This is a genomic window from Streptomyces scopuliridis (assembly GCF_042790125.1).
Lineage (GTDB): Bacteria > Actinomycetota > Actinomycetes > Streptomycetales > Streptomycetaceae > Streptomyces > Streptomyces scopuliridis_A.
Genome location: NZ_JBHTZS010000007.1, coordinates 233,447 through 288,406 on the forward strand (window position 1 = coordinate 233,447; position 54,960 = coordinate 288,406).

The window sequence follows — 54,960 nt, forward strand, 5'->3', positions numbered from 1 at the left end:
CCCCGGACCTCCTCGTCCGGGGCGCGGGCCGTGAGGGCTCAGGCGTCCTGTTCCTCCAGGTCGTCGATGTCCGCGTCGAGATCGTCCTCGTCGAAGACCGCGCTGACATCGAAGCGGCAGACCACCTGCTGGGGGTCGGCCTGGTCGAAGGGGGCCGAGAGCCATTCCCCCGGCTCCGGGAGATCGTCCGCGGCCGACACCCAGAGGGTGGAGTCGCCCTCCTCAAGACCGAACTCCTTGTGCCGGGAGGCGATCTCATCCGGTTCGTACTCGCCGAAGAGCACACCGAGGGCGGCGTGCACACTGCCGCTCGCCACTCCTCCGTTGTCGGTGTCCCCCTCCACATCGGCGATGCGCTGTGCCTGTGCGAGCAGCCGCTGCGGTTCCACGACCGCGTAGTCGCGCCGGATCAGCACGCTGAGGGCGTTGGGCTCCTCGGGACCGTTGTAGGGCGGCAGTGAGTCGTCCGGGTCCGGGATCTCGAAGGGGGTGACTTCGTCGTACCGGTTGTAGAGCCGCTCGTCATAGACCTCGGCCGCGACGGCGAGGGCGTTGAACGCGTCGGAAACAGCCGGGTCGTCCTCACCCGTGCGGTGTTCGACCGCCGCGAGATGGCGGTCCAGAGCTACCTTGACCGCCTCGGCGGCAGCGCGTACCTCGGCAGCGGTGGGCTGCGCAGCATCAGACATAGTGCAGACGCTATCCGTACCGGGGCTCTGCCCGCACAATAGATGCGATGCCGGAATACGAATTTGTCGACGTGTACGTGCCGCGCGGGGTCTCCCGCAAGGAAGCGGCGCGTCTGCTCACCGACCACGCCGAGTACGGACACTGGGAACTGGACCGTCTGAGCCTGCACCGGGACGGCAGTCGCAGAGTGCGGCTGCGCCGGCGCATCATCCGTCAGGTGCGCGCCACCTGGTGAGGGTGAGTACGACGGAACGGGCCCCGCTGTTGCGAGGCCCGCCCGTGTACTGCCCTGTTCCGTTCCCGGTCGGGCTTCGATCCGTTCTCGTACGGTGCGTAGCCGTGTGACTACGCGTGTGGCTACACGACGGAACGGGACCGGGAGCGCCGGTAGAGGATGGTGCCCGCGAGCAGCAGTCCCGCGCCCGCCGGAAACATGATCCCGAGCGCGCCCGCACCGGTCTGCGCGAGGACGTCGGTGCCCTCGGACTGTGCGACGGCCTGCGTCTCGGGGGTGTTCGGGGCGCCGGGCCCGCCCGGCCCCGGCGGGATCGCCCGCTCGGACGTCGGCGGTGTGCCGGGCTCGTGCGGGACGGCCGGCTCTCCGGGCTTGCCGGGTTCCCCGGGCTGCCCGGGCTTGGCCGGCGGCTGGGCGGTCTCGCCGTTCGCGCAGCCGTTGCCCATGGCCGGGTTGAGCACGCCGATGACATCGACGGAGTTCCCGCAGACGTTCACGGGGATGTCGACCGGCACCTCGACGGAGTTGCCGGAGCCGACGCCGGGAGAGTTGGCCGCGCCGCCTCCCGCGTGGGAGCCGCCCGGCGGTGCGGTGTGTGTGTCGCCGGGGTGCGAGCCGCCGTTGTGGCCCCCGCCGTGTGAGCCGCCGTGTCCGGACGGTTTGCCGGACACATTGGCGCAGTTGTTGCCGAAGGCGGGGTTGAGCACCCCGACCACATCGACGGTGTTCCCGCACACATTGACCGGGACGTGCACCGGAACCTGAACGTTGTTGCCGGACAGCACCCCCGGTGAGTTCGCGGCCGTGCCGCTCGCTCCCGAGTCCGCGTGTGCGTAGCCGCCGCCGAGCGCGAGTACGCCCCCCGCGGCCGCCACGGTCATCAGGCCCTTGCGCGTGACCTGTCTCATAGCTTCGATCCTTGCCTTCTGCCTTCCGGAGCTGCCCTGGGCATCGGTGCCGGGGCAGGATGCCCAGCGGCCCCGGAGTGCATGGCGCGCACTCCGGGGCCACTCGGGCTCAGACCCTCACAGGGTGAGAGAGATACAACGTCACTTGTTGATGCACACGTTGCCGAAGGCGGGGTTCAGCAGCCCGATCACCGAGATCGTGTTGCCGCACACGTTCACCGGAACGTGGACCGGAACCTGGACCACGTTGCCGGAGAGGACACCGGGAGAACCGATGGCGGCACCCTGGGCGCCCGCGTCGGCGACGGCCATGCCCGCACCCGCGAGCACCAGACCACCAGTAACAGCCGCAGCAGCGACGACCTTCTTGATCATTGTTCCTCCTTGTTGGCAAATGCGGTCCCAGCCGCGGACCGCACACCTGTAACGAAGGGGAAGTAATGAGGCTACGAGCGTATGGTCGCATTCACTCTTTTCAGTCCCGTGTGCACACGCTGTCGATTACCGGAACCTCCAACTCCCTTGTCAGCTGTGGTCGATGAACCGATCCAGCACCCGCACACCGAACTGAAGGCCGTCAACCGGTACGCGCTCGTCCACACCGTGGAACATCCCGGCGAAGTCCAGCTCCGGGGGGAGCTTGAGGGGGGCGAACCCGAAGCCGCGGATGCCGAGGTCGTCGAAGGACTTGGCGTCGGTGCCGCCCGAGAGCATGTACGGGACCGCCCGCGCGATCGGGTCCTCCGCCGACAGCGCGGTCTGCATGGCGTCCACCAGCTTCCCGTCGAAGCTGGTCTCCAGGGCCTTGTCGCCGTGCACGTCCTCCCGCTTGACCCGCGGGCCGAGGATCCGGTCGAGGTCGGCCAGGAACTCCTCCTCGTACCCGGGCAGGAAACGGCCGTCGACATGCGCGGTCGCCTGGCCGGGGATCACATTCACTTTGTAGCCGGCGCCGAGCATGGTGGGCGCGGCGGAGTTGCGCAGCGTGGCACCGATCATCTTCGCGATACCGCCGAGCTTGGCGAGCGTGGCGTCCATGTCCTCCGGATCGAGCGGGGTGCCCAGCGCGTCGGACAGCTCGTCCAGGAAGGACCGCACGGTCTTGGTCACCCGCACCGGCCACTGATGACGGCCGAGCCGCCCCACGGCCTCGCACAGCTCGGTGATGGCGTTGTCGTTGTTGGTCATGGAGCCGTGCCCGGCGGTGCCGTCCACGGTCAGCCGCATCCAGTGCATGCCCTTCTGCGCCGTCTCGACGAGATAGAGCCGCAGATTCTCGTTGACGGTGAAGGAGAAGCCGCCGACCTCACTGATCGCCTCGGTGACGCCCTCGAAGAGCCCGGGGTGCTTGTCGACGAGATACCGCGCCCCGTACGTGCCGCCCGCCTCCTCGTCGGCGAGGAAGGCCAGCACGATGTCGCGTGGGGGCTTGCGGCCGCTGCGCATCCTGTCCCGCACGACGGCCAGGGTCATCGCGTCCATGTCCTTCATGTCGACCGCGCCCCGGCCCCAGACACAGCCGTCCGCGATCTCGCCCGAGAACGGATGGTGCCGCCAGTCCTCGGCGTTGGCCGGAACGACATCCGTGTGACCGTGAATGAGCAGGGCGGGCCTGGAGGGGTCCTCGCCCTCGATCCGGGCGACGGTGGAGGCACGGCCCTTGTGGGACTCGAAGATCTGGGGTTCCAGGCCCACTTCGGCGAGCTTCTCCGCGACGTACTCGGCGGCGGCCCGCTCCCCCGGTCCCGAGTGATCTCCGTAGTTGCTGGTGTCGATCCGGATCAGATCACGGCAGAGGTCGACGACCTCGTCCTCGCCCGAGACGGTCCTGCCCGCGTTCGGCTCGCTCACGCTGCTCACTCCCACGGTCGTTGCTGGTGGTTCTCGCTGCTGGTCCCCCACATACTCCCGCGATCCGCCCCGCACCCCAAGACAGGCCCCGGCCTGACATACGCCCGTCACAAGGCCGCCGCCCGTGCCGCGGCGCGCCCCGCCGCCGGGGCCGTCACGGCGGCCGTCACGGGGGCCGTCACCCGGATCGGGGCGTGATCGGGCACCGTCGAATGTTTGCTATGGTTTTCCACGTCGGAACGGCCCAGGGCCGCCCGGCAGACACCTGGTCCGGGTGGCGGAATGGCAGACGCGCTAGCTTGAGGTGCTAGTGCCCTTTATCGGGCGTGGGGGTTCAAGTCCCCCCTCGGACACCAGCAGTACAGCAGCTGATGGCGCTGGCCGGATTCCGGTCGGCGCCATTCGTATGTCATACGCGGTTTCCCACGTGGCCGGGCCGCCGGGCCGCGGCGCCGGCGCGGAGCCTGGACGCCTCGATCTCCTCGTACGCCCGCTCCTGCCCTTCCCAGTGGGAGCCCTCGACGGACTTGCCGGGCTCCAGATCCTTGTACACCTCGAAGAAGTGGGTGATCTCCAGCAGGTCGAAGCTGTCCACATCGGCGATGTCCCGCAGCACGGCGTGCCGCGGATCGCCCGCGGGCACGCACAGGACCTTCTCGTCGGGCCCCTTCTCGTCGCGCATGACGAACATCCCGATCGCCCGGCATCTGATGACGCACCCCGGGTACGTCGGATCGCCGACCAGGACGAGCGCGTCCAGTGGGTCGCCGTCCCGGCCCAGCGTGCCGTCGATATAGCCGTAGTCGGCGGGGTAGCGGGTGGCGGTGAAGAGCAGCCGGTCCAGCCGGATACGGCCCAGCTCGTGGTCCATCTCGTACTTGTTCCGCGACCCCTGGGGAATCTCCACGGTCACATCGAAGTCCCTCACGACCTGCCTCCCGACCACAGACACGTGCACCAGTGTGCCCCGTTATGTGCGGTTCGGCAGCGCCCCGAAGCGCGGTCGACTGTATACAGTCGCTGCCACGAGCCCTAGGGTGTCCACGACGGATCATCTCGACTCGGAGGCGTCATGGGCGACTTGGACCCCGTAGTGATTCTCGCGATGGCGGCACGGGCCCCCGACGGTCTGGTGATCGTCGACCGTGAAGGGCTGATCCGTTACTGGAACCGGGGAGCGGAGCGGATCTTCGGCTACTCGGCGGCCGAGGTCACCGGTCGCGATCTGGATGTGATCATCCCCGAGAAGCACCGGCAGCGTCATACGGACGGCTTTGTGGCGGCCATGGCCGCCGGCACCAGTAAGTACGGGGACAACGACCTCCTGGCGGTTCCCGCGCTCACCTCGGACGGTTCGACCATCTCCATCGAGTTCAGTGTGGTGCTGCTGACCGACTCCGAGGGCAGGGCGAGCCACGTCGGGGCCGTCATCCGGGATGTCACGGCGCGGCGGGCCCAGGAGAAGGAGGTACGCCGGCGGCTGCTGGAAGCCACACCGAACCCCACGGCGTCCTGAGCCGTGCCGTCGCGTATCCGGAGGCGGGTCAGCGCACCCGGGGCGGCGGGGGTTTGGCGCCCGTCATGAGGGGCGAGCGGGCCAGTTCCACACAGCCCGCCGCGATCAGGGCCACCCCGATGAGCTCGGGCAGCAGCCACCAGCCGGTGCGCAGGCTCTCGCCGAAGAGGGTCACGCCGTACGTGATGCTGATCAGCGCGTCGCCGAGGGTGAGCATCGGCTGGGACGCGACCAGTGAGCCGGCCTGGAGGGCGTTCTGGAGCAGGAACAGCGCCCCCACCCCGGCGACCGCCGTGCCGTAGAGCTGCCAGGCGCTCACCAGGGCGAGGAAGCCGCCGCCGTTGTCGAGCCGGGACACGGCGTCCTTCATCAGCGCCGCGGTCAGCGCGTATCCGCAGGCGGCGGCGAGCCCGAGGAGCGCGGCACGGGCATTGCCGCGCAGCCGCCGTGACCAGGTGATCAGCGCGGCCTCGAAGACCCCGGTGACGATCAGGGCCGGGATCCAGGCGTATCCGGGGACGCTCTCGCTGCCTCCGCCGGGCGCGGCGGAGGCCATGCCCAGGGCGAGACCGCAGGTCACCGCCGCCACTCCCAGCCAGGCGGACCGGCTCAGCCGGATCCGGAAGGCGAAGCTCGCGATCAGCAGGGTGGCGGGCAGCTCGATGACGAAGATCGGCTGGACCACCGCGATCGGTCCCGTGGCGAGCGCCACCGCCTGGCACACGGCGGCCACGATCACCAGCCCGATCCCCGCCAGCCACACCTTCTTCCGCAGCAGATGCCTGATCAGCGAGAGATGCATCGCCTCGGCGTCGGGCACGGTGGACGCGGCGCGGCGCTGGAGCACCGAGGCGGAGCCGTTGCTGATCGCGGTCAGCACGGCGAACAGGACACTGATCACCGGTCCATCATGCGGCTGACGGGTTCCGGAAGGGCTCTCATCCCGGCGCGCAGGGTCCGGGCGGGGCCGAACGGGGGACCCCGGCGTGCGGTGCCGTGCGGGCACCGAACACGTCAACGGCGCCGTTCACTCGAACATGCGTCACTCCGCGCAGGGGGCATGCCTCGCCGCTGAGCTGGAGAGACTGGGTGTGCCGCGCCCGGCGAGCCGTCGGAACCGGGGCGGTTCACCACCGGCGACGTCGCCCGGCCGACCCGCCCGTACGTACCCGCCACCGAGCCGTACGTACCCGTCACAGCAAGGAGTGCACGACGTGACCACGCTGCCGGAAGCATCGATGCCGGTACCGGCCTTCGATCCCGGGGACGCCGGGCCACCCTGCGCCTACGCCCGGCTCCGCGAGGAGCAGCCGGTCGTCAGGGCCCTGATGCCCAACGGCGAAGTGGGCTGGCTCATCAGCCGCCATGAGGACGTGCGCGCCGCCTTCGCCGATCCCCGGCTCATCAGGCCGCTGCTGTCCGCCTGGCCCCCGCGCGAGGGGCCGGACGCCCCGCCACCGTGCCTGCCGACGTTCCTGGAGATGACCGGCGAGCACCACAGCCGGGTCCGCCGCAGTGTGCTGCCGCTGTTCGGGCGCCGTCGCCTGGAGTTCATGGCCCCCAGGATCCGGGCGATGGCGGAGGAGCTCGTCGATTCCATGGTGGCCGCGGGGACCGGTGCCGACCTCGTGGCCGCCTTCACCGAGCCGCTGCCGCTGAAGGTGCTGTGCGAGACGGTGGGCCTGCCGTACGAGGACCGCGATGTCTATCTGCCGCACACCCTCACGCTCCTGAGCGCGTCCGGCCTGGACATGGAGGACATCCTGGCGGCCCTGTACGCGCTCCAGGACTACGCGTCCGGCCTCATCGACCGCAGGGAGAGTGCCGGCGGTGGTGACGACTGCATCGGTCTGCTCCTGGCGGAGTGCCGCCGCACCGGCGGTGAACTGGTGCGCGACGACATCGTCAGCTTCGTGGTGACCATGCTCATGGCCGGCTACAAGACCAACATCCAGCACCTGGGCAACGCGCTGCTCACCCTGCTCACCCACCCCGACGAGATGCGGCGGCTGCGCGAGCGGCCGGACGGCATGGACACGGCGGTGGAGGAACTGCTGCGGTACGTGCCGCTGATGAACGCGATCAACGTCCTGGTGGCCGAGGAGGACTTCACCCTGCGCGGCCGGCACATCCGCGCCGGTGACGCGGTGGTCCCGGTCATCGCCTCGGCCAACCACGACCCGGCCGCGTTCCACGATCCCGCGCGACTCGACCTCACCCGCAGCCCGAACCCGCACGTCGCGTTCGGGCACGGCCCGCACTACTGCACCGGCGCTCATCTGACCCGGCTCCAACTCTCCGTCGCCCTGCGGGTGCTGCTGGAGCGCCTGCCCGGCCTCACCCTCGCCGAACCGGCGGCTTCCCTGCCGTGGGACGAGACGACGCCCTTGCGTGCCCCGGCCCGCCTGCCGGTCCGCTGGTGACCCTCGCCCCTCCGCGACCCGTACGAGAAAGGTCCCGCCGACCGTGCCCGCGACCGAAGAAGATCTCCTGCCGCACTATCCGTTCAGTGATCGCGGCGACCGGCTCGCGCCCCAGCTGCGCGATCTCCAGCGCCGGTGCCCCGTGGCGAGGGTGCGCACGAACGCCGGCGGCGAGGCATGGCTGGTCACCGGCTATGAGCTGGCCCAGCACGTCCTGCGGGAGCGGAAGTTCGCCCGGTCCGCGCTCGCCGGTCCTGACGGTCCCACTCAGGACGCCCCGATCCTGGCCCCCGAACTGCTGGACGCCATGGGCTGTCTCCAGCGCGCCGGGCTGCGCGACGAGGTGCTGAAGGCTCTCGGCCGGGGCCAGCCCTACCTCCCCGCCGACTGGGTCGCCCAGGTCACCCGGGAAGGGCTGGACGCGATGGTGGAGGGCGGGAGTCCGGGCGATCTCCAGCGCCACTTCGCCGAATGGGTCGCCGCGCGGTGCATGTGCCGCACCCTCGGTCTGCCCTTCGAGGACCGGCACTGGCTCGCCGAACGGGCCGACCTCGACCTGACCATGAAGACTCCCAGCGACGAGGAGCTGGCGCGCAACTGGGAAGAGCTCCGTCTCTACATGCACCAGCACCTCGCCGGCCGTCCCGCCGAGCCGCGCGGGCTGCTGGACCGCCTCGCCGACCTCAACGACCGCCGGCGCGGCCTGGACGAGAAGCAGCTCTCCAACATCGCGGCCCTCCTCTTCGTCACCAGCTACGAGGACTTCGCGAGCTTCCTGGGCGTGGCGGCCGTCCGTCTCCTCCAGCACCCCGAGGTGATGGACAGCCTGCGCGCCCGTCCGGACACGATGCCGCGGTGTGTCGAGGAGCTGCTGCGCCACGGCGTCGTCCTGGGCAACGCCATCCCCCGCTTCGTCACCCAGGACGACAAACTCGGCGAGGTGCCGGTGAAGGAGGGGGACCTGATCCTGCTCTCCCTCGACGCCGTCAACTACGACCCCGACGCCTTTCCCCATCCCGACGGCTTCGACCCCGCCCGCTCGCCAAATCCCCATCTGCGCTTCGGCTATGGACGCCACCACTGCCCGGGCGCCCATCTCGTCCGGCGTCAGTCCGAGACCGCGTTCACCACGCTGCTGGAGCACCTTCCCGGCGTCCGCCTCGCGGTCCCCGCCGACGAAGTCCCCTGGGTACCCAACAGGATGGCCATCGTGCCCGCCGCCGTGCCCGTCACGTGGTGACACCCCGCCCGACCACTAGACTCACGGTCCCGTGGCACACAGACACCGCACCCCTCCCCCCTCGCCCCTCCCCCAGCGGGACGGGATCGATCCGGTGCGGCTGCGGCTGCCGCCGGACGAGGCCGGGGCGTGGCCGACCGTGCGGGATCATCTGGTCGCGCGGTTCGGGGACGCCATCGGGGCCGGGCGGGTCGACGCGATGCTGAGGGAGGGGCGGTTCGTCGGGCTGGACGGGCCGGTGGGGGCGGCGGAGCCGTATGCCGCCGGGCGGTACGTGTGGTTCCACCGGGACTTCGCCGCCGAGGAGCGGGTGCCGTACGAGGTCGGGATCGTGTACCGCGACGAGCGGATCGTCGTCGCCGACAAGCCGCACTTCCTGGCCACCACCCCGCGCGGACGGCATATCACCGAGACCGCGCTGGCCCGGTTGCGGCGGGATCTCGGGCTGCCCGCGTTGCAGCCCGCGCACCGGCTCGACCGGCTCACGGCCGGGCTCACGCTCTTCGTCGTACGCGCCGGGGACCGGGGCGCGTACCAGACGCTGTTCCGGGACCGGCTGGTGCGCAAGGAGTACGAGGCGGTCGCGCCGTACGATCCCGCCGTGGCGCTGCCGGTGACGGTGCGCAGCCGGATCGAGAAGGAGCGCGGGGTGCTGGCCGCGCGGGAGGTCCCGGGCGAGCCGAATTCCGAGAGCCGGATCGAGCTGGTGGAGCGGCGGGGCGGGTCCGGCCGGTACCGGCTGCTGCCGGCCACCGGCCGAACCCATCAGCTGCGGGTCCATATGAACCGTCTGGGACTGCCGATCCTCAACGATCCGGTGTATCCGGTCGTCCGGCCGGAAGGCCCTGACGACTACGCGTCACCGCTGCAACTCCTCGCGAAGGTACTGGAGTTCACCGATCCGGTGACGGGCGAGCCGTACCGGTTCGAGAGCCGGCTCGCCCTGTCTCAGTGGCCGCGCTGAATCCACTCCGCCAGGTGGGGCGCCTCGGCGCCGATCGTGGTCGTGTCGCCGTGTCCCGTACGGACCACCGTCTCCGGCGGCAGACCGAGCAGCCGGTCGCGGATCGAGTCGATGATCGTCGGGAAGTGCGAGAACGACCGTCCGGTGGCGCCGGGGCCGCCCTGGAAGAGCGTGTCGCCGGTGAAGACCGAGGACAGCTCGGGGGCGTACAGGCAGACCGCGCCCGGAGCGTGTCCGGGGGTGTGGAGCACGGTCAGGGTGGTGCCCGCGACGCTGATCGTGGAGCCGTCGGTCAGCTCGCCGTCCGGGACCTGCTCGGGATACGTCTGCTTCCAGAGCGGCAGATCGTCGTGGTGCAGCAGTACGGGCGCGCCGGTGGCGGCGGCGAGTGCCGGTGCGGCGTCGATGTGGTCGTTGTGCGCGTGGGTGCAGACGATGGCGCGCAGCGTCCGGCCGCCGAGCGCGTTCTCGATGGCCGCGGCGTCATGCGCGGCGTCGATGACGATGGCCTCGGAGTCGTCGCCGACGATCCAGACGTTGTTGTCGACGTCCCAGGTGCCGCCGTCGAGCGAGAAGGTGCCGGAGGTGACGAGATGGTCGATACGGACGGTCATCAGAACACCACCACGGAACGCAGGACGTCGCCTTCGTGCATCCGGGCGAACGCCTTCTCGACATCGCCGAGTCCGATGGTCTCGGTGACGAACGCGCCGAGATCGATCCGGCCCTGCTGGTGCAGGTCGACGAGCATCGGGAAGTCGCGGGACGGCAGACAGTCGCCGTACCAGGAGGACTTGAGGGAGCCACCGCGGCCGAAGACGTCGATCAGCGGCAGTTCGAGCGTCATCTCGGGGGTGGGGACGCCGACCAGGACGACCGTCCCGGCCAGATCACGGGCGTAGAAGGCCTGCTTGTACGTCTCCGGGCGGCCGACCGCCTCGATCACGACATCCGCGCCGAACCCGTTGGTCAGTTCGCGGATCGCCTCGACGGGGTCGGTGGAGCGGGAGTTGACGGTGTGGGTGGCGCCCATCGACTTCGCCGTCTCCAGCTTGCGGTCGTCGATGTCGACGGCGATGATCCGGGCCGCGCCCGCGAGGCGCGCGCCGACGATCGCCGCGTCACCGACACCGCCGCAGCCGATGACCGCGACCGAGTCGCCCCGGCCGACCTGGCCGGTATTGAGGGCGGCGCCGATGCCCGCCATCACGCCGCAGCCGAGCAGACCGGCGACGGCCGGTGAGACGCTCGGGTCGACCTTGGTGCACTGGCCCGCGGCGACGAGGGTCTTCTCGGCGAACGCGCCGATGCCCAGCGCCGGGGAGAGTTCCGTGCCGTCCGTCAGCGTCATCTTCTGTGCGGCGTTGTGGGTGTTGAAGCAGTACTGCGGCCGTCCGCGCAGACAGGCCCGGCAGTTCCCGCACACCGCACGCCAGTTGAGGATCACGAAGTCGCCGGGCGCGACATCGGTGACGTTCTCGCCGACCGACTCGACCACGCCCGCGGCCTCATGGCCGAGGAGGAAGGGGAAGTCGTCGTTGATGCCGCCCTGCTTGTAGTGCAGATCCGTGTGGCAGACGCCGCACGCCTGCACCTTCACCACGGCCTCGCCGGGGCCGGGGTCCGGTACGACGATCGTCTCGACCCTCACCGGCTCGTTCCTGCCGGGGGCGATGACCCCCTGCACCTGCTGCGCCATTGCCAGGACCTGCCTTTCCTCACGCCGTCTTACGCTCGGACGCTCACATACCGAACGTTCCGTCATCCCCCACTATCCCGTGCCGGTGTCCTCCCGGGCCGAAGCACCCTCCCGTGCCGCGGCGCGCGGTCGCGGGCGGGTGCGGGTCAGGGGGCCAGTACGTCCAGTTCCTCCAGGGCTCCGACGGCGATCTGCCTGGTGAGTTCCTCGGCGCGGGCCGCGTCGCCCTCCCGTACCGCCTCGGCGACCTGGACATGCAGGGTCACGGCGGCCGGATCCGGGTCGTCGAACATCACCTGGTGGTGCGTACGGCCGGTGAGGACCTCCGCGACCACATCGCCGAGCCGGGCGAACATCTCGTTGCCCGACGCGTTCAGCACCACCCGGTGGAAGGCGATGTCATGGACGAGATACTCCTCCAGCCGGCGGCCCCGGGAGGTGGCGACCATGCCGAGCGCCTGCTCGGTGAGAGCGGCGCACTGCTCGGGCGTGGCGTGCCGGGCGGCCAGCCCCGCCGCGACCGGTTCGACCGCCGAGCGCAGCACGGTGAGCGAGCGCAGCTGACGGGGCCGGTCGGCGCCGGCGAGGCGCCAGCGGATGACGCGCGGATCGTAGACGTTCCACTCCTCGGTGGGGCGTACGGTCACGCCCACCCGGCGCCGGGACTCCACCAGATGCATGGATTCGAGCACGCGGACCACCTCGCGCACGACGGTGCGCGAGACATCGAAGCGCTGGGCCACCTCGTCCGTGCGCACCACACTGCCCTGCGGGTACTCGCCCGCGGTGATGGCGAGGCCGAGAGTGTCCAGCACACGGGTATGCAAGCCCCGGCCTTCAGTGGTCATGGGACAACCCTACGGGGCACACGGCTCCCAGATTAAGTACGACGTTTACATCACATCCTCTTGAATAAGTCGTACCTAATAGGTTTCAGTAGCGCGACGGCCCGATGCCCGGGACGGACTGAAGCCGATGTCGAGGAAGACAGCGAGGCATGCGATGAGCACCCCCCACGTCGTCGTGGTGATGGGCGTGGCAGGAACCGGCAAGACCACGGTCGGCCCCCTGCTCGCCGCCGCACTGGGCGTCCCGTACGCCGAGGGCGACGATTTCCATCCGCCGGAGAACATCGCCAAGATGTCCGCCGGCACCCCGCTCGACGACGCGGACCGCCTGCCCTGGCTGGACGCCATCGGGGCCTGGGCGCACGACAGAGCCGGGCTCGGCGGTGTGGTGAGCAGCTCCGCGCTCAAGCGCGCCTACCGGGACCGGCTGCGGTCGGCCGCGCCGGGCGCCGTCTTCCTCCACCTCACCGGTGACCGGCCGTTGATCGAACACCGGATGTCGGAGCGCAAGGGGCACTTCATGCCCACCGCGCTGCTGGACTCGCAGTTCGCCGCCCTGGAGAACCTGGGCGCGGACGAAGCGGGTGTGGCCGTCGATGTGTCCGGCACCCCCGAAGAAATCACCGACCGGGCCGTCGCCGCGCTGCGCCGGCTCGAAAGCTGAAGGAAGTTTCCGTGACTCCCGTGACCAGTCTCAGTGTCGAGACGCTGGCAGCGGACGCAGCCGAGCCGATCACCTCGGCGGGCAACGCGCAGCTGGGTATAGCGGTTCTCGCCGGTATAGCCGTCATCGTCCTGCTCATCACCGTCTTCAAGCTCCATGCCTTTCTGGCCCTGACCCTCGGCTCGCTGGCGCTCGGCGCCTTCGCGGGCGCCCCGCTGGACAAGGTCATCACCAGCTTCACCGCCGGCCTCGGCTCCACGGTCGCGGGGGTGGGCGTACTGATCGCGCTCGGCGCGATCCTCGGCAAGCTGCTCGCCGACTCCGGCGGCGCCGACCAGATCGTCGATACGATCCTCGCCAAGGCGGGCGGGCGCGCCATGCCGTGGGCGATGGTGCTGATCGCCTCGGTGATCGGGCTGCCGCTCTTCTTCGAGGTCGGGATCGTGCTGCTGATCCCGGTCGTCCTGCTGGTCGCCAAGCGCGGCAACTACTCCCTGATGCGGATCGGCGTCCCGGCGCTGGCCGGGCTCTCCGTGATGCACGGTCTGATCCCGCCGCACCCCGGGCCGCTGGTCGCGATCGACGCCGTCGACGCCAACCTCGGGGTCACGCTGGCGCTCGGGGTGGTCGTCGCCATCCCGACCGTGATCATCGCGGGCCCGCTGTTCTCCCGGTACGCCGCGCGCTGGGTGGACATCCCGACGCCCGAGAAGATGGTGCCGCAGCGCACCTCGGACGATCTGGAGACCCGGCCGAGCTTTGTGGCGACGGTCTCCACCGTGCTGCTGCCGGTCGTGCTCATGCTGGGCAAGGCGCTCGTGGACATCGTCGTGGACGATCCGGAGAACACCGTCCAGCGCGTGGCGGACGTCGTCGGCTCCCCGCTGATCGCGCTGCTCGCCGCCGTGCTCGTCGGCATCTTCACGCTGGGCCGCGCGGCCGGATTCACCAAGGACCGGATCTCCTCGACCGTCGAGAAGTCGCTCGCCCCGATCGCGGGCGTGCTGCTGATCGTCGGCGCCGGCGGCGGCTTCAAGCAGACGCTGATCGACTCGGGCGTGGGCCAGATGGTGCTGGAGTTCTCCAAGGACTGGTCGATCCCCGCGCTGCTGCTGGCCTGGCTGATCGCGGTGGCGATCCGGCTGGCGACCGGCTCGGCGACCGTGGCGACCATTTCGGCGGCCGGGCTGGTGGCGCCGCTCGCGGCGGACATGTCGACGACGCACGCGGCGCTGCTGGTGCTGGCGATCGGCGCGGGCTCGCTCTTCTTCAGCCATGTGAACGACGCCGGGTTCTGGCTGGTGAAGGAGTACTTCGGGATGAGCGTCGGCCAGACGCTGAAGACCTGGTCGGTGATGGAGACCATCATCTCGGTGGTCGGCCTCGGCTGCGTTCTGCTGCTCTCGCTGGTGTTGTAGTCGTAGTGGAGAGCACCCGCGGTCCCGTGAAGCCAGGGACCGCGGGTGCCGTCAGACCGCGGTCTCCGTCGTCTCCGACTCGGCCGCCTTCTCCAGCTGGAAGGCCTCGTTGCCGAGCCCGATCCGCGCGTGCGCCTCGGGCTTGGCGGAGCGCAGCACCAGCCCGTACACCAGCCCGCCGGCCAGCGCGAGAGCGATGATCCCGGGCAGCACCCAGCTGAGCGCGGAGCCGGGCCCCGACCCGACGAGGATGTCGAAGTCCTTGACGGTGTAGACGGCGATGATCACCAGCGCGATACCCGCCAGCCCGGAGGCCACCAGCCGCGCGGCCTGATGGCGCGCCGCTCCCCGCCGTACGAAGAAGACGATGACGGCGAGGGAGGCCGCGGCCATCAGCACGATGACCCCGAGCGCGCCGATGTTGCCCATCCAGGTGAAGAGATGGAGCACCGGGGCCGTCGGGTCACCGGCCGGCTTGTCGTCGGTGAGGGCGAAGGCCAGGATGACGGCGACCGAGATCGCGGACTGGAGCACGGAGCCCGAGGCGGGCGCACCGCTGGACTTGTTGGTGCGGCCGAAGGCGGCGGGCAGCAGACCCTCGCGGCCCATCGCGAAGGCGTAGCGCGCCACGACATTGTGGAAGCTGAGCAGCGCGGCGAACATGCCGGTCACGAACAGGACATGCAGGACGTCGGTGAAGGTGGCGCCCAGCCTGCTCTCGGTCAGTCCGAAGAGCAGCGTGGGGCCCTGCTCCCCCGCGGCCTTGACGATCGAGCCGGGCCCCGCGGCGACGGTCAGCGCCCAGGCGCTGAAGGCCAGGAACAGCGCGGCGTAGCCGACGGCCAGGAACATGACACGTGAGACGACGACATGCGGCCGGCTGGTCTCCTCGGCGTAGACCGGAGCCTGTTCGAAGCCGACGAAGGCGGCGATGCAGAAGCAGAGCGCGGTCCCGAGCCCCGCGCCGGTGAGGGTGTCGGGGTTGAAGGCGGCCAGGGACACCCCCTCCGCGCCCGGATCGGCGAGGGAGGCGAAGTCGAAGATCACGACCAGCGCGCACTCGATGATCAGCAGGACGCCGAGCACCTTGGCGTTGAGGTCGATCTTGAGCCAGCCGAGCAGACCGACGATCGCGGCGGCGACGAGCGCCGGGATCCACCAGGCCACGGTCAGACCGAGATAGGTGGCGAAGAGGCCGGAGACCTCGAAGCCGAGGATGCCGTAGATACCGACCTGCATGGCGCTGTACGCGACGAGGGCGACGAGCGAGGCGCCGGCACCGGCGGTCGGGCCGAGCCCTCGGGCGATATACGCGTAGAACGCCCCGGCGTTGTGCACGTGCCGGCTCATCTCCGCGTACCCGAAGCTGAACAGCACCAGGACGACGCCGAGAATCACATAGAGCAGGGGCTGGCCGACGATGCCCATGACACCGAAGACCGTGGGCATGACGCCGGCGACGACGAGCATCGGCGCGCTCGCGGCGAGCACGGAAAGCAGCAGGCCCACCGTGCCGAGCCGGCCGGCGCGCAGCGCCCGTTCCTGCCCTTTGTACGTATGGATCTCGTTGAGCTCGCTCGTGCTGGGTCTGCCCGTCGACATGACAGGGTCGTCCTTTCGGAGAGCGGTGGGGACTCAGGCGGAGCCGAGCGCGGCGTGGCGCGCGGCGAGGAACGCTTTCTGGGGGTCCAGGTCGGGATATGACCAGGGGGCTGGGGTGCTGTGCCGGCCGATCCGCTGGAAGAGCGCGGCGGCCTCGGCGAGCCGCCCGTCGTGGAACTGGGCGTGGGCGAGGAAGTTGAGGTCGACCCGGCCGCGCGGATGCTCCTCGGACTCCCACTCCAGCCACCAGTCGAAGGCGGCCTTGAGCACCTGGCGGGCGCGGCGTCCGGTCCAGTGGGCGGAGGCAGCGGGGTCGCCGGGCTCCTGTCCGGCAACGGCGAGGACGCGGTAGCGCTCGGCGTGGGCGACCACGGGCAGAATGGCGAGCGGTGAGTCGGCGGGGGCCTGTTCGGCGGCCCAGGCGGCGAAGTCGTACACCTCGTGCAGCGGGTCCTGGCCGGCGTCGGGATGGCGCTCCGCGAGCCGCGCCGCCATCAGATGATGCGCGTGGTGGTGGTCCGGATGCCGGGTCCTGACCTCGTCGAAGAGCTGTGAGGTCTCTTCCTCCGTGCCGAGCGTACGGGCGAGCAGCAGCAGTCCGAGCCAGGGCGTGGGATCGGCCGGGGCCCGCCGGATGGCGTCGCGGCAGGCGTCCCGCGCGCGCTGTTCCTTCTCTCTGCCACGCAGTACGCCGACGACGGTGGCGCAGGCGAGCAGGGTGGCCGCGTCGGCGCTCTCCGGTTCGGCGAGGAGCCAGTCCCGGGTCCAGGCGGTGGCGCCGGAGACCTGTGCGAGGACGACGACGCGGTGGCCTCGCCGGTCCCAGTCGTCGCCGGTCTCGGCGAGCAGGGTGCGCGCCTCGGACCAGCGGCCCTGGGCCAACTGGCCGCGTACGGCGCCGAGCCGGGCGTCGTCAAGGGCCGGATCGAAGAACTGGCCGGAGCGGGAGCCCCGTCTTCGTGAGCGGCCCAGGGGTGGTGGCGGAGGCGGGGACATCCGCGGGAATCCTCCAGGGCACATGAACGGGCGATGATCGCCGACAGCCAATCGGTAGGCAACGCTTTCCGTCAAGGGCTGTCTTGATGCGAAGTGCGCCAACTGTCCAGCCGTAGCGCACCGTTGCTCCCTCTTTGCGCCCCGGGTCCGCCTCCGTGGTTGTGACCCGGTTTCCACCGCCGGCCCCAGCTCGGACGGGTATTGGCCTGCCTGTCCGCCGGTCTGCCCCCGTTACCTGACGGCTTTCGCCGCCGCCCGGCCCGCCGTACGGCCCGAGAAGATACAGCCGCCGAGGAAGGTGCCCTCCAGCGAGCGGTAGCCGTGCACGCCGCCGCCGCCGAAGCCGGCCGCCTCGCCCGCCGCGTAGACGCCGGGCAGCGGCGCGCCCTTCGCGGTCAGGACGCGGGAGGACAGATCCGTCTCCAGGCCGCCGAGCGACTTACGGGTCAGGATGTTCAGCCGTACGGCGATCAGCGGGCCGGCCCCGGGGTCGAGCAGGCGGTGCGGGGCGGCCGTACGGATCAGCTTGTCGCCCAGGTACTTCCGGGCGCCCCGGACCGCCATGACCTGGAGGTCCTTGGTGAAGGGGTTGGCGATCTCACGGTCGCGCGCGGTGATCTCACGGCGCAGCCGGTCCTCGTCGATCAGCCCTTCCCCGGTGAGGTCGTTCATTCCGCGCACCAGCGCGGACAGATCCTTCTCCACGACGAAGTCGGCGCCGTTGTCCATGAACGCCCTGACCGGGTCGGGGACCTCGGCGCGCGCCCGCCCGATCACCCCCCGGACCGACTTCCCGGTCAGATCGGGGTTCTGCTCGGAGCCGGAGAGCGCGAACTCCTTGCCGATGATGCGCTGGTCGAGGACGAACCAGGTGTACTCGTGGCCGGAGCGCATGATGTGCTCCAGCGTGCCGAGCGTGTCGAAGCCGGGGAAGAGCGGAACGGGCAGCCGCCGGCCGCGCGCGTCCAGCCAGAGCGAGGACGGGCCGGGCAGGATACGGATGCCGTGCCTGGCCCAGATCGGGTTCCAGTTCTCGATGCCCTCGGTGTAGTGCCACATCCGGTCCCGGTTGATGTGCCGGGCGCCCACCGCCTCCGTGATGCCCAGCATCAGTCCGTCGACATGCGCGGGGACACCGGAGAGCAGCTTCTGCGGCGGGGTGCCGAGCCGCTCGGGCCACTGGGCGCGCACCAGCTCGTGGTTGCCGCCGATACCGCCCGAAGTGACGATCACCGCCTGCGCCTTGAACGCGAAGGCGCCGGTGACCGTACGGCTGCTCGCCGTGCCGCGCGCGGCCTCGCTCGGCTCCAGGGTCTCGCCGCTCACGGTGTCGACCACGCCCGCGGTGGTGGCGAGAGCGGTGACACGATGCCGGAAGCGGAACGTCACGAGCCCCTTCGCGACCCCCGCGCGCACCCGCCGCTCGAACGGCTCGACCACCCCGGGCCCGGTGCCCCAGGTGATGTGGAAGCGCGGCACGGAGTTGCCGTGTCCGGTCGCGTCGTACCCGCCGCGCTCCGCCCAGCCCACCACCGGGAAGAACCGCATGCCCTGCCCGTGCAGCCAGGCCCGCTTCTCGCCGGCCGCGAAGTCGACATACGCCTCGGCCCACTTGCGCGGCCAGTGGTCGTCCTCGGGGCGGTCGAAGCCCGCCGTACCGAGCCAGTCCTGGAGGGCCAGCTCCCGGCTGTCCTTGATCCGCAGCCGGCGCTGCTCGGGCGAGTCCACGAAGAAGAGACCGCCGAAGGACCAGTGCGCCTGTCCGCCGATGGACCGCTCGGGCTCCTGGTCGAGGACGATCACGGAACGGCCCGCGTCGACCAGCTCGGCGGTGGCGACCAGGCCCGCGAGCCCCGCCCCGATCACGATCACATCAGCGTCGTACGCCATGGCTGCCATCCTTCACGGGCGGGATCGGTTGGGTCGGGTCCTGTCAGGTGGTCCGATCCTCCGTACGCGCGAGTAACGCGTCAACTGGTTGGATGGCGTTCATGAACGCTGCTGGCGAGATCCTGGACATCGTCGACGAGAACGACCGCGTTGTCGGTCGGGCGCCGCGCGGTGAGGTGTACGCGCGGGGCCTGCGCCATCGCGCCGTCTTCGTGCTCGCGCGGGACGCGGAGGACCGGATCTTCGTCCACCGCAGAACCCCGGTGAAGCTGGTCTTTCCCTCGCTGTACGACATGTTCGTGGGCGGTGTCGTCGGCGCGGGTGAGAGCTATGACGAGGCGGCGCTGCGGGAGGCCGAGGAAGAGCTGGGCGTGTCGGGGCTGCCCCGGCCCGTACCGCTGTTCACGTTTCTTTACGAGCTCGCTGACGGCGTCGGGAGCTGGTGGTCGCGGGTGTACGAGGTGCGCTGCACGCTGCCGGTGCGCCCGCAGGTGGAGGAGGTCGCCTGGCACGACTTCCTCCCGGAGGCGGAGCTGGAGCGCCGGCTCGGACAGGGTCCGGATGGCTGGGAATGGGTACCGGACGGTCTCGCGGCGTACGAGCGGCTCCGCGCGCTCCGCGCGTAGGGTGCGGTACGTGAGCGACTTTCTGCGCGGCCTGCGGCTGTGGTTCACGCCCCGGCGCGTCGCCGAGGAGGGCGAGACCCCCGACTACCGCTTCTCGCTCGCCAATGAGCGCACCTTCCTGGCCTGGATCCGCACGGCGCTCGCGCTGGTGGGCGGCGGGTTCGCGGTCGATCAGTTCCTGCCGGGCCTGCGCTGGGGGGTACGGGTCGGGCTCGCGGTGGCGCTGCTCGCGGCGGGCGCGTTCTGCGCGCTGCGCGCGGTCAACCACTGGGTGCGCTGCGAGCGGGCGATGCGGCGCAAGGAGGATCTGCCGGTCTCCGTGTTTCCTACGCTGCTGAGTCTGGCGGTGGGGCTGGTCGCCGTCGCGATGCTGGTCATCGTGGTGCTGGGGCGGGCCGGCTGATGGCCGCGCCACCCGGGGACGCGGGCGGGGCCCCGGCCCGGGATCCGGGGCTCCAGCCCGAGCGGACCCGGCTGGCCTGGCGGCGTACGACGCTCTCCTGCACGGTGGTCGCCGTGCTCGCGGCCCGGCAGGCGGTCCATGGCGGCACCACGGCCGCCGGGGTGGCCGGCGCGGCGCTCAGCGCGCTGGTCTGGCTGGCCTTCCTGGGCGTCGCGCACCGCCGCACGCTGGCGCTGGACGCCGCCGTGCCACGGCCGCTGCCGGTGCGCGCGGCGCTCGCCACGACGGGCTGCACGATCCTGCTGGCGCTGTTCGCGGTGGCGGTGCTGGCCTGAAAAGCCGGCCCGAAGGTACCGGCCCGACGGTACGGCGGCGCCCCCTGACGTGCCGTCAGCTGGCAGGCTCGGAGGGACCGTTCACCGTGGAACAGGGGTCCCGATGACTGCCACCGATCCGTATCTCGTCCGACTGGATCCTGTCCGGTCACCCGAGGTGCACGCCTATGTCCAGCCGGACGGCGGCTGGTGCCTCAACAACGCCGGTTTCGTCAGCGACGGGGAGACGACGCTCCTCATCGACACCGCCGCCACCGAACGCCGCGCGCTGCTGCTGCGCGAAGCGATCCTGACGACGGGCGCCCCGCTCCCCCGTATCGTCGTCAACACCCACCACCACGGCGATCACACCTACGCCAACGGCCTGTTCGTCCCCGAGGCCACCGTCATCGGCCATGACGCCTGCCGTGACGAGCAGTCCGCCGCCGGTCATGAACTCCGGCTGGCCTGGCCGGGGACGGATTTCGGCGATATCCGGATCGCGCTCCCGGCCGTGACCTACCACGACCGGCTGACCCTCCATGTGGGCGGGACCGAGGTACGGCTGATCCACCCGGGCGTGGCGCACACCCGGGGCGACTCGATCGTGCATCTGCCGGAGCACGGCATCGTCTTCACCGGCGATCTGGTCTTCCGGGGCGGCACGCCGTTCGTCTCCGCGGGCTCGCTGCGCGGCTCCCTGCGGGCGCTGGATCTGCTGCGCTCGCTGGACGCGGGTGTCGTCGTACCGGGGCACGGTCCGGTCACCGACCCGTCGGCGTTCGACGCGACGGAGGAGTATCTGCGGTACGTGACCGAGCTGGCCCGGGAGGGCCACACCAGGGGCCTCACCCCGCTGGAGACGGCGCGCGCGGCCGATCTCGGGACGTTCGCCGGGCTGCGGGAGAGCGAGCGGCTGGTGGGCAATCTGCACCGGGCGTACGCCGAGCTGGACGGGCTGCCCGAGGGCTCGCCGCTGGATCCGGTCACCGTCTTCGCCGATATCGCCGCGATGAACGGCGGAGCGATCCCGGCCTGCTACGCCTGACCGGTCCCGGCCCCCCGTACCGCCCCGGACCGGGCCCCGCACTGGACGACATACCGACTGGTCGGCATCATGAGTCATCGGTATCGGCCACGACCGCCCACGGAGGTACGCACGATGAGCCCAGTCCCCCCGCCAGGACTCGATCCCGAGCGGCTGCGCGGCCATCTCGACCGCGCGCTTCCCGGCCTGGTGAGCGGACCGCTCGACGCGCGGCTGATCGAGGGCGGCCGGTCGAATCTGACGTACACCGTCACCGATTCCGCCGACCCCGCCCACCGCTGGGTGGTCCGCAGGCCCCCGCTCGGTCATGTGCTGGCCACCGCGCACGACATGAAGCGTGAGTACCGCGTGATCGAGGCGCTGTATCCGACGGCCGTGCCGGTGCCGGAGCCGCTGCTGCTCTGTGAGGACGAGTCCGTGCTCGGCGCGCCGTTCTACGTGATGGAGTACGTGGCCGGCACGCCGTACCGCACGGCCGAACAGCTCGCCCCGCTCGGCCCCGAGCGCACCCGCGCCGCCGTGCTGGCGCTGGTCGACACGCTGGTCGAGCTGCACGCCGTCGATCCCGAGGCGGTCGGGCTCGCCGACTTCGGCCGCCCCGACGGCTTCCTCGACCGGCAGCTGCGCCGCTGGGGCAAGCAGCTCGACGCCTCCCGCGACCGCGAACTGGCCGGTATCGACGAGCTGCACGCGGCCCTCGGCCGGTCGCTGCCCGGCTCCCCCGCGGCCACCGTGATCCATGGCGACTACCGGCTCGACAATGTGCTGCTCGGCGAGGACGACCGGATCAAGGCCGTACTTGACTGGGAGATGTCCACGCTCGGCGATCCGCTCACCGATCTGGGGCTGCTGGTGATGTACAGCGCTCGTCTGGAGCTGACGGGGTCCCCGATCAGCACGACCGCCGGGGCCGCGGGCCACCCCGCGCCCGCCGAACTGATCGAGCGGTACGCCGCGGGCTCGGGCCGGGACACCTCGGCGATCTCCTGGTACACGGCGTTCGCCTGGTTCAAGCTCGCCGTGATCCTGGAGGGCATCCACTACCGCTACACCCTGGGCCGGACCGTGGGGCCCGGCTTCGACCGGATCGGCGCTCTCGTACCCGTCTTCATCCAGCACGGCCTCACCACCCTCCAGGAAGGCTGAGTACCCCTCATGGACTTCGCATTCGACGCCCGCACGGAAGAGCTGCGGGCCAGGCTGCTCGCCTTCATGGACGCGTACGTCCTGCCGGCCGAGGCGGTGGCACACGAGCAGCGGTCCCTGCTGGCCGATCCCTGGGACACCCCGGCGGTCGTCGAGGACCTCAAGGCCGAGGCGCGCGCCCAGGGTCTGTGGAACCTGTTCTTCGTGGACCAGCACAGCCGGCCGGACACCGCGTACGGCGCCGGGCTGACCAATCTCCAGTACGCGCCGCTCGCCGAGATCACCGGGCGCTCCCCGCAGCTGGCCCCCACCGCGCTGAACTGCGCCGCCCCGGACACCGGGAACATGGAGGTGCTGGCCCAGTTCGGCACCGCCGAGCAGAAGAAGCAGTGGCTGGAGCCGCTGCTCGCGGGCGAGATCCGGTCGGCGTTCGCCATGACCGAACCCGAGGTGGCCTCCTCGGACGCGACGAACATCCGGACGCGGATCCGGCGGGACGGCGACGACTACGTCATCAACGGCCGCAAGTGGTACATCTCCGGGGCGATGAACCCGGACTGCGCGATCTTCATCGTGATGGGCAAGACCGACCCGGACGGTGAGGACGTCCGCCGCCAGCAGTCGATGATCCTGGTCCCGCGCGACACCCCGGGGCTCGAAGTCCGCCGCGCCATGCGGGTGTACGGCTACGAGGACCACTCCCACGGCGGCCATGCCGAGGTGGTGTTCGACAATGTGCGGGTGCCCGCCTCGTATCTCGTCGGCGAGGAGGGCGGCGGTTTCGCGATCGCGCAGGCCCGGCTCGGGCCCGGCCGGATCCACCACTGCATGCGGCTGATCGGGATGGCCGAGCGGGCGATCGAGCTGATGTGCCGCAGGGCCGTGTCCCGCACGGCGTTCGGAAAGGCGATCGCCCAGCAGGGCGTCGTCCAGAACTGGATCGCGGACGCCCGGGTGACGGTCGAACAGCTGCGGCTGCTCGTACTCAAGACGGCCTGGCTGATGGATACGGTCGGCAACAAGGGCGCGCACACGGAGATCCAGGCCATCAAGATCGCCACCCCGCGCGCGGTCGTCGGCATCATCGACTCGGCCGTCCAGCTGCATGGCGCGGGCGGGGTCAGCCAGGACTTCCCGCTGGCCGAACTGTGGGCGGCGGCACGGACCTTGCGGCTGGCGGACGGCCCCGATGAGGTGCATCAGCGGTCGCTGGCACGGCGGGAGCTGAAGAAGTACCTCTGAGCGGGGCCGCCGGAGCCGGCGCATCCGGGGGTGACGCGTCCCGAGCCGGCGCGTCCGGCACCTCAGGAGTCCGGCGACGGCGGCGGGAGCAGGCCGAGGGACTGGGCGCGCATGACCGCCGAGAGCCGGTCGCAGGTGCCCAGTCTGCGGTAGATGCCCTCGATGTGCTTGTGGACGGTGCGCGGGGAGATATGCAGCCGGCGGGCGATCGCGGTGGCGGGCATGGCCTCCGCGAGCAGCGTGAGGACGGTGAGCTGACGCGGTGTGAGCCCCGCCTCCGCCGCCCGCTCGACCGGGTCCGTGACCGAGGCGACACGGGACGGGGCGGGACAGGAGGGCGCGGCGCGGGTGGCGGCGGCGCGCCAGCGCGCGAGGGCGCTGTAGTGGGAGTCGATGCTGACCAGCAGGGGCTGGACACGGCGCGCGTACGCCAGCTCCTCCGCCGTGAAGTCGTCCTGCGCGTGGTGCAGTACGAAGCCTCTGGCGACGCCGGCCGGGGCGGGCAGCGGAATCCCGAGCATATGGGCACCGAGGGTCTGCCGGGCCAGCCGGTGGCTCCGGCTGCGCAGCCAGGAGCGCTCGCCCATGATCTGGCTCGCGGACAGCGGCGTGTGGTCCCGGGCGGAGGTGTAGTGGGCCACGAGGGGGTTGTCGGCGCGCAGTTGCCGGGCGGTCAGCGCGTCCAGATAGTCCTGCGAGAGCGCGTGGGCGGACCTCCACGCGACCACGCGGCCGGTCCGCTTCGCGTAGCTGGCCTGGGAGAGCGAGACGGCCGACGCGTGCGTGCCCCGGGCCAGTTCGGCGAGGACCGAGGACCAGGCGGGCTCCGGGTCCGGGTGTTCCAGCACGGCGACAGCCAGACCGAGCATATGGGCGTAGTCACGCCACAGGACAGACCCCATCGATACCCCCGCGCCCCCGACGGCCGGTGATGGCCGTACGCACCGACACCGATACTCTCCGTGTTCATTCTGCCGTACCCGTCACCGTCTGGGTAGATGGGCCCATGGTGGACCGGAGCGGCCTCGCCACAGGGGGCTCCCGGGGCCTGCGCACAGCCGCCGCCCCGGGAGCCCTGGGCCGAGGGGGGTGCCCGCCGGTGCAGTTGCCGCGGCCACAGCAACTACACGGCGCCCTTCGGCCCCTCACGCCTTCGGGCCGTCGCTCCGGCCGGCCTTCACGCCACCGGAGCAACTGGCCGTCGGGCTGTCAGCAGGGCACGACGTAGTAGACCTGCGTCCAGGTCGCCGTGCCGGTCTGGGGTGCCGTGGAGGTCCAGCGGACACTGCGGTCGGAGTTCAGGAACTTCGCGGTCGTACCGCGGGTCTGGTTGTTGTTGAACGTGCCGTCCCCGGTCCAGGGCAGGCTGTAGGTCCCGCACCGGTAGTAGTCGCGCGAGTCGCCCGGCTTGTAGAGACAGAGATGCCCGTACGCGCACGCGGCGGGCGCCCGGCCGCTCGCCCCGGGCCCGGCCAGATCGCGGGCGTACCGCTGGCCGGGAGCGGCGACGACGAGGTCGCCGCCCTCGATCGCGATCCTGTTGGCGGAGAGCTGCCTGCTGCCGGGCTCTTCGGCGAGATAGCCGTCGACCCGGTCCTGGAGCTCGCCGGCCTGGGCGGGTGTCAGCCCGGCCCGTTGCGTCTGCGCGGTGAACGCCTGGCGGCTGTCGTCCTGAGGAGTCTGCGCCCCGGCGGTCGGGGCCGTCATCAGGCCGGCCGCGAGCGTACCGGCGGCGAAGACGCCGACCGTGGCCCTCAGCATGAACGCGCGGATCTTGTTCATTGATCCCCCTAGAGTCATATGCGCGTGGTCAGGTGCGCGTGGCCGGATACGCGGAACGCTTCACGTTCCGTGGACCCGACGACACTCATGGTGACCAGGGGGGTGCGGCACCCGCAATGCGTACAAGTACGTAGGGAAAGCACCCGCGTTCGGTGCCTGGGGCGCGCGGACGGCGGCGGGGAGGCGGGGTCCGCCTTACGGAGCCGCCTACGGGCGCAGCGCGCGCAGCAGCAGATCCGCGAGATGGTCCGCGACCTGCCGCGGGGAGAGCGGGCCGTCCGGGCGGTACCAGGTCGAGAGATGGTGGACCGAGCCGAAGTGGTAGTCCACCACCAGATCGGCGGGGGTCGCGGTGGAGAAGACCCCGCCGCGCTGGCCCTCCTCGATCAGCGCGCGGAACCGCTCGTGGTAGCGGCGGCGCTCCGCCCGTACCCGCTTGTTCTTCTCCGGGCTCAGATGGTGCATGGAACGGAAGAAGATCGCGGCGTCGTCCAGGTTGTCGATCGTCGTCACGACCACATCGGCGGCGGCGGCCCGCAGGCGCCGTTCCACCGGCTCGTCCGCGTCCGCGTAGGCGTCGAGACGTTCCTGCTGGAGGCGGAGGACGCGGGAGTAGACCTCCTGGAGAAGGTCCTCCTTGGAGCCGAAGTAGTGGTAGAGCGCCCCCTTGGTGACACCCGCCGCCTCGACGATCTCCTGGACCGAGGTGCGGTCGTAGCCGCGCTCGGCGAAGAGCCGGGTGGCGGCGGCCAGCAGTCGCTGGGGAACGGAGATACCGTCCCCGTCCGTCGTTCTGGCCATCTGCCGCCACCTGCCTTTCGCTCCATGCGGTCCCCGTGCCGCGCCCGTGCCGCTCCCGGCCCGTGACGCCTACGGTGACGCCCACGAGAGGGAACGCCGTTCCCGCCCGAGGATCTTCCCACCCGCCGTCCCGCCCGGCTCGGGCAGGACCGCGGTGGCGCGGGGTACGGCGTACGCGCGGACCCGCGCGGTCACTCCCTCCCCGCGTCCTGGCCGTCCCCGACCGCCTCCCACCTCTGCTGGACGCGGTTCATCGTGGCGAGCCAGCGGTCGGGGTCGCCGGCGCGCGCCTGGTAGAAGCCCGCCACCTCGGGATGCGGCAGGACGAGGAAGCGGTCCTCCGCCATGGCGGTGAACAGCGCGTCGGCCACGGCGGGCGGCTCGATGGCGGTGGGGGTGAGCACCAGTTCCCCGGCGGTGCCGGTGGCGGCGAGCATGTCCGTACGCACGCCCTGCGGACAGATGGCGTGCACCTTGAGCCCGCGGTGACGGTAGGTCAGCGAGAGCCATTCCGCGTAGGCCAGCGCGCCGTGCTTGGTCACGCTGTACGGAGCCGCGCCGATCATGGTGAGCAGTCCGGCGGCGGAGACGGTGGAGACGAACCTGCCGCTCCCGCGCTCCAGCCAGTGCGGCAGCAGCGCCCTGCTGGCCCGTACGTGCGCCATGACGTTGACGTCCCAGGCGGCCGACCAGACGTCCTCGCCGGAGAGCGCGTCACCGGCCGAGCCGAGCCCGGCGTTGGCGCAGTAGATGTCGACGCTGCCGCCGAGCGCCTCGCGGGCGTCGTCCACGATCAGGGAGGCGTCGCCGGGGACCGCGACGCCGCCGGTCTCCGCGGCGACGGCCTTGGCCTTCTCCGCGTCGAGGTCGTTGACCACCACCCGGGCGCCTTCGGCGGCGAATCTGCGGGCCAGCGCGGCGCCGATGCCGCCGCCGGCTCCCGTGACCACAACCCCCGCACCGTGCACCGAACTCATCGGGACCTGCCTTTCCGGCGTTCCGGCTTCTCGCCGACGACCTCGCCGACGACCTTGCTCACGACCTCACCGACGGTCTCACCGGCGCCCTCGCCGACCTCAGCAGACTAACCGGTCGGTATGTAACCGGGAAGAGGATGAGCCGGACGGCGCCGCACCGTGCGGCCGGCATCGTTCCGCGCGGCCCTGTGGAGCGCTAGCGTGCGTGGCCATGACAGAAGACCGAGTGCGCGGAGGTAGCGGAATGGGCCTGTCCAGACGGGGATTGCTGGCCGCCGGTGGCGCGATGGGCACCGTGGGGGCCGTAGGCGCGGCGGGTGCGCCCGCCACGGCCGCCACCTCGGCCGCCGCGCACACGGGAGGCGGGACCGGGGCCGCGCACTCCGGGGGCGGAGGCCGGGTCCGCACCGGCTTCGACCGGCTCGCCGCCGACGGCTACCGGCCGCTCGCCGGAGAGAAGGTCGGGGTGGTCACCAACCCCACCGGGATCACCTCCGACGTACGCCACCTCGTGGATGTCATGCACGCCGACGCGCGGGTGAAGCTGGTCGCCGTCTTCGGCCCGGAGCACGGCTTCCGCGGTACGGCGCAGGCCGGCGGCTCCGAGGGCCGCTATGACGACCCCGCCACCGGACTGCCCGTCTACGACACGTATCTGAAGAGCGGTCAGCCCCTCGCGGACATCTTCACCGCCTCCGGGGTCGACACCGTCCTCTTCGACATCCAGGACGCGGGCGCCCGCTTCTACACGTACATCTGGACGCTGTACGACTGCATGGAGGCGGCGGCGCTCGCGGGCAAGCGGTTCGTGGTGCTCGACCGGCCCAATCCGGTGACGGGACGGGCGGCCCTCGGGCCGGTCCTGCACCGGGAGTTCGCGACCTTCGTGGGGCGTCAGCCGATCTCACAGGCGCACGGCATGACCGTCGCCGAGCTGGCGCGGCTGTTCAACGGCGAGTTCCTCACCTCGAAGCCGGTGGAGCTGGACGTCGTCACGATGACGGGCTGGCGGCGCGGCGACTTCTTCGACGCGACGGGCCTGCCGTGGGTGCCGCCGAGCCCCAACATGCCGACCCCCGAGACCGCGTTGGTGTACGCGGGGACCTGTCTCTTCGAGGGGACGAATCTGTCGGAGGGACGGGGCACGACACGGCCGTTCGAACTGCTGGGCGCGGAGGGGATCGGCCGCGAATGGGCCGCCGCGGCCAACGCGCTGGAGCTGCCCGGGGTGCGCTTCCGTGAGGCGTACTTCGCACCGACCTTCTCCAAGTTCCAGGGCAGGACGATCGGCGGGGTGCAACTCCATGTCCACGACCGGGAGTCGTTCGATCCGGTGCGCACCGGCATCGCGCTGCTGGTGACGGCGAAGCGGTCGTGGAGCGGGTTCGCCTGGCGCTCCGACCAGTGGATCGACAAGCTGACCGGGTCGGCGCGGGTCCGAACGCTGATCGACGCGGGCGCGGACACCGACGAGGTGACCGGCGCGTGGCAGAGCGAACTGGCCGCCTTCCGTGCCGTACGGCGGGGCTATCTGCTCTACCGGTGACGACGCGGCTCTACCGGTGACGACACGGCCGATAACAGTCGGTAGCGTCTCGATATCGGAGAGTGTCCAACACGCGCCGTTGACCACGTCGTTCACCGGCCGTGAAAGTGCCTGTCGTGATCGACGAAACTCTGTCCCCCACTCCCACGGCGCCCGCCGCGGACACTCCGGAACACCGGGAGAGTCCGCGCCGGGTGGCCGTGGCGAGCTTCATCGGCAACACCATCGAGCTCTACGACTTCTTCATCTACGGCATGGCGACGGCGCTGGTCCTCGACGACGTCTTCTTCCCGAACCTCTCCCCCCTCAACTCCACGCTCGCGGCCTTCTCCACATACGCGGTGGCCTTTCTGGCTCGCCCGATCGGCTCAATCGTCTTCGGCCATTTCGGTGACCGCGTCGGCCGCAAAACCGTTCTGGTCACCTCGCTGCTGCTGATGGGTGTGTCCACGGCGCTGGTGGGGCTGCTGCCCGGCTATGCCACCCTGGGCAGTTGGGCACCCGTGCTGCTCGTCATGCTCCGTTTCCTCCAGGGCATCGGGATCGGCGGCGAGTGGGGCGGCGCGGTGCTCATGGCCGTGGAGCACGCACCGCGCGGGCGGCGCGGGCTGTACGCCGCGTTCCCCCAACTCGGCCCGCCCGTCGGTTTCTCCGCCGCCACCGGCGTCTTCTGGCTGGTGTCCGCGTCGCTCGACGAGGCGGCCTTCGCGAGCTGGGGCTGGCGTATCCCGTTCCTGCTGTCCTTCCTGCTGGTGGCCGTCGGGCTGGTCGTACGGCTGAAGCTCAGCGAGACGCCGGTCTTCGCACGGTCCGTGGCCGAACGGGCCGCGAGCAGGGCGCCCCTGATCGAGCTCCTGCGGGGTCACACGCGTGAACTGCTGCTCGGCGCGGGCGCGATGGCCGTCGTGTACGCGCTCTTCTACACCTCGATGACCTATGGCCTGTCGTACACCACGACAACCCTGGGCATGCCGCGCAATACGATGCTGGCGCTGTCCCTGGTCGCCTGCCTCTTCCTCGCGGCCGGGATCTGGTTCTCCGCCACCCGCTCCGACAGGGACGGCCGGCGGAGGCTCGTGCTGTCGGGGTGCGCACTGGCCGCGGTCTGGAGCCTGCTGCTGTTCCCGCTGCTCGACACCGCGCGGCCGGTGCTGATGGCGCTGGCCCTCGGCGGCGCGCTGTTCTGTCTGGGCGTGACGTCCGGTCCGATGGGCGCCTTCTTGCCGGAGCTGTTCCCCGCGCGCGTGCGCTACTCGGGCGCGTCGCTCGCGTACAACCTGGGCGGCGTCCTGGGCGGCGCGGTCTCCCCCCTGGTCGTGCCGCGCCTCCAGTCCGGCCTCGGCTCGGCGTCGGTGGGGTGGTACGTCGGCGGGATGGCCCTGGTCTCCCTGCTGTGCGTGCGGGCGCTCCCGGAGACACGGGACCGCGAACTGGGCTGACGCGGGACGCCGCGGCCCGGTCCACGAGTGGCGCTGCCACCCGGGCCGGCCGCGGCGTCCGCGTACCCGGACCGGGCTGCTACCGGTGGCTCGGGAACTCCACCACCTGCTGGTACGTCGGCCTGTTCTGCCAGTTGACCTTCGGATGGCTGATGCCGCCCAGCGCCCGGTGGATGATCGTGTCCGTGCACCACTGGTCGCCGGCCGCGCAGCTGTCGTCGCCCGGATAGACCGCACTGGCGGGCGCCGCCGCCGCTGCCTTCAGGGTGGTGAGCAGCGCGTCACGGCAGGCGCTCAGGGAGCCGCCCCCGCAGTACGTGTCCGGTGTCGGGGCCTGGACCGGATCGCCCAGGACCTGGCGGAGATCCTTGTCGACATATCCCCACCAGCCGTACTGGAACGCGGAGCCGCTGTGCGCGCCCGTCGGGCCATGGCTGGAGGCCGGGGACTCGTCGGTCGGGAGCGAGGCGGTGAGCGCCTGGTAGAGCCCGTCGCCGAGCCCCGGCCTGAACGCGGCCTCGACCAGCTTCGGCCACCAGGCGTCCATGATCCGTACGGCGTCGGCGTTCCCGTACGTGTGCGAGCCCTTCGCCGTCTCCTTGCGCGGGGAGCCCGCCGCACGCCACGACTCCAACTGCTGTACGGCGGTGGAGAGCTGGGGATCGGTGACGGGCGCCGAGCGCAGCACCTTCAGCAGTTCGGGCAGCACCTGCTCGCCGCGCAGATCGGTCACGGCCGCCTCGGCCATCGCCCGGGTGAGGGAGGCGCGGGTGACACCGCCGTCCGCGACCAGCTTCCTGACGCGGCCGTCCAGCAGATCGCCCCGGTGCACCGCGCCGAAGCCGAAGCCAGCCGTGTCGTACTCCTTCGCCTGCCGGTTGTTCCAGGAGATGTAGTAGTCCTGTCCGACCGACTGCGGATGCTGGGCGAAGGGCGTGTACGCGGCGGTGTTGCCGACCGGGTCGAAGTCCTGCCACTCGTACGCCTGCTCGGCCTTGACGGGCAGCGCCGGATCGACGCCCGCCGCCCGCACCGGGTTCGAGCCGCTGTTGAAGAAGGCGGCCGTGCGCGAGTCCGCGTAGAACCAGTTGAAGGCGTAGCCGATGCGGTGCGCGGCCTGCTGGAAGGAGGCGGCGTCCTTGGTGTACGCGGGGTCGTTGAGCATCTGGAAGCCGATGATCGAGTCGGCTTCGTGCCGGTAGGTGCTCCGCAGCGAGGTGTAGGCGACGGGCTTGCCGCCGATGGTCGCGCGGTGGGTGACCATGCCGTACTTGGTACGCCAGACCTGGAGCCGGTAGGAGCCGGCCGCGGTGGAGTCGGCGACGGTCGGCTTCCAGGAGTTGCTGCGCTCCATCTTCTCCATCGGGGTGCAGACGGAGCGGTAGAGGTAGTGCGTGGACGCCTTGGTGGCGGGCGAGCCGTTCGGTTCGCACAGCTCGATGGCGTAGGTGTCGGTGATGTCCTGGCCCGCCGAGGTGGCGCTCCAGGCGTAGTCCTGGCCACGGCCCATCTGGACGTACATGCCGACTCCGGCGAAGGCGACGCCGCGGGCGCTGATGCCGGGGCCCTGGAGTTCCTGGAGCATCATGAGCTGGGGTGCGAAGTAGCCGGTCTGCGGGCCGAAGACGGCCACGGGGTTGCCGCTCGCGGTGTGCTGTCCCGAGACGAGCAGCGCGTTGGACATCCCGCGCTTGGCGGAGAGCGAGCCGGGCGGGACGACACCGTCGTCGAAGAGGCCCTGGAGCGGCTTGAGTTTCTCCGGGGCGGTGACCGGGGCCTTGGCGTTCGTAACGGCCGAGCCGGTCCTGTCGTACACGAGCTGTTCGGCCTGGACCGAGCCGGCGTCGGGCAGGGCGGTGCCGCGCGGCTGGGCGGGCTTGCGCGCGTACGGGAAACGGGTGCCGTCGTGGACGGTGAGCACGGCCTCGGGGTCGTCGCGCTGGCGGAACGACTCCCAGACCTCGGTGCCCTTGACGACGCCGTACTTCTGCTGGGCGGCGAGCAGCGAGAGCGCCGCCTGTACCTCGCCGCCGCCTCCGCCGCCGAACTGGCCGCCGACGACGGACGCTATGGAGATCAGGTCGGTGAGCTTGAAGGGCTGGATCTCACCGACGTTGGTGATCGAGTCGATCTTGCCGGTGAGTACGTACTCGCCGGGGAAGTAGCGGCCGTCCTTGGACTTCTGGCGGTAGGCGTTGATGCCGTCGACATACGCCTGCGCGTCGGCCATGGCCAGCTCGCCCCGCTCGCCGCCGGTGGTCCTGATCCGCTCGATCTGGGCCTCGTACTCCGCTTCCGTGTACGGGGCCGAGGGCCAGAACTGCTGCTCAAGGCCCTGGTTGGCGAGGGCGCCGCCCGCGAAGGAGGTCAGCTCACCGCGCCCGATATGGCGGAAGAGGTCCATCATCCAGAGCCGGTCCTGCGCCGCCGCGTAGCCGGCGCCGAACTCGGTGCCGTAGCGGGTGGTGCCCTTGATGTGCGGGACGCCGGTCTTCTTGTCACGGGTGATCGTGACGTCGTCGCGCGGGGAGGTGACGGATTCGACCTGGTCCGCGGGGACTCCGAAGGAGGCGTCGTTGAAGAAGTCGGAGAGCTTCGCGTCGGTGAGTCCGCCATGACCGGCCACCAGCGCGTCGTACTTGCTCAGCTGGTCGGAGGCATGGGCGGGGAAGGTGCCGAACAGGCGGTTGCCGAGGATGTCGGCGAGGGTGGCGTTGCCGTTCTGGCCGGGCGGCAGGATATCCGCGCACTGGCCCTGGCAGTGGTCGGTGACGGGGTCGGCCGCCGCGCCGCGCGCGTCCGCCGCGGGGGCGGGCGCCCTGGCGGGTTCGGCGGCGGCCTGTGGCAGTGGGGTCAGCAGAGCCGCGCCCAGCGCGAACACCGCGGCGGCGGTGGCGCTGGTGAGTCTTCCGGTGCGTCGTCGCATGGGTGCTCCTCGGGGAGGCCGGTGCGCCGGAGGTTACCGACGGTATGACCGCTCAGCAAGGTGAACATCAGTCACCTTTTCCGAACCGTCACACGCCAGTTCCTGTGAATCGGTATCGAATTCAGCTCGATAACGACCGAAATGCCGGAGTTCATGGATGCCATCTGTTTTTTGATGGAGCCGAATGGGGCAGGCGTACGTCCATTCCTCAACGCCGATGAAGCGACGGAGGTGGCATGCGATGGCCGGATTCCGGAGTCTCGCGAGACAGGTGCGCGACCCGCGATGCGATCTGGCCTTGCGACGGTACTCACTGCGCAAGTGCTTGGAGCGGTTTGCCCCTTATGGGCACCGGGCGACCTGGGATCATCTGTGCGCGAGGCACAGTATCGAGCCCGAGGACAGGGCGCCCGATCCGGTGCGGCTGATGGCCGCACTGGACGAGTTGGAAGAGGCGCGGGCCGTATGGCTCACGTACGAGAGGGAGTTCGCGGAACGGCGCAGGCGCGAGAAGCACGACGGGCTGCGGCGCCCCAAGAGCTTCGACGACTGGCACCGGCGGACCTGGGGCGGTAACGGCGTCGCCCGGTGCGACGACCCGGCCGTGCATCCGTCCGAGTCACTGGCCGAGGTGCTGCGCCGGCTGATCTCCGGACTGGAGAGGGGCCCGGGGGCCGGCTGCCCGGTCTGCGCGGACCATGACATCGTCTGGCGTTCCGACCTGGCGGGGGAACCCTGGTCGGGACCGGTCTGCATGGGCTGCGGCATCGTCGTACCGCTGCCCGTCCTCACCTCCGAGGCACTGGTACGGGCGAAGCGGGTGCGGTTCAAGGATCTGGCGTCGGTGGCCTGACGGGGCCTGCGGGGGCGGACACCGGAGACGGCGCGCCCCCGCGGTATCGGTGACGTACACGACGGTGCGCCGGTGTCATGCGCCGGCGTCAGGAACACTCGGGCTTCTTCGGAGCCCGGCGCTCCGGGAGCAGGCGCGAGCCCGTCATGCGCTCGCCGAAGATGTCGTCGGGATTGGACAGCACACAGGTTTCCAGGGACAGACAGCCGCAGCCGATGCAGTCGGTCAAGTGGTCGCGGAGCCGGCCGAGTTGCTTGATCCGCTCGTCCAGCTCCGCACGCCATGCCGCCGAGAGCCGGGCCCAGTCGTCCCGGTTGGGGGTGCGCTCCTCGGGGAGTTCGGCCAGGGCGTCCCTGATCGTCGCGAGCGGGATGCCCACGCGCTGGGCTGCGCGGACGAAGGCCACGCGGCGCAGTGCGTCGCGCCCGTAGCGGCGTTGGTTGCCGCTGGTCCTGCGGCTGCTGATGAGCCCCTTGGACTCGTAGAAGTGCAGGGCGGACACGGCGGCGCCGCTGCGCGCCGACAACTGGCCGACGGTCAGCTCATGGATCTTCTCGGGAATCTGTGGCACCCCGCCCACCCTATGCGCGGCGCCCGGTGTCCGCCCCGGGTGACGACTCGTGACGCCTCTGTCCGCGTTGACAGGAGTGCGCCCGCCCAACATGCTGAGCAAGCGCTTGGACAGAAGCGCTTGACGGATTCATGGGCTGGAGAGGCAGGGAACAGGGACATGGCCGAGCCGAGGATCTTCACCTCCGCCGAGGAACTGCGCGCCGGGGTCGGTGAGCAGTTGGGGCACAGCGAGTGGCTGGAGATCGACCAGAAGCGGATCGACCTCTTCGCCGAGGCCACCGGTGATCACCAGTGGATCCATGTGGACCCGGAGCGGGCCGCGGCGGGGCCGTTCGGTACGACGATCGCGCACGGCTATCTGACGCTGTCGCTGCTGCCCGCGTTCGTACCGCAGATCCTGCTGGTCGAGAACGTGAAGATGGGCATCAACTACGGGACCAACAAGGTGCGTTTCCCCTCGCCCGTGCCGGTCGGCTCGCGACTGCGCGCGTCGGCGGTCCTGACGGATGTCACGGAGGCGGGCGGCGGAGTGCAGATCACCACGCTCGTCACGGTCGAGCGCGAGGGCGGCGAGAAGCCGGCCTGTGTGGCGGAGTCGGTGTCCCGGTTCTACTTCTGAGGGAGCTGCTTCCGTACGGCGACCATGCGCAGGACGAGGTCGGCGTAGAGCGCGCCGACCTCGTCGGGGGTCCGGGCCCCCGCCGCGTTGAACCAGCGCGCCACATCGATACAGAGCGACAGCACCGCGAGCGTCGTGCCCGGCACATCGGGAACGTCGAACTCCCCGTCCCGTACGCCGTCGACCAGGATGCGCCGCACCGTCGCCGTACTGCGCCGCCGCAGTTCCACGATCTCCGCGCGGTGTTCGGGGCCGAGCGCGTCCAGCTCGTACTGCACGACCCGCGCCGTGGTGTGCCCCTCGGCGTGCCAGCGTACGAAGGAGCGGACGGCCTCGGCGAGCCGCTGCGCCGCCGTGCCCTCGCCGTCGGCCGCGGCCGTCAGCAGCGCCAGGGCCTTGTCGTGGCCGATCCGGCTGATCCGGTGGAGCAGCTCTTCCTTGGTCTTGTAGTGGATGTAGAGCGCCGCCGGACTCATCCCGGCGCGTCCGGCGATATCGCGGGTGGTGGTGGCGTGGTACCCACGCTCGGCGAACGCCTCGACCGCGGCGACCAGCAGTTTTCTGGCCGCTTCCGGGGTGACCTCACCCCACGGCGCGTTCTCGCCGTCCGCTGTCCGCTCCACCGCGCGCATCGCTCACCTCGTCCCGTTCCGTCCGGCTCACCCGGCCCGCCCGGCCCACTGGGCGGGACGAACACCATACCCCGAGGGTGAGCAAGCGCTTAGAGCCACCGGGGACTTCGGCTGCTCAGAGCTTCTGGAAGGGGTCGTGGTCGGCGAGGATCTTCTCCAGTCTGGCCTGGTCGACCCGGCTGACGAGCTGGCCGGCCTCCTGCCGGTCCCTGACCACCTTGGCCAGCGTGAACGCCGAGGTCGTCAGGTACAGGACGGCGATACCGAGAAAGCCGCGCACCCACGCGCTGGCTTCGAGCTTGATGATGCCGACGGTCACGGCCGCCAGCGCGAGGCCGAAGGAGAGGACGGCCTGACCGTAGAAGGCCGCGGTGTTCTGCTGCTTGAGGGGAGTCTCCGTCATGCCCTCAGCATCGGGGGCCGTGGCGGGCACCACATCCGTACCGGTACTCAGCCGGTACTCACCTGGCGTGCGCACGGCGGTGATCAGTTCTCCGCGGGCCCTACGATGTCCGCCATGGCCAGACCGCGCAAGCCCCTGCTCAGCCGGGAACGCATCATCGAGACGGCGGGCGCGCTCGTGGACGCCGAGGGCCTCGCGGCGGTCTCGACCCGCCGGCTCGCCGCCGAGCTGGGGGTGAGCGGGCCCTCCCTCTACAACCACTTCCGCACCAAGGACGAGATCCTCGAAGCGGTCGCCGACGCGGTCAGCGCGCGGGTCGATCTGTCGATGTTCGAGGAGGGCGACGGACGGGACTGGCGTACCGCGCTGTACGACTGGGCCGTCTCCTACCGCGCGGCCCTCGCCGACCACCCGCGTCTCGTCCCGGTCCTCGCCGTCGGTCCCGGCCGCCGGCCCGCCGGGCTACGGGTCGCCGACGCCGTCTTCGGCGCGATGGTCCGGGCCGGCTGGCCGCCCGCGCAGGCCACCCATATCGGCGCGCTGATGCGGTACTTCATCACCGGCTCGGCGCTCGGCTCGTTCGCGCGCGGTTTCGTCGACGACGCGACGGCGTACGACCCGGCCGACTATCCGCACCTCGGCCAGGCCCATCTGCTGGCCGAACGGCAGCAGCGGGTGGACGAGGGCGCCTTCGAGACCGGGCTGCGGGCGCTGCTCGACGGTCTCGCGCTCCAGTACGAGCGGTCCGCGTCGGCGTACGACCCGGCGTCCGCACCGGCGTCGGCACCGGCTTCGGCTCCGGCGCCGGCTTCCCCTCCCGCCGGCACCACGCTTCGGCCCGCGCCGAAGCGTCCCTGACGCATCCTGGACCCATGGCACGCACCGAGCACCAGAGCCACTCCGGATACCCCGCCCGGTCCGGGCGGTCCGGGCGGTCCGGCCCGCGGCTCGCCGCCCTGGCGTCGCTGCTCGCCGACGACACCCGCGCCGTCTTCTGTCTCGCCCTGCTGGACGGCCGGGCATGGACGGCGGGCGAGCTGGCACGGTACGCCGGCGTCGCTCCGTCGACCGCCAGCGAGCATCTGGGAAAGCTGATCGCGGGCGGACTGCTCGCGGAGAAGCGGCAGGGGCGGCACCGCTATGTGCGGTTCGCCGACCCCCGGGCCGCCCATCTGGTGGAGGATCTGGCCGCGCACACCACGCCCCCGCAGGAGCCGCCCCGCACGCTGCGCGCGGCCGGGGCGAACAGCGCCATGGCACGGGGGCGCACCTGCTACGACCATCTCGCCGGGCGCCTCGGACTGGCGATCACGGACGCGCTGACCGTACGCGGACTGCTCCGCCAGGACACCGGCTTCGCCCTCACCGACCGGGGCGTGGCGTGGTTCGGCGAGCAGGGCATCGCGCTGGAGCGCACCGGCCGCCGGCCGCTCGTACGGTCGTGTCTCGACTGGACCGAGCGCAAGCCGCATCTGGCCGGGGCGGCGGGCGCGGCGCTGTGCCGGCACGCGCTGGACGCCGGATGGTGCGTACGGATCGGCTCCGAGCGCGCGGTGAAGGTGACCGAGGACGGCGAGCGCGAGCTGTACGAGAGGCTGGGCATCGAGCCGTCGATATTGCGGTGAGAGCCGCAGCGTTGTCCGCGTACCTTCACCGTATGACGCACTCGACGATCCCCGCCCGCCCCTCCCCCGCGACCTGGCTGCCCGTGGCCGCGGCGGGGGTCACGGTCGTGCTCTGGGCCTCGGCCTTCGTCTCGATCCGCAGCGCCGGCGCGGCCTATTCGCCGGGTGCGCTGGCCCTCGGCCGGCTGCTCGCGGGCGCGCTCGTGCTCGGCGCGGTCTGGCTCGTACGGCGTGAGGGCCTCCCGCCGCGCGCCGCCTGGCCCGGGATCGTGGTGTCGGGTCTGCTCTGGTTCGGCGTCTATATGGTGGTGCTCAACTGGGGCGAGCAGGAGGTCGACGCGGGTACGGCCGCGATGGTCGTGAACATAGGCCCGATCCTCATCGCCCTGCTCGGCGCCCGGCTGCTGGGCGAGACGCTGCCGCCCCGGCTGGTGGCGGGCATGGCGGTGTCGTTCGCGGGCGCGGTGGCCGTGGGGCTCTCGATGTCCGGCGAGGGTCATGCCTCGGTGCTGGGGGTGCTGCTGTGTCTGCTGGCGGCGGTGGCCTACGCGGGCGGCGTGGTGGCGCAGAAGCCCGCGCTGGCGACGGCGAGCGCGCTCCAGGTGACCACCTTCGGCTGTCTGGTCGGCGCGGTCGCCTGTCTGCCGTTCGCGGGGCAGTTGCTCCACGAGGCCGCGAGCGCCCCGCTGCCGGCCACGCTCAACATGGTCTATCTGGGGGTGTTCCCGACCGCGCTGGCGTTCACGACCTGGGCCTACGCGCTGGCCCGTACGACGGCGGGCCGGATGGGCGCGACGACATACGCGGTCCCGGCGCTGGTCGTCCTGATGTCCTGGCTGTTCCTGGACGAGATCCCGGGGCTGTTCACGCTGGCGGGCGGCGCGCTGTGCCTGGCGGGGGTGGCGGTGTCGCGCTCGCGTCCGCGCCGTGGCGCGGTGGTCGCCCGGCACGACGGCCCCGCGGCCGGCGGGGACAGCACGGCGACGGACGGGGCGGCCCGGGTCGACTGAGTGCCCGTGGCCGCGGTTCGAGTGAGCGACCACGCCGGAACTCACGGCGGATTCCGGTGCCCTTTCGGGTTGCCGGCCGTGATCGGGAGGTCGCGCGGTGACAGCGAAGACGGCCGGGGCAGCGGGGCGTTGGCCCTGTCGGCACGGAACGACTGGATCAAGTAGGCCATCAGACGACGGGATGCCGCGCCGTCGTCCGGCAGGGCGTTGATCAGAGCGCAGTGCGCCAGCAGGGCCACGACGAGGTCGGAAGGGTGGAAATCGGCCCGCAGGGCGCCCGCTTCCTGGGCTCTGCGTACCAGGGTCGAGAAGTCCCGCTCGACGCGCTCCCGGGACCGCGCGTGTCCCACCGGGCTGTCGGGGAAGGCGGCGACGAACGCGGCCGGGAACCCCTTCTCCGCGCGCTGGAGCTCGCAGACTGTTTCGATCAGCCGCTGAAAGCCCCGCCATGGGTCGGGGGCGGCCAGTGCGTCGTCGAGTGCCTGGGCGCAGGTCTCCATCTGCCGCGTGAACGCGCCCCGCACCAGGGCGTCCCGGGTCGGGAAGTGCCGGTAGAGCGTCGCTACGCCGACTCCGGCCCGGCGGGCGACGGTCGCCATCGGTGCGTCGATCCCTTGCTCGGCGAAGACCGCACGGGCGGCGGCGAGGACGCGCTCACGGTTGCGCCGGGCGTCGGCCCGTACCCCGCCCTGGTCTGTGATCCGAGAGGATTTCGCCATCGATGTCTCTCGCTTCCGGTCCAAGTGGACGGTTCCATCCACTTGAGAGCCTACGGTCGGTCCCGGATTCCCGTACGGGCACCGTGACAGAGGTGGGAAACGATCGATGGACGACCGCATGATGCAGGCAGTGCTCTTCGACCGTTACGGCGGCCCCGATGTGCTCCACGTGGGCCGGGTGCCACGCCCCGAGCCGGCCCCCGGTGAGGTGCTGGTGCGGGTGGGCGCGTTCAGCGTCAACGGCGCCGAACTCGCGGCCCGTGCCGGCCGTATGGCTCTGCTGACCGGCCGGAAGTTCCCCCAGCGCATCGGGTTGGACCTCACCGGCGAGGTCGCCGCGCTGGGCGCCGGTACGACACAGTTCGCGGTCGGCGACCGCGTATGGGGTGTCCTGGGGCGGACCGCCGGGTTCGGCAGCGCCGCCGAGTATGTGAGTGTGCCCGCCAAACGGCTCGGCCGGGTGCCCGATGGGCTGGACCTGGTCGACGCCGCCGCGTTGCCGGTGGCCACCGCCGTCATCACCGCGCTGCGGGAGAAAGCCGGGCTGCGTTCCGGTGAGCGCCTGCTGGTGCGGGGCGCGTCGGGCGGCACCGGCAGCGCCGGCGTCCAGCTCGGGCGGGCGTACGGCGCCGAGGTCACGGCACTCGCCCGCGCCGCCAATCTCGGCTTCGTCCGCGATCTCGGTGCTCACCGGGCCGTCGACCACCGGAGCGTCCGCCCGGCGGCACTGGGCCGCTTCGATGTCGTCCTGGACACCGCAGGGGGCGACCTGCGGGATTTCCGGCGTCTGCTGGCGCCCGGCGGGCGCATGGTCACCCTCGCCTTCGACCCGGCACGGGCCGCCGCGACGCTCGGCTACATCGCGGCCAGCACGGTCCACGGCCGTGGCCGGGTGCGCTTCTTCAGCGGCAACCCCACGCGGAAGGATTTCGACCGCCTCGCCCGTCATGTGGTCGAGGGAATGCTGAGCCCGGCCGTGGACACGGTCTTCCCGCTGGAGGAGACGGCGGCGGCGCACCGGGCGCTGGAGTCGGGCGGTGTGCGGGGAAAGTACGTGGTCAGGGTCGCTCGCCCCGGGAGCTGAGAGCTGCCGCCCTACGGGCCTACGGGTGGCCCGTTCCGGCCGGCGCGGCGAAGAGCCGGTCCAGGTGGTGGCGCAGGACCGCGGCGGCGGACTCGGGATCGCGCTGGCCGACCAGGACGCTGGTGCCGAGCCCCGCCGACATGGCGAGCAGGCTGATCGCCTCCGTCCGTACGTCCACCCCGGGCGCGGTGAGACCGGCGTCCCGCGCCTGCTCCAGCAGTCCGGCCACGGCGTCCTCGGCGGCATTGGGGCTGTCGATGAAGGGCTGGGCGGCGAGCGCGTCGTCCGTCATCGCGAGTACGGCGTACGAGGTGTAGACGAGATGGAAGGTCCGGCTCTCCTCGTCGGTCGGCAGCGACTCCATCAGCAGGGCCTCGATCACCGCGCGCGGCCCCGGGCTGTCCCCGGCGGCCCGCAGCCGGGCGGTGACCCGCGCGCCGAGTCCTGCGGCCAGCCGCTCCAGCCCGTGGAGCAGCAACTTCTCCTTGGTCTGGAAGTAGTACTGCACCAGCCGGAGGGAGACTCCCGCCTCGGCGGCCACGTCGCGCATCCCCACCCCGTGCAGCCCGCGCCGCCCGGCCACCCGGACAAGCGCGTCGGCGATCTCGGTGCGTCGTTCCTCATGGTCCACGCGCTTCGGCATCGGCCGCTTCTCCGCCCCTCGGCTCTTCCCGGTCCGCCCGTACGGGCCGGGCAGGCCGTACGGGGCGAGCTTCATGGTACCGCCGTACCACCATCATGGTACGCTCGTATCACGAAACGGGATCCTCCTGGAGGTGGCCAGCCGTGCCCAAGACGACACCCCGCGACCACGACCGGGCCGATGTCGGCCGCTATGTGAACGAGGCCCTGCGCGAGCGGTACTTCGCCGCCTGCGACGCGGTCCACGCCCTCGGCCCGGCCGCACATACGGAGGTGGACGTGGAGACCGGTTCCGGGACCACGCACGTCTACCGGTACGGCCCCACGGACCCCGCCGCCGCGTCCCGCACCCCGGTGGTGCTGGTGCACGGCGCGGGCAGCAACTCCTCCATGTGGTACCCGAACACCGCCGCCCTCAGCGCGCGGCGCCCGGTCTACGCGATCGACACCCCCGGCGACCCGGGCCGCAGCGTCCAGCGCGCACCCATCCACGAGCCCGAGCGGGCCGCCGAGTGGCTGGACGAGGTGCTCGCCGGTCTCGGCCTCGACCGGGTCCATCTCATCGGGTCCTCCTACGGCGGCTGGCTCACCCTCAACCAGGCCCTGCGCGCGCCCGGCAGGCTCGCCTCCGCCACCCCGCTCGACCCCGGCGGGCTGGAGAAGGTGGGCGCCCGGTTCTTCGGCTGGATCTTCGCCAGCGCGCTGGCGACCTTCGCACCGGCGGCGATACGCCGGCGGCTGGCGGCCTTGCTGAACCAGCCGGTCCTCATCGTGCCGGAGCTGCGCGCGATGGTGATGCTCGGCGCCCGCGCCTACCGGATCCGCCGGCCCGCCCCGCTCCCGCTGACCGAGGACGAACTGCGCGCCATCCGCACCCCGCTCTGCCTCCTTCTCGGCGAACGGAGCCTGCTGGTGCACCCGGAGCGGCAGCGCGAGCGGGTTCCCCGTCTGGTGCCGGGCGCCCGCGCCGAGATCATCGCCAACACCGGCCACGGGCCGCAGATCGACCACGCGGACCTGGTCAGCAGCCGGATCCTGAGCTTCCTGGACTCCGTGGACCGACGAGAGCCGTAGGGCCTCGGGCTACGCGTCCTGGAAGACCACCAGGGCCCGGCCTCCCCGGCCCGCGAGCATGGTGTCGAACGCCGCCGGGATGCCGTCCAGCGCGATCCGTTCGGTGACCAGCGCGCTCAGGTCGAACCGGCCCGCGCGGATGTGCTCCGCGAGCACCGGCAGGTCCTTCGCCGGGTCGCTGTTGCCGTAGACGCAGCCGGAGAGCGTACGGCCCCAGTGGAACAGTTCCAGCGCGTGGAAGGTGACCCGCTGGTCCTTGCCGCCGATGCCGACGACCGTCGTACGGCCACCGCGCCGGGTGGAGTCCCAGGCCGTACGGATGGTCGTGGCGCGGCCGACGCACTCGACGGCCACATCGGCGCCCCGGCCGCCGGTGAGCCGGCGGATGTCCTTGGCGGTGGTGTCGGAGGCGACGACGTATGCGGTGGCCCCGGCCGCGCGGGCCAGCGCCTCCTTCTCCGGGGAGACATCGACGGCGATGACCGGGCCCGCACCGGCGATCCGGGCGGACTGGAGGACGGCGAGCCCGACCCCGCCGACACCGAAGACCACCACGGACTCGCCCTCGCGGACGCGCGCCGCGTGGTGGACCGCGCCGTATCCGGTGAGGACGGCGCACCCCAGGAGGGCGGCGTCGGTGAGCGGCACCCCGGCCGGGAGCGGCAGGACGCAGTTGGCGGCGACGACGGTCTCCTCGGCGAACGCCCCGACGTTCAGGCCGGGGTGGAGCTCCGTGCCGTCGGCGGTACGGGCGTGGATGCCCGTGGCGCCCGCGAGCGCGCTGTCGCAGAGCCAGACCTCACCGATCAGACAGGCCGGGCAGGTCCCGCAGGACGGGGCCCAGTTGAGGACGACACCGTCGCCGGGCGCGACATGCGTGACGCCCTCGCCGACGGAGACGACCGTACCGGCGCCCTCGTGGCCCAGGACGGCGGGGAGCGGGATCCGCATCGTGCCGTTCGACAGGGACAGATCGGAGTGACAGACACCGGCGGCGGCGAGCCGGACCCGTACGCGGCCGGGACCGGGCTCGGGCAGCTCGATCCCCGCGATCTCCAGCGGGGCTCCGACGGCGGACAGGATGGCGGCGCGGACCACGAGCGTTCTTCTCCCGGCTCAGAACTGGAGTGATTTGGTCTGAAGGTACTCGGCGAGCCCGTGCGCGCCGAGTTCACGGCCCACCCCGGAGCGCTTGTAGCCGCCGAACGGCGCGAGCGGATTGAAGCGGCCTCCGTTGATGTCGACCTGTCCGGTGTCCATCCGGCGGGCGAAGGCGACGGCCTCGCTCTCCTCGCCGGCCCAGACGGCGCCCGCGAGGCCGTAGACCGTGCCGTTGGCGATCCGGAGGGCGTCCTCCTCGTCCTCGTACCGCAGGAGGGAGAGGACGGGGCCGAAGATCTCCTCCTGGGCGATGGTCATCCCGGGGGTGACCTCCGTGAAGACGGTCGGCGCGACGTAGTAGCCGGTGGGGTGCGGGGCGTCGAGGCCGCCGGCGACCAGCTTCGCGCCCTCCGCCATGCCCCGCTCGATATGGCCCCGCACCCGCGCGCGCTGCTTCTCGCTGACGAGCGGGCCGAGCCGGCTCGCGCTGTCCAGCGGATCGCCCGGGACGTACTTCGCGGCGGCGGTCCTCGCCAGCTCCACCGCCTCGTCGTACTGGTCGGTGTGGACCAGCATCCGGGTCCAGGCGCTGCACGTCTGGCCGGAGTTGGTCATGACATTGGCGACGCCGACATGGACGGCCCTGGCCAGATCGGCGCTCGGCAGGATCACATTGGCGGATTTGCCGCCCAGTTCGAGGGCGACGCGTTTGACGGCGGCTCCGGCGGTGGCGCCGATCTGCCGGCCGACCTCGGTGGAGCCGGTGAAGGAGACGAGATCGACGTCCTCGTGCTCGGCGAGGGCCTGGCCCGCGACCGGTCCGAGGCCGGTGACCAGATTGAACACCCCGGCGGGCAGGCCGGCCTCATGGACCAGCTCGGCGAAGAGCCGTGCGGTCAGCGGGGTGTCCTCGGCGGGTTTGACGACGATCGTGCAGCCCGCCGCCAGGGCCGGGCCGGCCTTGGCCACGATCTGGTGCAGCGGATAGTTCCACGGCGTGATCGCGCCGACGACGCCCACCGGTTCCAGCAGCACGGTGGAGTTGCCGATCCGCTCCTCGAAGGCGTACGTGGCGGCCAGTTCGGCGAACGAACCGGCGACCGCGATCGGCGCCCCGGCGTGCACCTTCCCGGACAGTGCGAGGGGGGCGCCCAGTTCGGCGGTGACGGTCGCGGCGATCTCGTCCCGACGGGACATCATGGCGTCGCGCAGGGCGGTGAGATACGCCGCGCGCCCGGCGGGCGGGGTGGCGGCCCAGCCGGGGAACGCGGCACGTGCCGCGCGTACGGCGGCGTCGACATCCTCCGCCGTACCGGCCGGGACGGTCGCGATGACCCGCTCGTCGGCGGGGTTCACCACGGTGATCGTGTCCGTCCCCGCCGCGGGCCGCCACTCGCCGCCGATGTACATCCCGTCGTATGCCTTCATCGCCATTCCTTCCGGGGCCCGACCTCGCGCCGGGGGTGCCCGACCTCACCCCTCAAACTAACGGTGCGAGTTTTCCGGCGCCAGGGCACCAGGACACCAGGGCTCCCGGTGGGGCACGGGGGCGTGGGGGCACGGGGGCGTGGGCGAATGCAGGCGTGGCGGGGGCGTCACATGTCCACCAGTCCCGGCATGTCCCTCGGCGCCGGGCAGATCCGCCGGCCGTAGTCGTCGAAGACATAGAGATGGGCGAGATCGACGAGGAGCGGCACCTGCGCGCCCGTCCGCAGCCGCATGTCGGGGCCGGTACGGACGACCAGATCGCTGGCCGAGATGGCGGGACGCTCCGGGCTGTAGGTGGCCGGGCGCGGCGGTTCCGGGTCGTCGAGCGTCACGACCGGTCCGCTGACCCGGCCGATCGCGCGCTCCTTGAGCCGCTCCAGCATGCCGGGGCCGCTCCTGCCGCGCCGCCGCGTGGGCACCCTGGGCCGGGGGGATTCGAGGTCGGCCACCACCGCGGGCCGGGAGCCGATGTTGAGATGCACCAGCGCCTCGTGGCCCTGGTACTCCATGTGCTCGACGATGCCGCTCAGCGCCACCTCGCCGGAGCGGGCCTGGCTCGGCGGGGCGATCCGGGCCGCCTCGGAGCGCAGCCCGACGATGATCTGCCTGCCCTGCTGGATACGGAGCAACTGGTGGTCGGAGCTGAGGGGTTCGGGCAGCGGAAGGCGCTGCCTGCCGAGGTCGATGGACATCCGTCCGTCCAGCGGCGCGAACACCACGGCCTGGAGCAGATTGATCCGGGGGGTGCCGATGAACGCGGCCACGAACACGTTCTCCGGCAGCGCGTACACCTCGCGCGGCGCGCTCACCTGCTGGAGCACTCCGCCGCGCATCACCGCGACCCGGTCGCCGAGCGACATCGCCTCGGCCTGATCGTGCGTCACATAGACGGTGGTGACGCCCAGTTCGGTGGTGAGCTGGGCTATCTCGGCGCGCAGATGGCTGCGCAGCTTCGCGTCGAGGTTGGAGAGCGGCTCGTCCATCAGGAAGGTGGAGGGCCGCCGGGAGATGGCCCGGCCCATCGCGACCCGCTGGCGTTCGCCGCCGGAGAGCTGGCTCGGATAGCGGTCGAGCACGCTCTCGATGCCGAGCATCCGGGCGGTGGCGTCGACCCGTTGGGTGCGGTCCTCGCGCGGATTCTCCAGCATGAGGGGAAAGCCGATGTTGTCGCGGTTGGTCATGTTCGGGTAGAGCGCGAAGTTCTGGAACACCATCGCCATGTCGCGTTCGCGCGGCGGGGCGTCGTTGGAGAGCTCGCCGTCCAGGAGCAGTTCGCCGTCGGTGATGTGCTCCAGCCCGGCGATCATCCGCAGCACGGTCGATTTACCGCACCCCGAGGGGCCGAGGAGCACCACGAACTCGCCCGGGGTGATGTCGATCGAGAAGTTGTCGACGGCGCGTGTGGAGCGTCCGTACACCTTGCTGACGCTGTGCAGAGAGATGGCGCGAGTCATGAATGGTTCCGCCCGGGAAGGAGATGGGTGGAGCGGGTGGGACGCCTGAAGTTAGCCGACTACGCGCTGTCAGGGAATGACTCGCGCGAAGGTTGGGGGACCTTGCGGGACTTAGGGCCTTTCGTTTGGATCAGGCCGGATCAGGGAGCGGGGTCTGGTGCCGTGGATCGCAAGGCGGAGGAGGGAGGCGACGCGGAGCGTCGTGGACCGACGACAACGCGGCGAGGCGCGGTGCCAGACCCCGCGAGCCCGGCAAGATCCAAACGAAAGGCCCTGGGGCTTGTCCGGTCGGCTTCGCGGGCGCACAGGAACGGGGAGCTCCCGTTCGGGCGGATCAGGAGGCGTCGCGGGCCGGGGCGGGGCGGCGGTCCGGGTCGGCGCCGGTACCGGGCGGTGGGACCGCGGGCTTGCGCAGGCCGAGTCCGGCCGCGCCCACCAGCAGCGCGCCGAGCATGACGAACGGCGCGGCCGTCCCCGCGACCCCCGCGACCAGACCGGCGGAGGCCGGGGCGGCGACCTGGCCGAGCCGGTTGCCGGTGAGCCGCAGCGCGAGGGCGGTGGAGCGGGCCTCGTCGGGGGCGGCCCGTACGACGGTCGTCATCGACAGCGGCTGGCCGACGCCGAGACAGAACCCGAGCGCGGCGAGCATCAGGGCGAGCCCCCACACCGGTACGGGCAGGGCGATGCCCGCGCACAGCAGGCCGCCGAGCAGACAGGTCACGGTGAGCAGGACCGTACGGCCGAGCCACCGGAGCATCGGGCTCATCACCAGCCGGCACGTGATGGTGGCCGCGGCGCGCAGGCTGAGCAGCAGACCGATCACGGTGGGCGCGATCCCCCGCTCCTCACCGATGACGGGCAGATAGGCGGTGAGGACATCGGTCGCGGAGAGCACGGCCAGGCTGATGAAGATGCCCGCCGGCACACCCCGGGTCCGCAGGATGCGGCGGACGGGGACCTTGGCGGACCGTGGGGACGCGGCGGCGTTGGGGGCCGTACGCGCCTCTATCCGCCACAGGGAGACGAAGGAGACCGCCGCGGCGGCGGCCGAGACGAGCAGCGCGAGGGCGCTCGTACGGGCCATCTCGCCGCCCTGGCCGGAGACCAGCAGCCCGGCGGCGACCGGTCCCGCCAGCTGTCCGAGGGAGGCGCCGATGGTGAAGTGGCCGAAGTTGCGGTCCTGTTCGTCCGGGGCGCTGCGGCGGGCGACGATCGACTGGGCGCCGATGACGAAGCAGAGATGGCCGAGGCCCATCACCCCGCTCCAGGCGGCCAGTTCGGCCAGTGAGCCCGACGTACCGCTGAGCGCGCAGCCGGCCGAGATGAGAACCACACCGGCCACCAGCAGGGGGGCGCACCGTCCGTGGTCGGTCCTGCGGCCGAGCGGTACGGCGGCGAAGAGCGGCAGCAGCGCGTACACCGCCGTGATCACACCGATCGCGCGCTCGTCCGCGCCCACGGAGAGCGCCCGGTAGGAGACGGCCGGCCGCGCCATCGACACCGCGCCCTGCGCGAAGCTGAAGGCGATGACCAGACGGAGGAGCCAGCCTCTCCCACCGGGCGCCCCGACCGGGGCCGGAGCGGAAACCATCAGATGATGCCGAAGAGGACTCCGGCGGCGAGCACCACCAGCGAGGTGAGCGCGGCCCACTTGACGGTGAACTTGGTGTGGTCGCCGAACTCGACCTTGGCCATGCCGACGAGGACGTAGACGGCGGGCACGAGCGGGCTCGACATGTGGAGCGGCTGGCCGATGAGCGAGGCGCGGGCTATCTCCAGCGGGGAGACGCCATGGGCGGCGCCGGCCTCAGCGAGCACGGGCAGGACTCCGAAGTAGAAACCGTCGTTGGACATGAAGTACGTGAGCGGCACGCTCAGCAGCCCGGTGACGATGGCCATGTGCGGGCCCATGCCGTCCGGAATGGCGTCGACGAGCCAGTCCGCCATGTGCTGGACCATACCGGTGCCGGTGAGGACGCCGGTGAAGACAGCGGCGGCGAAGACCATACCGGAGACGTTCAGCACGTTGTCGGCGTGGGCCGCGATCCGGGCCTTCTGCTCGGCCATGTTGGGGTAGTTGACGGTGAGGGCGAGGGCCGCGCCGAGGAGGAAGAGAACCGGGATCGGCATCAGTTCCATGATCATCGCGGTGAGCAGGGCGACCGTCAGCCCGGCGTTGAACCAGTAGAGCCGGGGGCGCAGGGTCGCGCGGTGGGGGTCGAGCCCCTGGAAGCCGTCGTCGTCGGAGGTCTCGGCGTCGTCCGAGGCGTCCGTACCGCTGCCGCCACTGGCGCTGGTGCCGGTGCCGCCGGTGGCCTTGCCCGTACCACCGGTAGCGCCACCCTTGCCGGAGCCCGAGCCGCTGCCGCCGGCCGTCGCGCTCGTACCGCCTCCGGCCTTGACCAGGACGGTCTCGCTCGTGGTCCCCGTCTCCAGCGCCTCGTCGAGCGTGAGGACGCCCAGTCGCTTGCGCTCCCGCAGGCCCAGCACATAGGCGAGGATGAACACCGCGAGCAGTCCGACCCCGAGCGCCGGAATCATCGGGACGAACACATCGCCGGCGTCGACCTTGAGCGCGGTCGCGGCACGGGCCGTGGGACCGCCCCAGGGCAGGGTGTTCATCACGCCGTTCGCGGTGGCGGCGACGCCGGTCATCACGATCCGGCTCATCCCGAGCCGCTTGTAGAGCGGGTACATCGCGGAGACGGTGATCATGAAGGTGGTCGAGCCGTCGCCGTCCAGCGAGACGATCGCGGCGAGCACGGCCGTACCGACGACGATCCGCATCGGGTCCGCCTTGCAGAAGCGCAGAATGCCCCGGACGATCGGATCGAAGAGTCCGACGTCGATCATCACGCCGAAGTAGACGATGGCGAACATCAGCATGGCGGCGGTGGGCGCGAGGTCGCCGACGCCCTTGATGACATAGTCACCGAGCTGTCCGCCCTGCCCTACGAGCACGCAGAAAAGTGCTGGGATGAGCACCAGCGCCGCGATCGGCGACATCTTCTTCATCATGATCAGCACCAGGAAGGTGGCGATCATGACGAAGCCGAGGATGGTCAGCATTTAGGAGGCCCCTCACGTTCACCCTTGAACTCCCGCCGGGGGCGGCGGTCCGGATGACGTTAGGGCTGGCCTCCAACCGTTAACAAGATGTTGACACGCGAGCAATACGAGCAAAAGCCCAGGTCACAGCGGTGGTGGTAGGGGAGGGCTACAAGAGCGGGGTGGCCGCCGACAGCTCGACCGGGAATCCGTTGAGCACCGCCGTGCCCGAGAGCGGGTCGAGCCGGGAGCCGTCGAGCAGCTGATTGACATTGACTCCGGGCCGGGCGCTCGCCACCGCCGCACGCGTGCCCGGACGGTCATGGCCCCAGCCGTGCGGCAGGCTCACCACCCCGGTCCGTACCGTGTCGGTGATCTCCACCGGCGCCTCCAGCGCGCCCCCGTCGGCGGTGATCCGGACCGCTCCGCCGTCCTTGAGCCCGAGCCGGGCCGCGTCGTCCGGATGGATCTGGAGCGTGCAGCGGTTCGAACCGCCGTTCAGCGCGGGGAGGTTGTGCATCCAGCTGTTGTTGGAGCGCAGATGGCGGCGGCCGACGAGGACCAGTGCGGCGGGCCGCGCGGCGAGGGCGGCGCGCAGCCGGGGCAGATCGGCGGCGAGAGGCGCGGGCAGCAGCTCGATCCGCCCGCTGCGGGTCTTCAGCGGCTCGGGGAGGCGCGGGCGCAGGGGGCCCAGATCGATGCCGTGCGGATGCTCCAGCAGCCGTTGGAGACTGAGCCGCGGAACGCCGGCGCTCTCGGTGTCACCGTCCGCTTCCGTGCCACCGTCCGTCTCCGTGCCACCGCCCGCCGCTTCGGCGGCGAAGCCGTCGCCGTACGGGCCGAGCCGCAGCTTCAGATCGAGCCGCCGCTCGGGTCCGCTCGCGCCGGTGAGCAGCGCGGACAGCTCCCCGGGATCGCGTCCGTGCACGGGCGAGCACGGGTCGGCCACCGCCCTGGCGAGCGCCCGGTCGATCGCCATCTCGTCCACGGCCGAGGGGGAGACGCCGTCCCTGCCGCTCACCGCGAGGACCAGCCGGGCCAGGATCTCGCTCTCGTCGAGCCGGCCCTCCTCCAGCGGGACGGCGGCGCGGGTGTAGCGGACCTGGTTCCGTACGGCGAAGCCGTTGAAGGCGAAGTCGAAGTGGGCGCTCTGCGCGGGCGGCGGTGGCGGCAGGACGACATCCGCGTGGCGCGAGGTCTCGTTGAGATACGGATCGACGCTGACCATGAAGTCGAGACCGGTCAGCGCCCGGTCGAGCCGGTCGCCGTCGGGCGCGGACAGGACGGGGTTGGCGGCGAGGGCGATCACCGCGCGGATCCGGCCCTCCCCCGGCGTCTCGATCTCCTCGGCGAGCGCGGCCAGCGGCAGTTCGCCCTTGGCCTCCGGATGTCCGCCCACCCTGCTGGTCCAGCGGCCGAGCCTGAACCCCTTGCCGGGCGCGGGAATCCGGGGCGGCCGGTCGGTGGCGGAGAGCGGGAAGAGCGCGCCGCCGGGCCGGTCCAGGTTGCCGGTGAGGATGTTCAGTACGTCGACCAGCCAGCTGGCGAGTGTGCCGTGCTCGACGGTGCAGCTGCCGATCCGGCCGTACACGGCGGCGGTGGGAGCGGCGGCCAGCTCGCGGGCGACCGTACGGATCTCCCCGGCGTCCATGTCACAGGCCGGGGCGACCGCCTCGGGGGTGAAGTCCCGTATCGCGTCCCGCAGTTCGGCCAGACCCTCGACCTGGCCGGCGAGCGGTCCGAGGGTGGTGAGCCGCTCCTCGAAGAGGACCTGGGCGAGGGCGGCGAGCAGCAAGGCGTCCGTGCCGGGCCGGATGGGGATATGCCGGTCGGCGAGGCGTGCCGTGCGGGTACGGCGCGGGTCGACGACGGTGAGCGTGCCGCCGCGCCCGCGCAGCGCCCTCAGCTTGCCGGGGAAGTCGGGCGCGGTGCAGAGACTGCCGTTGGATTCCAGTGGGTTGGCGCCCAGGAGCAGCAGATGGTCCGTACGGTCCAGATCGGGCACGGGGATGGCGAACGCGTCGCCGAAGAGCAGCCCGCTGGAGACATGCTTGGGCATCTGGTCCAGGGTGCTGGCCGTGAAGAGATTGCGGGTGCCGAGCGCGCCCAGCAGATGCTGCGGATAGAGGGCCCCGGCCATGGTGTGGACATTGGGGTTGCCGAGGACGACCCCGACGGAGTGCGGCCCGTGCTCTTCGACAAGCGGCCGTATCCGGGCGGCTGTCAGCGCGAACGCCTCCTGCCAGCTCGCCTCCCGCAGCTCGCCGTTCCGGCGGACGAGCGGAACGCGCAGCCGGTCGGGGTCGGCGTCCAGCTCGCCGAAGGACGCGCCCTTGGGGCAGATGAAGCCCCGGCTGAAGACATCGTCGCGGTCGCCCCGGGCGCCGGTGACCCTGGTCCCCTCGATGGTGAGGGTCAGTCCGCACGTGGCCTCGCAGAGGGGGCAGATGCGCGGGGCGGTACGGGCCTGCCCCGGCTCCGGAGTGCGTGGTGCGTCTTCGGGAAGCATGGGCCCTCCGGGCGGCGGCAGCGGTGACGCGCGAGAGCACCGAGCATACCGACCGGTACGGACAGCACCAGGGGAAAGGGGAAACGGGCAGGGGAACGGTGAGAGGCACGGGGGGAGGAACAGGACGGGGAACGGGACGGGGACGAGAACTCCGGCCGGACCGCGCGCGTCAGTCGAACGTCCTGGCGAGATAGGCGCGCAGCAGCTTCCTGGTCTCCCCGACGATCCAGGGATCACCGGCCGGATCCATCCGGAACGCCAGCTGGAGCAGCGCGTCGGCGGCCTCGACGGCGACCAGGATCGTACGGTGCAGCGCCGGGTCGGGCACCCGGCCGAGATGGCCGGCAAGCAGTGCGGCGAGCCGTCTGGCGACCCGGTGATTGGGGTGGGTCGCCGGGTCGACGGGGATACGGTCGAGGGGCTGCGGCCGGGAGCCCACCGGGACTTGGGCGCCGAAGTCCACGAGCGAGAAGCCGGGCACGGTGCGCTTCATGAAGAGGTACTCGTCCAGTACGGCGTCGATGGCGCCCCGCCAGTCGTTCGGATCGAGCGCCACGAGCCGGTCCGCGATGCCCTCGGTATAGCTGTCCAGATTGCGTCTTCCGAGTGCGTCCGCCATGGCCCGCTTGTTGACGAAGAAACGGTAGACCGAGCCGATGGGAACGCCCGCGCGGGCGGCGACGGCCCGGGTGGACAACTGCTCGTATCCGGTCTCGTCGAGGAGCGCCCCGCAGGCGTCGAGGATCCGGGCCAGCCGCTCCGTACTGCGCTGCTGCACAGGCACTCTGCGGAGCCCTCCGACCTCGGATTCTTCGTCGGCCTCCGCGTCCTCCCCGGGATCGGCGCCGGGGACGGAATCGGGCTCGGGCTCGGGTTCGGCGCCGGCGCGGGGCTCGGCATCGGGCTTCGTATGCGTACGGTCGCGTGACACGGGATCCATGATGCCGCTCGCTCCCGTTGACGTAACGCGGCACTAATCCTACGGTTGAGCATAGGATTAGCCTTCCGGGATTCCTTGATCGAGGGGCGGACGCGGATGACGAACGACATCGAGCACGCGCGGAAGACGGCCGGGGATCTCGACCACTCCTCGGGCTTCGGCAACGAACACAGCTCCGAGGCCGTACCGGGGGCGCTGCCGGTCGGCCGTAACGCGCCCCAGCGCGCGCCGCTCGGTCTCTACGCGGAGCAGCTCAGCGGCAGCGCGTTCACCGAGCCCCGCGCGCACAACCGGCGCTCCTGGCTGTACCGGATCCGGCCGTCGGCCGCGCATCCGCCGTTCGCCCGTATCGACAACGGCTCGGTCCATGGCGCCCCGTTCACCGAGACCGTCCCCGACCCCAACCGGCTGCGCTGGAACCCGCTGCCCGAGCCCGCCCCCGGTACCGACTTCCTGGCCGGTCTGTGGACGCTGGGCGGCAACGGGGACGCGGCTCAGCGCACGGGGATGGCGATTCACCTCTACTACGCCAACTCCCCCATGACCGACCGGGTGTTCAGCGACGCCGACGGCGAACTGCTGATCGTTCCCGAGCACGGCGGTCTGCTGATCCGTACGGAGCTGGGCCTGCTCGCGGCCCGTCCCGGCGAGGTGGCGCTGATCCCGCGCGGTATGCGCTTCCGGGTCGAGCTGCTGGACACGACGGCACGCGGCTATGTCTGCGAGAACTACGGCCGGCCGTTCGTCCTGCCCGACCTCGGGCCGATCGGCGCCAACGGCCTGGCCAACGCGCGTGACTTCCGCGCGCCGGTCGCCGCGTACGAGGACATCGAGCGGCCGACCCAGGTGGTCAACAAGTTCTGCGGCAATCTCTGGGCCGCCACCTATGACCACTCCCCGCTCGATGTGGTGGCCTGGCACGGCAATCATGTGCCGTACGTCTACGATCTGCGCCGCTTCAATGTCATCGGGACCATCAGCTACGACCACCCCGACCCGTCGATCTTCACGGTGCTGACGTCGCCGTCCGAGACCCCGGGCCTCGCCGGAGTCGACTTCGTCGTCTTCGCGCCGCGCTGGCTGGTCGGCGAGGACACGTTCCGGCCGCCGTACTTCCACCGCAATGTGATGAGCGAGTACATGGGCCTGATCGAGGGCGCGTACGACGCGAAGACGGCCGGCAAGGGGGGTTTCGTCCCCGGCGGCGGCTCGCTGCACAACATGATGTCGGCGCACGGCCCCGACCGGGAGACCTTCGACCGGGCGAGCGCCGCCGAGCTCACGCCGCAGAAGATCGACGACGGGCTGGCCTTCATGTTCGAGACCCGCTGGCCGGTGACGGCGACCGCGCAGGCGGCGGGCGCCGCCCATCTCCAGCGCGGCTACGACAACGTATGGCAGGGTCTGGAGCGCCACTTCAGGCCATGACCCTGAGTTTCGGACACACACTCGTGGAGGTGCCACCGTTTTGGAGTCGCCACAGCCGGGGAGTCGCCGGTGACCTCCTTCGCCCCGGACTCACTGATCCTGAACCGCAAGCTTCCGCTCTGGTATCAGGTCTCGCAGTCGCTGCGCGCCTCGATACTGGGCCGCCGGCCGCACGATCCGCTGCGGCTGCCGACCGAGGAACAGCTCGCCTCGCATTACGGCGTCAGCGTGCTGACGATGCGTCAGGCCCTCAAGGAGCTGGAGGAGGAGGGCCTGATCAGCCGGCACCGGCGGCGCGGCACCTTCATCGAACCGGGCGCGCGGCGCGGCGCCCCGCGCCGGCTGCTCGGCTCGATCGACGCGATCGTGGCCCAGCAGTCCGGTGAGCTGACCACGCTCCTCGGCCATGGCCCGGCCCCGGTGCCCGGCGAACTCGCGGAGTACTTCCCGGGGGCGGACGAGGTGGTCGCCTACCGCAGGCTGCGCTGCGACGGCGAGAGCGGCGAGCCCGTCAACTGGGCGGAGAACGCGGTCCGTCCGGATATCGCGGCCGGTCTCGATGTG

53 protein-coding genes and 1 tRNA gene (1 of these 54 running past the window's edge) are annotated in these 54,960 nt (G+C 71.3%); 25 read left to right on the forward strand and 29 right to left on the reverse strand.

Translation table 11 applies throughout. From position 1 onward, the window contains the following. Positions 1 to 38 precede the first annotated feature (38 nt). The gene (locus ACFRKB_RS14000) at positions 39 to 689 is read right to left on the reverse strand and encodes a hypothetical protein (RefSeq protein WP_365975251.1); all 651 of its coding nucleotides are present in this window, start codon (positions 687 to 689) and stop codon (positions 39 to 41) included. A 47-nt stretch (positions 690 to 736) separates the two neighbouring features. Here ACFRKB_RS14000 and ACFRKB_RS14005 point away from each other — a divergent pair, with 47 nt between their 5' ends. Next, positions 737 to 925 (forward strand): DUF5703 family protein, encoded by a 189-nt coding sequence (locus ACFRKB_RS14005; protein WP_030354641.1) that lies wholly within the window; start codon positions 737 to 739, stop codon positions 923 to 925. A gap of 122 nt (positions 926 to 1,047) precedes the next feature. On the opposite strand, the gene ACFRKB_RS14010 is transcribed toward ACFRKB_RS14005, so the two are convergent. The 3 genes from ACFRKB_RS14010 to ACFRKB_RS14020 form a co-directional block, all read right to left on the reverse strand. Continuing rightward, positions 1,048 to 1,833, reverse strand: a complete 786-nt coding sequence (locus ACFRKB_RS14010; RefSeq protein ID WP_383105913.1) for a chaplin — start codon at positions 1,831 to 1,833, stop codon at positions 1,048 to 1,050. A gap of 141 nt (positions 1,834 to 1,974) precedes the next feature. Next, on the reverse strand, positions 1,975 to 2,208 hold the full coding sequence (gene chpH / locus ACFRKB_RS14015; protein ID WP_383105915.1) for a chaplin ChpH: 234 nt from the start codon (positions 2,206 to 2,208) through the stop codon (positions 1,975 to 1,977). Between the two features lie 150 nt (positions 2,209 to 2,358). Further along, on the reverse strand, positions 2,359 to 3,684 hold the full coding sequence (locus ACFRKB_RS14020; protein WP_365975255.1) for a M20/M25/M40 family metallo-hydrolase: 1,326 nt from the start codon (positions 3,682 to 3,684) through the stop codon (positions 2,359 to 2,361). Positions 3,685 to 3,952: 268 nt separating this feature from the next. Between ACFRKB_RS14020 and ACFRKB_RS14025 the strand changes: the two genes are divergently transcribed. Next, positions 3,953 to 4,040: transfer RNA gene (locus ACFRKB_RS14025), tRNA-Leu, on the forward strand. A 53-nt stretch (positions 4,041 to 4,093) separates the two neighbouring features. Here the strand turns inward: ACFRKB_RS14025 and ACFRKB_RS14030 are convergent. Further along, positions 4,094 to 4,612, reverse strand: a complete 519-nt coding sequence (locus ACFRKB_RS14030) for an inorganic diphosphatase (RefSeq protein ID WP_383105917.1) — start codon at positions 4,610 to 4,612, stop codon at positions 4,094 to 4,096. Between the two features lie 144 nt (positions 4,613 to 4,756). On the opposite strand from ACFRKB_RS14030, the gene ACFRKB_RS14035 reads away from it, so the two are divergent. Next, complete coding sequence (locus tag ACFRKB_RS14035) at positions 4,757 to 5,200, forward strand: PAS domain-containing protein (protein ID WP_383105919.1); 444 nt, start codon at positions 4,757 to 4,759, stop codon at positions 5,198 to 5,200. 28 nt (positions 5,201 to 5,228) lie between these two features. On the opposite strand, the gene ACFRKB_RS14040 is transcribed toward ACFRKB_RS14035, so the two are convergent. Beyond that, positions 5,229 to 6,101 (reverse strand): DMT family transporter, encoded by an 873-nt coding sequence (locus tag ACFRKB_RS14040; protein WP_383105920.1) that lies wholly within the window; start codon positions 6,099 to 6,101, stop codon positions 5,229 to 5,231. A 313-nt stretch (positions 6,102 to 6,414) separates the two neighbouring features. Here ACFRKB_RS14040 and ACFRKB_RS14045 point away from each other — a divergent pair, with 313 nt between their 5' ends. Genes ACFRKB_RS14045 through ACFRKB_RS14055 form a run of 3 tightly spaced genes read left to right on the forward strand, consistent with a single transcriptional unit; the run spans position 6,415 to position 9,827 of the window. Continuing rightward, positions 6,415 to 7,623 (forward strand): cytochrome P450 family protein, encoded by a 1,209-nt coding sequence (locus tag ACFRKB_RS14045; protein ID WP_383105921.1) that lies wholly within the window; start codon positions 6,415 to 6,417, stop codon positions 7,621 to 7,623. 43 nt (positions 7,624 to 7,666) lie between these two features. Beyond that, positions 7,667 to 8,863: a cytochrome P450 gene (locus tag ACFRKB_RS14050; protein ID WP_383105922.1), complete on the forward strand. Its 1,197-nt coding sequence runs from the start codon at positions 7,667 to 7,669 to the stop codon at positions 8,861 to 8,863. Positions 8,864 to 8,894: 31 nt separating this feature from the next. After that, entirely contained in the window at positions 8,895 to 9,827 is a 933-nt protein-coding gene (locus tag ACFRKB_RS14055) for a pseudouridine synthase (RefSeq protein WP_383105924.1), read from the forward strand. Here ACFRKB_RS14055 and ACFRKB_RS14060 read toward each other — a convergent pair. From ACFRKB_RS14060 to ACFRKB_RS14070, 3 genes are all read right to left on the reverse strand, one after another. Continuing rightward, entirely contained in the window at positions 9,812 to 10,441 is a 630-nt protein-coding gene (locus ACFRKB_RS14060) for an MBL fold metallo-hydrolase (protein ID WP_365975261.1), read from the reverse strand. The genes ACFRKB_RS14055 and ACFRKB_RS14060 overlap by 16 nt on opposite strands. Then, entirely contained in the window at positions 10,441 to 11,526 is a 1,086-nt protein-coding gene (locus ACFRKB_RS14065; RefSeq protein WP_383105926.1) for an S-(hydroxymethyl)mycothiol dehydrogenase, read from the reverse strand. Before ACFRKB_RS14065 ends, ACFRKB_RS14060 begins: the two co-directional genes overlap by 1 nt. A 146-nt stretch (positions 11,527 to 11,672) precedes the next feature. Continuing rightward, complete coding sequence (locus tag ACFRKB_RS14070) at positions 11,673 to 12,374, reverse strand: FadR/GntR family transcriptional regulator (protein WP_383105928.1); 702 nt, start codon at positions 12,372 to 12,374, stop codon at positions 11,673 to 11,675. A 154-nt stretch (positions 12,375 to 12,528) separates the two neighbouring features. On the opposite strand from ACFRKB_RS14070, the gene ACFRKB_RS14075 reads away from it, so the two are divergent. Next, positions 12,529 to 13,038: a gluconokinase gene (locus tag ACFRKB_RS14075; RefSeq protein WP_383105930.1), complete on the forward strand. Its 510-nt coding sequence runs from the start codon at positions 12,529 to 12,531 to the stop codon at positions 13,036 to 13,038. Positions 13,039 to 13,058: 20 nt separating this feature from the next. Then, entirely contained in the window at positions 13,059 to 14,456 is a 1,398-nt protein-coding gene (locus ACFRKB_RS14080; RefSeq protein ID WP_365975267.1) for a GntT/GntP/DsdX family permease, read from the forward strand. 51 nt (positions 14,457 to 14,507) lie between these two features. On the opposite strand, the gene ACFRKB_RS14085 is transcribed toward ACFRKB_RS14080, so the two are convergent. The 3 genes from ACFRKB_RS14085 to ACFRKB_RS14095 all read right to left on the reverse strand — a co-directional run bounded on the left by ACFRKB_RS14085 (position 14,508) and on the right by ACFRKB_RS14095 (position 18,944). Continuing rightward, the gene (locus ACFRKB_RS14085) at positions 14,508 to 16,058 is read right to left on the reverse strand and encodes an APC family permease (RefSeq protein ID WP_383105932.1); all 1,551 of its coding nucleotides are present in this window, start codon (positions 16,056 to 16,058) and stop codon (positions 14,508 to 14,510) included. 33 nt (positions 16,059 to 16,091) lie between these two features. Next, positions 16,092 to 17,054, reverse strand: coding sequence for a hypothetical protein (locus ACFRKB_RS14090; RefSeq protein WP_383105933.1), 963 nt, complete (start codon positions 17,052 to 17,054; stop codon positions 16,092 to 16,094). A 231-nt stretch (positions 17,055 to 17,285) separates the two neighbouring features. Further along, a complete protein-coding gene (locus ACFRKB_RS14095; RefSeq protein ID WP_383105934.1) occupies positions 17,286 to 18,944 on the reverse strand; it encodes an FAD-binding dehydrogenase in 1,659 nt (552 codons plus the stop codon). Positions 18,945 to 19,045: 101 nt separating this feature from the next. On the opposite strand from ACFRKB_RS14095, the gene ACFRKB_RS14100 reads away from it, so the two are divergent. The 6 genes from ACFRKB_RS14100 (at position 19,046) to ACFRKB_RS14125 (ending at position 23,723) form a co-directional block, all read left to right on the forward strand. Next, positions 19,046 to 19,570 (forward strand): NUDIX domain-containing protein, encoded by a 525-nt coding sequence (locus ACFRKB_RS14100; protein ID WP_383105936.1) that lies wholly within the window; start codon positions 19,046 to 19,048, stop codon positions 19,568 to 19,570. Between the two features lie 10 nt (positions 19,571 to 19,580). Beyond that, entirely contained in the window at positions 19,581 to 19,973 is a 393-nt protein-coding gene (locus ACFRKB_RS14105) for a YidH family protein (RefSeq protein ID WP_365975274.1), read from the forward strand. Beyond that, entirely contained in the window at positions 19,973 to 20,308 is a 336-nt protein-coding gene (locus ACFRKB_RS14110) for a DUF202 domain-containing protein (protein WP_383105938.1), read from the forward strand. Before ACFRKB_RS14105 ends, ACFRKB_RS14110 begins: the two co-directional genes overlap by 1 nt. 103 nt (positions 20,309 to 20,411) lie before the next feature. Then, positions 20,412 to 21,335, forward strand: coding sequence for an MBL fold metallo-hydrolase (locus tag ACFRKB_RS14115; protein ID WP_383105939.1), 924 nt, complete (start codon positions 20,412 to 20,414; stop codon positions 21,333 to 21,335). Positions 21,336 to 21,449: 114 nt separating this feature from the next. Beyond that, positions 21,450 to 22,481, forward strand: coding sequence for a phosphotransferase family protein (locus ACFRKB_RS14120; RefSeq protein WP_383105941.1), 1,032 nt, complete (start codon positions 21,450 to 21,452; stop codon positions 22,479 to 22,481). Positions 22,482 to 22,490: 9 nt separating this feature from the next. Further along, a complete protein-coding gene (locus ACFRKB_RS14125; protein WP_383105943.1) occupies positions 22,491 to 23,723 on the forward strand; it encodes an acyl-CoA dehydrogenase family protein in 1,233 nt (410 codons plus the stop codon). Positions 23,724 to 23,785: 62 nt separating this feature from the next. Here ACFRKB_RS14125 and ACFRKB_RS14130 read toward each other — a convergent pair whose 3' ends face one another. The 4 genes from ACFRKB_RS14130 to ACFRKB_RS14145 form a co-directional block, all read right to left on the reverse strand. Beyond that, complete coding sequence (locus ACFRKB_RS14130; protein ID WP_383105944.1) at positions 23,786 to 24,625, reverse strand: response regulator transcription factor; 840 nt, start codon at positions 24,623 to 24,625, stop codon at positions 23,786 to 23,788. Positions 24,626 to 24,932: 307 nt separating this feature from the next. Continuing rightward, positions 24,933 to 25,505, reverse strand: coding sequence for a hypothetical protein (locus ACFRKB_RS14135; protein WP_383105946.1), 573 nt, complete (start codon positions 25,503 to 25,505; stop codon positions 24,933 to 24,935). Between the two features lie 207 nt (positions 25,506 to 25,712). Beyond that, positions 25,713 to 26,306, reverse strand: coding sequence for a TetR/AcrR family transcriptional regulator (locus ACFRKB_RS14140; RefSeq protein WP_383105947.1), 594 nt, complete (start codon positions 26,304 to 26,306; stop codon positions 25,713 to 25,715). Between the two features lie 191 nt (positions 26,307 to 26,497). Beyond that, positions 26,498 to 27,283, reverse strand: a complete 786-nt coding sequence (locus tag ACFRKB_RS14145) for an SDR family oxidoreductase (RefSeq protein ID WP_383105948.1) — start codon at positions 27,281 to 27,283, stop codon at positions 26,498 to 26,500. Between the two features lie 244 nt (positions 27,284 to 27,527). Between ACFRKB_RS14145 and ACFRKB_RS14150 the strand changes: the two genes are divergently transcribed. Together ACFRKB_RS14150 and ACFRKB_RS14155 are read left to right on the forward strand one after the other, a co-directional pair. Then, positions 27,528 to 28,829 carry an exo-beta-N-acetylmuramidase NamZ family protein gene (locus tag ACFRKB_RS14150; RefSeq protein ID WP_383105949.1) on the forward strand — a complete coding sequence of 434 codons (1,302 nt, stop codon included), beginning with the start codon at positions 27,528 to 27,530 and terminating at the stop codon, positions 28,827 to 28,829. A gap of 119 nt (positions 28,830 to 28,948) precedes the next feature. After that, positions 28,949 to 30,268, forward strand: coding sequence for an MFS transporter (locus tag ACFRKB_RS14155; protein ID WP_383106047.1), 1,320 nt, complete (start codon positions 28,949 to 28,951; stop codon positions 30,266 to 30,268). A gap of 79 nt (positions 30,269 to 30,347) precedes the next feature. Here ACFRKB_RS14155 and ACFRKB_RS14160 read toward each other — a convergent pair whose 3' ends face one another. Next, positions 30,348 to 33,194 carry a penicillin acylase family protein gene (locus ACFRKB_RS14160; RefSeq protein WP_383105951.1) on the reverse strand — a complete coding sequence of 949 codons (2,847 nt, stop codon included), beginning with the start codon at positions 33,192 to 33,194 and terminating at the stop codon, positions 30,348 to 30,350. A 241-nt stretch (positions 33,195 to 33,435) separates the two neighbouring features. Between ACFRKB_RS14160 and ACFRKB_RS14165 the strand changes: the two genes are divergently transcribed. Beyond that, positions 33,436 to 34,047 (forward strand): hypothetical protein, encoded by a 612-nt coding sequence (locus ACFRKB_RS14165; protein ID WP_383105952.1) that lies wholly within the window; start codon positions 33,436 to 33,438, stop codon positions 34,045 to 34,047. Positions 34,048 to 34,135: 88 nt separating this feature from the next. On the opposite strand, the gene soxR is transcribed toward ACFRKB_RS14165, so the two are convergent. Further along, complete coding sequence (gene soxR / locus ACFRKB_RS14170; RefSeq protein WP_383105953.1) at positions 34,136 to 34,618, reverse strand: redox-sensitive transcriptional activator SoxR; 483 nt, start codon at positions 34,616 to 34,618, stop codon at positions 34,136 to 34,138. Between the two features lie 159 nt (positions 34,619 to 34,777). Between soxR and ACFRKB_RS14175 the strand changes: the two genes are divergently transcribed. Next, positions 34,778 to 35,239 (forward strand): MaoC family dehydratase, encoded by a 462-nt coding sequence (locus ACFRKB_RS14175; protein WP_383105955.1) that lies wholly within the window; start codon positions 34,778 to 34,780, stop codon positions 35,237 to 35,239. On the opposite strand, the gene ACFRKB_RS14180 is transcribed toward ACFRKB_RS14175, so the two are convergent. After that, entirely contained in the window at positions 35,230 to 35,871 is a 642-nt protein-coding gene (locus ACFRKB_RS14180) for a TetR/AcrR family transcriptional regulator (protein WP_383105956.1), read from the reverse strand. The two genes, ACFRKB_RS14175 and ACFRKB_RS14180, sit on opposite strands and share 10 nt — an antisense overlap. A gap of 115 nt (positions 35,872 to 35,986) precedes the next feature. Then, a complete protein-coding gene (locus ACFRKB_RS14185) occupies positions 35,987 to 36,274 on the reverse strand; it encodes a YiaA/YiaB family inner membrane protein (protein ID WP_365975289.1) in 288 nt (95 codons plus the stop codon). Positions 36,275 to 36,388: 114 nt separating this feature from the next. Here ACFRKB_RS14185 and ACFRKB_RS14190 point away from each other — a divergent pair, with 114 nt between their 5' ends. From ACFRKB_RS14190 to ACFRKB_RS14200, 3 genes are read left to right on the forward strand one after another with little or no spacing between them, the layout of a single operon-like run. Beyond that, positions 36,389 to 37,132, forward strand: a complete 744-nt coding sequence (locus tag ACFRKB_RS14190; protein WP_383105957.1) for a TetR/AcrR family transcriptional regulator — start codon at positions 36,389 to 36,391, stop codon at positions 37,130 to 37,132. A 14-nt stretch (positions 37,133 to 37,146) separates the two neighbouring features. Next, positions 37,147 to 37,899: an ArsR/SmtB family transcription factor gene (locus ACFRKB_RS14195; RefSeq protein WP_383105959.1), complete on the forward strand. Its 753-nt coding sequence runs from the start codon at positions 37,147 to 37,149 to the stop codon at positions 37,897 to 37,899. A gap of 32 nt (positions 37,900 to 37,931) precedes the next feature. Further along, positions 37,932 to 38,909 (forward strand): DMT family transporter, encoded by a 978-nt coding sequence (locus tag ACFRKB_RS14200; RefSeq protein ID WP_383105960.1) that lies wholly within the window; start codon positions 37,932 to 37,934, stop codon positions 38,907 to 38,909. Between the two features lie 41 nt (positions 38,910 to 38,950). On the opposite strand, the gene ACFRKB_RS14205 is transcribed toward ACFRKB_RS14200, so the two are convergent. Beyond that, complete coding sequence (locus tag ACFRKB_RS14205; protein WP_383105961.1) at positions 38,951 to 39,628, reverse strand: TetR/AcrR family transcriptional regulator; 678 nt, start codon at positions 39,626 to 39,628, stop codon at positions 38,951 to 38,953. Positions 39,629 to 39,734: 106 nt separating this feature from the next. Between ACFRKB_RS14205 and ACFRKB_RS14210 the strand changes: the two genes are divergently transcribed. Further along, complete coding sequence (locus ACFRKB_RS14210) at positions 39,735 to 40,712, forward strand: NAD(P)-dependent alcohol dehydrogenase (protein WP_383105962.1); 978 nt, start codon at positions 39,735 to 39,737, stop codon at positions 40,710 to 40,712. A 19-nt stretch (positions 40,713 to 40,731) separates the two neighbouring features. Here ACFRKB_RS14210 and ACFRKB_RS14215 read toward each other — a convergent pair whose 3' ends face one another. Then, positions 40,732 to 41,355 (reverse strand): TetR/AcrR family transcriptional regulator, encoded by a 624-nt coding sequence (locus ACFRKB_RS14215; protein WP_383106048.1) that lies wholly within the window; start codon positions 41,353 to 41,355, stop codon positions 40,732 to 40,734. A gap of 143 nt (positions 41,356 to 41,498) precedes the next feature. Between ACFRKB_RS14215 and ACFRKB_RS14220 the strand changes: the two genes are divergently transcribed. After that, positions 41,499 to 42,428, forward strand: coding sequence for an alpha/beta fold hydrolase (locus ACFRKB_RS14220; RefSeq protein ID WP_383105964.1), 930 nt, complete (start codon positions 41,499 to 41,501; stop codon positions 42,426 to 42,428). Between the two features lie 9 nt (positions 42,429 to 42,437). Here the strand turns inward: ACFRKB_RS14220 and ACFRKB_RS14225 are convergent, their stop codons facing one another. The 7 genes from ACFRKB_RS14225 to ACFRKB_RS14255 form a co-directional block, all read right to left on the reverse strand. Then, positions 42,438 to 43,526 carry a zinc-binding dehydrogenase gene (locus ACFRKB_RS14225; RefSeq protein WP_383105965.1) on the reverse strand — a complete coding sequence of 363 codons (1,089 nt, stop codon included), beginning with the start codon at positions 43,524 to 43,526 and terminating at the stop codon, positions 42,438 to 42,440. Between the two features lie 18 nt (positions 43,527 to 43,544). Next, positions 43,545 to 44,957: an aldehyde dehydrogenase family protein gene (locus tag ACFRKB_RS14230; RefSeq protein ID WP_383105967.1), complete on the reverse strand. Its 1,413-nt coding sequence runs from the start codon at positions 44,955 to 44,957 to the stop codon at positions 43,545 to 43,547. Between the two features lie 167 nt (positions 44,958 to 45,124). Further along, complete coding sequence (locus tag ACFRKB_RS14235; protein WP_383105969.1) at positions 45,125 to 46,471, reverse strand: ABC transporter ATP-binding protein; 1,347 nt, start codon at positions 46,469 to 46,471, stop codon at positions 45,125 to 45,127. A gap of 334 nt (positions 46,472 to 46,805) precedes the next feature. Continuing rightward, positions 46,806 to 48,062: an MFS transporter gene (locus tag ACFRKB_RS14240; protein ID WP_383105970.1), complete on the reverse strand. Its 1,257-nt coding sequence runs from the start codon at positions 48,060 to 48,062 to the stop codon at positions 46,806 to 46,808. Continuing rightward, on the reverse strand, positions 48,062 to 49,540 hold the full coding sequence (locus tag ACFRKB_RS14245) for a CitMHS family transporter (RefSeq protein ID WP_383105971.1): 1,479 nt from the start codon (positions 49,538 to 49,540) through the stop codon (positions 48,062 to 48,064). The genes ACFRKB_RS14240 and ACFRKB_RS14245 overlap by 1 nt, the downstream gene beginning before the upstream one ends. 148 nt (positions 49,541 to 49,688) lie before the next feature. Continuing rightward, positions 49,689 to 52,028: a molybdopterin oxidoreductase family protein gene (locus ACFRKB_RS14250; RefSeq protein ID WP_383105972.1), complete on the reverse strand. Its 2,340-nt coding sequence runs from the start codon at positions 52,026 to 52,028 to the stop codon at positions 49,689 to 49,691. 169 nt (positions 52,029 to 52,197) lie between these two features. Beyond that, positions 52,198 to 52,968, reverse strand: coding sequence for a TetR/AcrR family transcriptional regulator (locus ACFRKB_RS14255; RefSeq protein WP_383105973.1), 771 nt, complete (start codon positions 52,966 to 52,968; stop codon positions 52,198 to 52,200). Between the two features lie 96 nt (positions 52,969 to 53,064). Between ACFRKB_RS14255 and hmgA the strand changes: the two genes are divergently transcribed. Further along, positions 53,065 to 54,396, forward strand: a complete 1,332-nt coding sequence (gene hmgA / locus ACFRKB_RS14260; RefSeq protein ID WP_383105974.1) for a homogentisate 1,2-dioxygenase — start codon at positions 53,065 to 53,067, stop codon at positions 54,394 to 54,396. A 69-nt stretch (positions 54,397 to 54,465) separates the two neighbouring features. After that, positions 54,466 to 54,960, forward strand: partial view of a GntR family transcriptional regulator gene (locus ACFRKB_RS14265; RefSeq protein WP_383105976.1) — the 5' portion only. The gene runs 264 nt beyond the window's last position; 495 of the gene's 759 nt are visible here — the first part of the coding sequence; the start codon lies at positions 54,466 to 54,468; its stop codon lies off the right edge, out of view.

What these genes read in the sequence shown, in the direction of transcription:
- ACFRKB_RS14000 (WP_365975251.1), bottom strand. Translation starts at nt 689, where the DNA reads ATGTCTGATGCTGCGCAGCCCACCGCTGCCGAGGTACGCGCTGCCGCC.
- ACFRKB_RS14005 (WP_030354641.1), top strand. Translation starts at nt 737, where the DNA reads ATGCCGGAATACGAATTTGTCGACGTGTACGTGCCGCGCGGGGTCTCC.
- ACFRKB_RS14010 (WP_383105913.1), bottom strand. Translation starts at nt 1,833, where the DNA reads ATGAGACAGGTCACGCGCAAGGGCCTGATGACCGTGGCGGCCGCGGGG.
- chpH (WP_383105915.1), bottom strand. Translation starts at nt 2,208, where the DNA reads ATGATCAAGAAGGTCGTCGCTGCTGCGGCTGTTACTGGTGGTCTGGTG.
- ACFRKB_RS14035 (WP_383105919.1), top strand. Translation starts at nt 4,757, where the DNA reads ATGGGCGACTTGGACCCCGTAGTGATTCTCGCGATGGCGGCACGGGCC.
- ACFRKB_RS14060 (WP_365975261.1), bottom strand. Translation starts at nt 10,441, where the DNA reads ATGACCGTCCGTATCGACCATCTCGTCACCTCCGGCACCTTCTCGCTC.
- ACFRKB_RS14065 (WP_383105926.1), bottom strand. Translation starts at nt 11,526, where the DNA reads ATGGCGCAGCAGGTGCAGGGGGTCATCGCCCCCGGCAGGAACGAGCCG.
- ACFRKB_RS14070 (WP_383105928.1), bottom strand. Translation starts at nt 12,374, where the DNA reads ATGACCACTGAAGGCCGGGGCTTGCATACCCGTGTGCTGGACACTCTC.
- ACFRKB_RS14075 (WP_383105930.1), top strand. Translation starts at nt 12,529, where the DNA reads ATGAGCACCCCCCACGTCGTCGTGGTGATGGGCGTGGCAGGAACCGGC.
- ACFRKB_RS14085 (WP_383105932.1), bottom strand. Translation starts at nt 16,058, where the DNA reads ATGTCGACGGGCAGACCCAGCACGAGCGAGCTCAACGAGATCCATACG.
- ACFRKB_RS14090 (WP_383105933.1), bottom strand. Translation starts at nt 17,054, where the DNA reads ATGTCCCCGCCTCCGCCACCACCCCTGGGCCGCTCACGAAGACGGGGC.
- ACFRKB_RS14095 (WP_383105934.1), bottom strand. Translation starts at nt 18,944, where the DNA reads ATGGCGTACGACGCTGATGTGATCGTGATCGGGGCGGGGCTCGCGGGC.
- ACFRKB_RS14100 (WP_383105936.1), top strand. Translation starts at nt 19,046, where the DNA reads ATGAACGCTGCTGGCGAGATCCTGGACATCGTCGACGAGAACGACCGC.
- ACFRKB_RS14110 (WP_383105938.1), top strand. Translation starts at nt 19,973, where the DNA reads ATGGCCGCGCCACCCGGGGACGCGGGCGGGGCCCCGGCCCGGGATCCG.
- ACFRKB_RS14115 (WP_383105939.1), top strand. Translation starts at nt 20,412, where the DNA reads ATGACTGCCACCGATCCGTATCTCGTCCGACTGGATCCTGTCCGGTCA.
- ACFRKB_RS14120 (WP_383105941.1), top strand. Translation starts at nt 21,450, where the DNA reads ATGAGCCCAGTCCCCCCGCCAGGACTCGATCCCGAGCGGCTGCGCGGC.
- ACFRKB_RS14125 (WP_383105943.1), top strand. Translation starts at nt 22,491, where the DNA reads ATGGACTTCGCATTCGACGCCCGCACGGAAGAGCTGCGGGCCAGGCTG.
- ACFRKB_RS14130 (WP_383105944.1), bottom strand. Translation starts at nt 24,625, where the DNA reads ATGGGGTCTGTCCTGTGGCGTGACTACGCCCATATGCTCGGTCTGGCT.
- ACFRKB_RS14135 (WP_383105946.1), bottom strand. Translation starts at nt 25,505, where the DNA reads ATGAACAAGATCCGCGCGTTCATGCTGAGGGCCACGGTCGGCGTCTTC.
- ACFRKB_RS14140 (WP_383105947.1), bottom strand. Translation starts at nt 26,306, where the DNA reads ATGGCCAGAACGACGGACGGGGACGGTATCTCCGTTCCCCAGCGACTG.
- ACFRKB_RS14145 (WP_383105948.1), bottom strand. Translation starts at nt 27,283, where the DNA reads ATGAGTTCGGTGCACGGTGCGGGGGTTGTGGTCACGGGAGCCGGCGGC.
- ACFRKB_RS14150 (WP_383105949.1), top strand. Translation starts at nt 27,528, where the DNA reads ATGGGCCTGTCCAGACGGGGATTGCTGGCCGCCGGTGGCGCGATGGGC.
- ACFRKB_RS14160 (WP_383105951.1), bottom strand. Translation starts at nt 33,194, where the DNA reads ATGCGACGACGCACCGGAAGACTCACCAGCGCCACCGCCGCCGCGGTG.
- ACFRKB_RS14165 (WP_383105952.1), top strand. Translation starts at nt 33,436, where the DNA reads ATGGCCGGATTCCGGAGTCTCGCGAGACAGGTGCGCGACCCGCGATGC.
- ACFRKB_RS14175 (WP_383105955.1), top strand. Translation starts at nt 34,778, where the DNA reads ATGGCCGAGCCGAGGATCTTCACCTCCGCCGAGGAACTGCGCGCCGGG.
- ACFRKB_RS14180 (WP_383105956.1), bottom strand. Translation starts at nt 35,871, where the DNA reads ATGCGCGCGGTGGAGCGGACAGCGGACGGCGAGAACGCGCCGTGGGGT.
- ACFRKB_RS14185 (WP_365975289.1), bottom strand. Translation starts at nt 36,274, where the DNA reads ATGACGGAGACTCCCCTCAAGCAGCAGAACACCGCGGCCTTCTACGGT.
- ACFRKB_RS14190 (WP_383105957.1), top strand. Translation starts at nt 36,389, where the DNA reads ATGGCCAGACCGCGCAAGCCCCTGCTCAGCCGGGAACGCATCATCGAG.
- ACFRKB_RS14195 (WP_383105959.1), top strand. Translation starts at nt 37,147, where the DNA reads ATGGCACGCACCGAGCACCAGAGCCACTCCGGATACCCCGCCCGGTCC.
- ACFRKB_RS14200 (WP_383105960.1), top strand. Translation starts at nt 37,932, where the DNA reads ATGACGCACTCGACGATCCCCGCCCGCCCCTCCCCCGCGACCTGGCTG.
- ACFRKB_RS14205 (WP_383105961.1), bottom strand. Translation starts at nt 39,628, where the DNA reads ATGGCGAAATCCTCTCGGATCACAGACCAGGGCGGGGTACGGGCCGAC.
- ACFRKB_RS14210 (WP_383105962.1), top strand. Translation starts at nt 39,735, where the DNA reads ATGGACGACCGCATGATGCAGGCAGTGCTCTTCGACCGTTACGGCGGC.
- ACFRKB_RS14215 (WP_383106048.1), bottom strand. Translation starts at nt 41,355, where the DNA reads ATGCCGAAGCGCGTGGACCATGAGGAACGACGCACCGAGATCGCCGAC.
- ACFRKB_RS14230 (WP_383105967.1), bottom strand. Translation starts at nt 44,957, where the DNA reads ATGAAGGCATACGACGGGATGTACATCGGCGGCGAGTGGCGGCCCGCG.
- ACFRKB_RS14235 (WP_383105969.1), bottom strand. Translation starts at nt 46,471, where the DNA reads ATGACTCGCGCCATCTCTCTGCACAGCGTCAGCAAGGTGTACGGACGC.
- ACFRKB_RS14240 (WP_383105970.1), bottom strand. Translation starts at nt 48,062, where the DNA reads ATGGTTTCCGCTCCGGCCCCGGTCGGGGCGCCCGGTGGGAGAGGCTGG.
- ACFRKB_RS14245 (WP_383105971.1), bottom strand. Translation starts at nt 49,540, where the DNA reads ATGCTGACCATCCTCGGCTTCGTCATGATCGCCACCTTCCTGGTGCTG.
- ACFRKB_RS14250 (WP_383105972.1), bottom strand. Translation starts at nt 52,028, where the DNA reads ATGCTTCCCGAAGACGCACCACGCACTCCGGAGCCGGGGCAGGCCCGT.
- ACFRKB_RS14255 (WP_383105973.1), bottom strand. Translation starts at nt 52,968, where the DNA reads ATGGATCCCGTGTCACGCGACCGTACGCATACGAAGCCCGATGCCGAG.
- hmgA (WP_383105974.1), top strand. Translation starts at nt 53,065, where the DNA reads ATGACGAACGACATCGAGCACGCGCGGAAGACGGCCGGGGATCTCGAC.